Source organism: Actinomadura sp. 9N215, assembly GCF_044326345.1.
Taxonomy (GTDB): Bacteria; Actinomycetota; Actinomycetes; order Streptosporangiales; family Streptosporangiaceae; genus Spirillospora.
Genome location: NZ_JBIRBA010000025.1, coordinates 57672 through 113705, shown reverse-complemented (window position 1 = coordinate 113705; position 56034 = coordinate 57672). Strand labels below are relative to the sequence as shown.

General features: G+C 70.7%; 56 protein-coding genes and 1 riboswitch. Of the genes, 19 read left to right on the top strand and 37 right to left on the bottom strand.

The window, feature by feature from the left end; genetic code table 11:
- Window positions 1–69: 69 nt before the first annotated feature.
- The gene (locus ACH34T_RS33540; RefSeq protein ID WP_396024965.1) at window positions 70–693 is read left to right on the top strand and encodes a DUF4360 domain-containing protein; all 624 of its coding nucleotides are present in this window, start codon (window positions 70–72) and stop codon (window positions 691–693) included.
- Window positions 694–713: 20 nt separating this feature from the next.
- Here the strand turns inward: ACH34T_RS33540 and ACH34T_RS33535 are convergent, their stop codons facing one another.
- Window positions 714–1181 (bottom strand): MarR family transcriptional regulator, encoded by a 468-nt coding sequence (locus ACH34T_RS33535; protein ID WP_396024964.1) that lies wholly within the window; start codon window positions 1179–1181, stop codon window positions 714–716.
- A 65-nt stretch (window positions 1182–1246) separates the two neighbouring features.
- Between ACH34T_RS33535 and ACH34T_RS33530 the strand changes: the two genes are divergently transcribed.
- From ACH34T_RS33530 to ACH34T_RS33520, 3 genes are all read left to right on the top strand, one after another.
- Entirely contained in the window at window positions 1247–1792 is a 546-nt protein-coding gene (locus ACH34T_RS33530) for a GNAT family N-acetyltransferase (protein WP_396024963.1), read from the top strand.
- A gap of 348 nt (window positions 1793–2140) precedes the next feature.
- The gene (locus tag ACH34T_RS33525; protein WP_396024962.1) at window positions 2141–2767 is read left to right on the top strand and encodes a DUF4360 domain-containing protein; all 627 of its coding nucleotides are present in this window, start codon (window positions 2141–2143) and stop codon (window positions 2765–2767) included.
- Between the two features lie 84 nt (window positions 2768–2851).
- Window positions 2852–3211, top strand: a complete 360-nt coding sequence (locus tag ACH34T_RS33520; RefSeq protein WP_396024961.1) for a hypothetical protein — start codon at window positions 2852–2854, stop codon at window positions 3209–3211.
- A gap of 81 nt (window positions 3212–3292) precedes the next feature.
- On the opposite strand, the gene ACH34T_RS33515 is transcribed toward ACH34T_RS33520, so the two are convergent.
- Both ACH34T_RS33515 and ACH34T_RS33510 read right to left on the bottom strand, forming a co-directional pair.
- Window positions 3293–3874, bottom strand: coding sequence for a hypothetical protein (locus ACH34T_RS33515; RefSeq protein ID WP_396024960.1), 582 nt, complete (start codon window positions 3872–3874; stop codon window positions 3293–3295).
- Window positions 3875–4100: 226 nt separating this feature from the next.
- Complete coding sequence (locus ACH34T_RS33510; RefSeq protein WP_396024959.1) at window positions 4101–4709, bottom strand: hypothetical protein; 609 nt, start codon at window positions 4707–4709, stop codon at window positions 4101–4103.
- 540 nt (window positions 4710–5249) lie between these two features.
- Between ACH34T_RS33510 and ACH34T_RS33505 the strand changes: the two genes are divergently transcribed.
- Together ACH34T_RS33505 and ACH34T_RS33500 are read left to right on the top strand one after the other, a co-directional pair.
- Window positions 5250–6086 carry a S1 family peptidase gene (locus ACH34T_RS33505; RefSeq protein ID WP_396024958.1) on the top strand — a complete coding sequence of 279 codons (837 nt, stop codon included), beginning with the start codon at window positions 5250–5252 and terminating at the stop codon, window positions 6084–6086.
- A 54-nt stretch (window positions 6087–6140) separates the two neighbouring features.
- The gene (locus tag ACH34T_RS33500; RefSeq protein ID WP_396024957.1) at window positions 6141–6521 is read left to right on the top strand and encodes a hypothetical protein; all 381 of its coding nucleotides are present in this window, start codon (window positions 6141–6143) and stop codon (window positions 6519–6521) included.
- 138 nt (window positions 6522–6659) lie between these two features.
- On the opposite strand, the gene ACH34T_RS33495 is transcribed toward ACH34T_RS33500, so the two are convergent.
- The 6 genes from ACH34T_RS33495 to ACH34T_RS33470 are packed head-to-tail and all read right to left on the bottom strand — an operon-like array spanning window position 6660 to window position 8553.
- On the bottom strand, window positions 6660–6860 hold the full coding sequence (locus tag ACH34T_RS33495; protein ID WP_396024956.1) for a DUF397 domain-containing protein: 201 nt from the start codon (window positions 6858–6860) through the stop codon (window positions 6660–6662).
- A gap of 2 nt (window positions 6861–6862) precedes the next feature.
- The gene (locus ACH34T_RS33490; RefSeq protein ID WP_396024955.1) at window positions 6863–7066 is read right to left on the bottom strand and encodes a DUF397 domain-containing protein; all 204 of its coding nucleotides are present in this window, start codon (window positions 7064–7066) and stop codon (window positions 6863–6865) included.
- A 2-nt stretch (window positions 7067–7068) separates the two neighbouring features.
- On the bottom strand, window positions 7069–7272 hold the full coding sequence (locus tag ACH34T_RS33485; RefSeq protein ID WP_396024954.1) for a DUF397 domain-containing protein: 204 nt from the start codon (window positions 7270–7272) through the stop codon (window positions 7069–7071).
- A gap of 2 nt (window positions 7273–7274) precedes the next feature.
- On the bottom strand, window positions 7275–7478 hold the full coding sequence (locus tag ACH34T_RS33480; protein ID WP_396024953.1) for a DUF397 domain-containing protein: 204 nt from the start codon (window positions 7476–7478) through the stop codon (window positions 7275–7277).
- Between the two features lie 2 nt (window positions 7479–7480).
- Entirely contained in the window at window positions 7481–7693 is a 213-nt protein-coding gene (locus ACH34T_RS33475) for a DUF397 domain-containing protein (RefSeq protein WP_396024952.1), read from the bottom strand.
- The gene (locus ACH34T_RS33470; RefSeq protein ID WP_396024951.1) at window positions 7690–8553 is read right to left on the bottom strand and encodes a helix-turn-helix domain-containing protein; all 864 of its coding nucleotides are present in this window, start codon (window positions 8551–8553) and stop codon (window positions 7690–7692) included. The genes ACH34T_RS33475 and ACH34T_RS33470 overlap by 4 nt, the downstream gene beginning before the upstream one ends.
- A gap of 122 nt (window positions 8554–8675) precedes the next feature.
- Between ACH34T_RS33470 and ACH34T_RS33465 the strand changes: the two genes are divergently transcribed.
- Together ACH34T_RS33465 and ACH34T_RS33460 are read left to right on the top strand one after the other, a co-directional pair.
- Window positions 8676–8903, top strand: a complete 228-nt coding sequence (locus ACH34T_RS33465; protein WP_396024950.1) for a hypothetical protein — start codon at window positions 8676–8678, stop codon at window positions 8901–8903.
- A 110-nt stretch (window positions 8904–9013) separates the two neighbouring features.
- Complete coding sequence (locus ACH34T_RS33460) at window positions 9014–9328, top strand: hypothetical protein (RefSeq protein WP_396024949.1); 315 nt, start codon at window positions 9014–9016, stop codon at window positions 9326–9328.
- A 47-nt stretch (window positions 9329–9375) separates the two neighbouring features.
- Here the strand turns inward: ACH34T_RS33460 and ACH34T_RS33455 are convergent, their stop codons facing one another.
- Both ACH34T_RS33455 and ACH34T_RS33450 read right to left on the bottom strand, forming a co-directional pair.
- Window positions 9376–11226 (bottom strand): Xaa-Pro dipeptidyl-peptidase, encoded by a 1851-nt coding sequence (locus ACH34T_RS33455; RefSeq protein ID WP_396024948.1) that lies wholly within the window; start codon window positions 11224–11226, stop codon window positions 9376–9378.
- Between the two features lie 89 nt (window positions 11227–11315).
- Complete coding sequence (locus ACH34T_RS33450) at window positions 11316–12032, bottom strand: TetR/AcrR family transcriptional regulator (RefSeq protein WP_396024947.1); 717 nt, start codon at window positions 12030–12032, stop codon at window positions 11316–11318.
- 94 nt (window positions 12033–12126) lie between these two features.
- Between ACH34T_RS33450 and ACH34T_RS33445 the strand changes: the two genes are divergently transcribed.
- Window positions 12127–12870 carry a siderophore-interacting protein gene (locus ACH34T_RS33445; RefSeq protein WP_396024946.1) on the top strand — a complete coding sequence of 248 codons (744 nt, stop codon included), beginning with the start codon at window positions 12127–12129 and terminating at the stop codon, window positions 12868–12870.
- Between the two features lie 4 nt (window positions 12871–12874).
- On the opposite strand, the gene ACH34T_RS33440 is transcribed toward ACH34T_RS33445, so the two are convergent.
- The 8 genes from ACH34T_RS33440 to ACH34T_RS33405 form a co-directional block, all read right to left on the bottom strand.
- Entirely contained in the window at window positions 12875–14149 is a 1275-nt protein-coding gene (locus tag ACH34T_RS33440; protein WP_396024945.1) for a thymidine phosphorylase, read from the bottom strand.
- Between the two features lie 4 nt (window positions 14150–14153).
- Window positions 14154–14558: a cytidine deaminase gene (locus ACH34T_RS33435; protein ID WP_396024944.1), complete on the bottom strand. Its 405-nt coding sequence runs from the start codon at window positions 14556–14558 to the stop codon at window positions 14154–14156.
- A 4-nt stretch (window positions 14559–14562) separates the two neighbouring features.
- On the bottom strand, window positions 14563–15921 hold the full coding sequence (locus ACH34T_RS33430) for an ABC transporter permease (protein ID WP_396024943.1): 1359 nt from the start codon (window positions 15919–15921) through the stop codon (window positions 14563–14565).
- Complete coding sequence (locus ACH34T_RS33425; RefSeq protein ID WP_396024942.1) at window positions 15918–17177, bottom strand: ABC transporter permease; 1260 nt, start codon at window positions 17175–17177, stop codon at window positions 15918–15920. Before ACH34T_RS33425 ends, ACH34T_RS33430 begins: the two co-directional genes overlap by 4 nt.
- On the bottom strand, window positions 17174–18700 hold the full coding sequence (locus ACH34T_RS33420; RefSeq protein WP_396024941.1) for an ABC transporter ATP-binding protein: 1527 nt from the start codon (window positions 18698–18700) through the stop codon (window positions 17174–17176). Before ACH34T_RS33420 ends, ACH34T_RS33425 begins: the two co-directional genes overlap by 4 nt.
- 149 nt (window positions 18701–18849) lie before the next feature.
- Entirely contained in the window at window positions 18850–19911 is a 1062-nt protein-coding gene (locus ACH34T_RS33415; protein WP_396024940.1) for a BMP family protein, read from the bottom strand.
- 178 nt (window positions 19912–20089) lie between these two features.
- Window positions 20090–21382, bottom strand: coding sequence for a M20 family metallopeptidase (locus ACH34T_RS33410; protein ID WP_396025000.1), 1293 nt, complete (start codon window positions 21380–21382; stop codon window positions 20090–20092).
- 619 nt (window positions 21383–22001) lie between these two features.
- Window positions 22002–23168, bottom strand: coding sequence for a glutamate--cysteine ligase (locus tag ACH34T_RS33405; RefSeq protein WP_396024939.1), 1167 nt, complete (start codon window positions 23166–23168; stop codon window positions 22002–22004).
- A 541-nt stretch (window positions 23169–23709) separates the two neighbouring features.
- On the opposite strand from ACH34T_RS33405, the gene ACH34T_RS33400 reads away from it, so the two are divergent.
- Both ACH34T_RS33400 and ACH34T_RS33395 read left to right on the top strand, forming a co-directional pair.
- Entirely contained in the window at window positions 23710–24972 is a 1263-nt protein-coding gene (locus ACH34T_RS33400) for a D-alanyl-D-alanine carboxypeptidase family protein (RefSeq protein ID WP_396024938.1), read from the top strand.
- Window positions 24973–25133: 161 nt separating this feature from the next.
- Window positions 25134–25622, top strand: coding sequence for a nuclear transport factor 2 family protein (locus ACH34T_RS33395; protein WP_396024937.1), 489 nt, complete (start codon window positions 25134–25136; stop codon window positions 25620–25622).
- Here the strand turns inward: ACH34T_RS33395 and ACH34T_RS33390 are convergent.
- The 4 genes from ACH34T_RS33390 to ACH34T_RS33375 all read right to left on the bottom strand — a co-directional run bounded on the left by ACH34T_RS33390 (window position 25592) and on the right by ACH34T_RS33375 (window position 29486).
- On the bottom strand, window positions 25592–26641 hold the full coding sequence (locus tag ACH34T_RS33390) for a YihY/virulence factor BrkB family protein (protein WP_396024936.1): 1050 nt from the start codon (window positions 26639–26641) through the stop codon (window positions 25592–25594). The genes ACH34T_RS33395 and ACH34T_RS33390 overlap by 31 nt on opposite strands.
- A gap of 66 nt (window positions 26642–26707) precedes the next feature.
- Window positions 26708–27322 (bottom strand): 2'-5' RNA ligase family protein, encoded by a 615-nt coding sequence (locus ACH34T_RS33385; RefSeq protein WP_396024935.1) that lies wholly within the window; start codon window positions 27320–27322, stop codon window positions 26708–26710.
- Entirely contained in the window at window positions 27312–28388 is a 1077-nt protein-coding gene (gene trpS, locus ACH34T_RS33380) for a tryptophan--tRNA ligase (protein WP_396024999.1), read from the bottom strand. The genes ACH34T_RS33385 and trpS overlap by 11 nt, the downstream gene beginning before the upstream one ends.
- A gap of 18 nt (window positions 28389–28406) precedes the next feature.
- The gene (locus ACH34T_RS33375) at window positions 28407–29486 is read right to left on the bottom strand and encodes a hemolysin family protein (RefSeq protein ID WP_396024934.1); all 1080 of its coding nucleotides are present in this window, start codon (window positions 29484–29486) and stop codon (window positions 28407–28409) included.
- Window positions 29487–29568: 82 nt separating this feature from the next.
- Here ACH34T_RS33375 and galE point away from each other — a divergent pair, with 82 nt between their 5' ends.
- Both galE and galK read left to right on the top strand, forming a co-directional pair.
- A complete protein-coding gene (gene galE / locus ACH34T_RS33370; protein ID WP_396024933.1) occupies window positions 29569–30522 on the top strand; it encodes a UDP-glucose 4-epimerase GalE in 954 nt (317 codons plus the stop codon).
- A gap of 10 nt (window positions 30523–30532) precedes the next feature.
- A complete protein-coding gene (galK, locus tag ACH34T_RS33365) occupies window positions 30533–31729 on the top strand; it encodes a galactokinase (RefSeq protein WP_396024932.1) in 1197 nt (398 codons plus the stop codon).
- Here galK and ACH34T_RS33360 read toward each other — a convergent pair.
- The 5 genes from ACH34T_RS33360 to ACH34T_RS33340 form a co-directional block, all read right to left on the bottom strand.
- Window positions 31707–34403, bottom strand: coding sequence for a hypothetical protein (locus ACH34T_RS33360; RefSeq protein WP_396024931.1), 2697 nt, complete (start codon window positions 34401–34403; stop codon window positions 31707–31709). The genes galK and ACH34T_RS33360 overlap by 23 nt on opposite strands.
- Window positions 34393–36210, bottom strand: a complete 1818-nt coding sequence (locus ACH34T_RS33355) for an HSP90 family protein (protein WP_396024930.1) — start codon at window positions 36208–36210, stop codon at window positions 34393–34395. The genes ACH34T_RS33360 and ACH34T_RS33355 overlap by 11 nt, the downstream gene beginning before the upstream one ends.
- Window positions 36211–37128: 918 nt before the next feature.
- Window positions 37129–38118, bottom strand: coding sequence for a malate dehydrogenase (locus ACH34T_RS33350; RefSeq protein ID WP_396024929.1), 990 nt, complete (start codon window positions 38116–38118; stop codon window positions 37129–37131).
- 203 nt (window positions 38119–38321) lie between these two features.
- A complete protein-coding gene (locus ACH34T_RS33345; RefSeq protein ID WP_396024928.1) occupies window positions 38322–39539 on the bottom strand; it encodes an NADP-dependent isocitrate dehydrogenase in 1218 nt (405 codons plus the stop codon).
- Between the two features lie 95 nt (window positions 39540–39634).
- On the bottom strand, window positions 39635–40249 hold the full coding sequence (locus tag ACH34T_RS33340) for a DUF3017 domain-containing protein (RefSeq protein WP_396024927.1): 615 nt from the start codon (window positions 40247–40249) through the stop codon (window positions 39635–39637).
- 251 nt (window positions 40250–40500) lie between these two features.
- On the opposite strand from ACH34T_RS33340, the gene ACH34T_RS33335 reads away from it, so the two are divergent.
- Complete coding sequence (locus ACH34T_RS33335) at window positions 40501–41211, top strand: FHA domain-containing protein (RefSeq protein ID WP_396024926.1); 711 nt, start codon at window positions 40501–40503, stop codon at window positions 41209–41211.
- Window positions 41212–41408: 197 nt separating this feature from the next.
- Here ACH34T_RS33335 and ACH34T_RS33330 read toward each other — a convergent pair whose 3' ends face one another.
- Window positions 41409–42260, bottom strand: a complete 852-nt coding sequence (locus ACH34T_RS33330; protein WP_396024925.1) for a bifunctional methylenetetrahydrofolate dehydrogenase/methenyltetrahydrofolate cyclohydrolase — start codon at window positions 42258–42260, stop codon at window positions 41409–41411.
- Between the two features lie 24 nt (window positions 42261–42284).
- Window positions 42285–42370, bottom strand: a riboswitch (ZMP/ZTP riboswitch).
- A gap of 116 nt (window positions 42371–42486) precedes the next feature.
- Between ACH34T_RS33330 and ACH34T_RS33325 the strand changes: the two genes are divergently transcribed.
- Window positions 42487–43080, top strand: coding sequence for a GNAT family N-acetyltransferase (locus tag ACH34T_RS33325; protein ID WP_396024924.1), 594 nt, complete (start codon window positions 42487–42489; stop codon window positions 43078–43080).
- A gap of 29 nt (window positions 43081–43109) precedes the next feature.
- Here the strand turns inward: ACH34T_RS33325 and ACH34T_RS33320 are convergent, their stop codons facing one another.
- From ACH34T_RS33320 to purN, 3 genes are all read right to left on the bottom strand, one after another.
- The gene (locus tag ACH34T_RS33320; protein ID WP_396024923.1) at window positions 43110–43289 is read right to left on the bottom strand and encodes a hypothetical protein; all 180 of its coding nucleotides are present in this window, start codon (window positions 43287–43289) and stop codon (window positions 43110–43112) included.
- Window positions 43290–43472: 183 nt separating this feature from the next.
- Window positions 43473–45050: a bifunctional phosphoribosylaminoimidazolecarboxamide formyltransferase/IMP cyclohydrolase gene (gene purH, locus ACH34T_RS33315; protein ID WP_396024922.1), complete on the bottom strand. Its 1578-nt coding sequence runs from the start codon at window positions 45048–45050 to the stop codon at window positions 43473–43475.
- Window positions 45031–45735: a phosphoribosylglycinamide formyltransferase gene (purN, locus tag ACH34T_RS33310; RefSeq protein ID WP_396024998.1), complete on the bottom strand. Its 705-nt coding sequence runs from the start codon at window positions 45733–45735 to the stop codon at window positions 45031–45033. The genes purH and purN overlap by 20 nt, the downstream gene beginning before the upstream one ends.
- 146 nt (window positions 45736–45881) lie before the next feature.
- Here purN and ACH34T_RS33305 point away from each other — a divergent pair, with 146 nt between their 5' ends.
- Window positions 45882–46451, top strand: coding sequence for a hypothetical protein (locus ACH34T_RS33305; protein WP_396024921.1), 570 nt, complete (start codon window positions 45882–45884; stop codon window positions 46449–46451).
- 16 nt (window positions 46452–46467) lie between these two features.
- Here the strand turns inward: ACH34T_RS33305 and ACH34T_RS33300 are convergent, their stop codons facing one another.
- The 3 genes from ACH34T_RS33300 to sucC form a co-directional block, all read right to left on the bottom strand.
- On the bottom strand, window positions 46468–48480 hold the full coding sequence (locus tag ACH34T_RS33300) for a DUF6350 family protein (RefSeq protein ID WP_396024920.1): 2013 nt from the start codon (window positions 48478–48480) through the stop codon (window positions 46468–46470).
- A 211-nt stretch (window positions 48481–48691) separates the two neighbouring features.
- The gene (gene sucD / locus ACH34T_RS33295) at window positions 48692–49597 is read right to left on the bottom strand and encodes a succinate--CoA ligase subunit alpha (protein WP_396024919.1); all 906 of its coding nucleotides are present in this window, start codon (window positions 49595–49597) and stop codon (window positions 48692–48694) included.
- A 3-nt stretch (window positions 49598–49600) separates the two neighbouring features.
- On the bottom strand, window positions 49601–50776 hold the full coding sequence (gene sucC, locus ACH34T_RS33290) for an ADP-forming succinate--CoA ligase subunit beta (protein WP_396024918.1): 1176 nt from the start codon (window positions 50774–50776) through the stop codon (window positions 49601–49603).
- Window positions 50777–51078: 302 nt separating this feature from the next.
- On the opposite strand from sucC, the gene ACH34T_RS33285 reads away from it, so the two are divergent.
- Entirely contained in the window at window positions 51079–52806 is a 1728-nt protein-coding gene (locus tag ACH34T_RS33285; protein ID WP_396024917.1) for a glycoside hydrolase family 15 protein, read from the top strand.
- Here the strand turns inward: ACH34T_RS33285 and ACH34T_RS33280 are convergent, their stop codons facing one another.
- Window positions 52807–53574 carry a sulfite exporter TauE/SafE family protein gene (locus ACH34T_RS33280; RefSeq protein WP_396024997.1) on the bottom strand — a complete coding sequence of 256 codons (768 nt, stop codon included), beginning with the start codon at window positions 53572–53574 and terminating at the stop codon, window positions 52807–52809.
- A 91-nt stretch (window positions 53575–53665) separates the two neighbouring features.
- Window positions 53666–54274, bottom strand: coding sequence for a GNAT family N-acetyltransferase (locus tag ACH34T_RS33275; RefSeq protein WP_396024916.1), 609 nt, complete (start codon window positions 54272–54274; stop codon window positions 53666–53668).
- 52 nt (window positions 54275–54326) lie between these two features.
- Between ACH34T_RS33275 and ACH34T_RS33270 the strand changes: the two genes are divergently transcribed.
- Entirely contained in the window at window positions 54327–54917 is a 591-nt protein-coding gene (locus tag ACH34T_RS33270; RefSeq protein WP_396024915.1) for a TetR/AcrR family transcriptional regulator, read from the top strand.
- A gap of 642 nt (window positions 54918–55559) precedes the next feature.
- Window positions 55560–55826: a hypothetical protein gene (locus ACH34T_RS33265; RefSeq protein ID WP_396024914.1), complete on the top strand. Its 267-nt coding sequence runs from the start codon at window positions 55560–55562 to the stop codon at window positions 55824–55826.
- Window positions 55827–56034 lie beyond the last annotated feature (208 nt).

Below are 56034 nucleotides of genomic sequence, written 5' to 3'. Positions count from 1 at the left end.
GATCACCGCAGCAGTGCCGAATCGCAGGCACGGCATTCACCCTCCGCCCGTCCTGGAAGGCTGCCCATGATGAAGACCGGACGCACAATGCTCGCGGCCGTAGGCGCGACAATTGTCCTGCCCGTCCTGACCTCCACCGCCGCGATCGCCGATCCCCCGCCCGGCGGGGTGACCATCGAAATAGCGACCGTCAACGGGACAGGCTGCCGGAAGGGGACGGCGGCGGTCGCCTTTTCGGAGGACCTCAGCACCCTCACCATTACACGGAGCGACATGCGCGCCGACGCGGGCGGCGCCGCGGGCCCGACGGACGACCTGAAGGGCTGCCAGGTCAACCTGAGGGTCCACGTTCCACAGGGCCACTCCTACGCCATCAGGTCGTCCGAATACAGCGGCACCGCGCACCTGGAGCCCGGCGCCTCAGGCACTGTGACAGCATTGACCTACTTCCAGGGTCAGCCGGACCTACGGCACATGACCCAAACGCTCAAGGGCCCGTTCTCCCACCCCTGGCGGGTTACCTTTCTCGACGAAAACCCGATCTACAGCCCGTGCGGCGAGCAGCGCAACCTCAACATCTCCGCCGACGTGCGCGTCGACCTCGGTACCTCCGACCCGTCCAAGCCCAGCCACATGACCATGGACGGAAAAGGGATCTACCATTTCGCCTGGAAACGCTGCCCCGCCACCTGAGCTTGAGCCCTGGTTCGGGTTCATCGGTGTGGGCCCTGGGAACGGAGGCGGTCCGCGTGGCGGGTCTGGTTGTCCAGCGCCCGGTGCAGGAACCTCTCGATGACGTCCAGTTCGGCGGTGGTGAACCGGTGCAGTTCAGCCGAGGCGTCGGTCACGATCGGCCCCCAGATCTGCTCGCCGACCTCATGTGCCCGGTCGGTCAGATGGACCAGGACGCGTCGCCGGTCTGACTCGTCGCGGATACGGCGGGCCAGCCCGGCCCGCTCCAGCCTGTCGATGGCGGTGGTGGCCGCGCCGCCGGTCAGCCCGGCGGCGGCCGCCAGCTCGCTGGCGGTCAACGAGCCGCGGGCGGTCAACCGGCTCAGGCACCGCAGGTCGGTGCGGTTGATCCCCAGCCGCCGAGCGGCCAGTTCATCGATCTGATCGGTGGCGTCCTGGAGCTCCTGAACCGCCCGGGCGATGGCGCCGACCCTCGCTTCCTTTGACAATCTAATCCTTAGAAAGTTAAATCAATGCGGCCATGCCGAGAGCTTAACCGTCCAGGGAGGCCGCTGTGCCAGAACATCCGCTGCACCTTCGACAGGCGACGACGCCCGACGTCCCGGCCCTGCTGTCGCTCATGGACTCCGTCCTCAAGTGGCTGGTGGCTCAAGGCAGGCCCCAGCAGTGGGGGACGGTGCCCTTCTCACAGAAGCCGGGCTTCCCCGACCGGGTCGCCGACTGGACCTCCCAAGGCGTCGTCACCATCGCCGAACGAGAGTCCACCTGCGTCGGGCTCCTGGCCGCCGCGCCCATGATCCCGCCGCGCATCCCCGCCGGCACGGTCCCCGACGGCTCGCTGTTCATCTACACCGTGATGACCGACCGCGGCCCTGACGGCCGCGGGGTGGGCTCGGCTCTGCTCGCCCACGCCGAGCACCTCGCCAGGACGCATCACGCCCCCGCCCTGGCCTTGGATCACTGGGCGGACAGCCCGGAACTCGGACGCATCTACGACGAACACGGCTACGTCACGGCCGCCGAGTACACCGACGAGCAAGCCGGGACCACAATCCGCAACCTCGTCCGCATCCGCCACCTCCCCGCCCCCACGACCTGACATCAAGCCCGGGGCTCAGGCTGCCCGTCCGGCACGTCCATGCTCGGCGGCGGGGGTTACGCCGGAAGAAGCGGAAAAATTGAGGAGTCCTTTCCGGAGAATCGTCCGGCATGGACCATCACCGCCAGGCTCGGCCACAACGACACCGGCTGCGTCCCCTATACGCTGCACGGGAGAACGGCCCGCAGCGCGTTAAATGTGAAAGAGAATAGAATATCAATCAACATTGACTCTGTTCCAGACACAGAATTAGCCTGACGGGAGGAATCTCGGGCCAAGCCGGGATCACTGCGGCCGTGCCGAACCGCAGGCACGGCTTTCGCTCGCGCCCGACCTGGAAGGCTGACCATGATGAATACCGGACGCGCAGTGCTCGCGGCGATAGGCGCGACAATCGCCCTGCCCGCCTTGACCTCCCCCGCCGCGGTCGCCGATCCTCCGCCCAAGGGGATAATCATCGAGATAGTGACCGTCAACGGGGCAGGCTGCCCGGCCGGGACGGTGGCGGTCGCCCTTTCGGAGGACTTCAGCGCCTTCACCATTACACGGAGCGGCATGCGCGCCGAGGCGGGCGGCGTCTCGAACCCGGCGGACGCCCGGAAGGCATGCCAGGTCGCTATGAAGATCCACGTTCCGCAAGGCCACACCTACGCCATCCGGGCGGTCGAATACAACGGCACCGCGCACCTGGAGCCCGGCGCCACGGGCATCATGACGACATCGGCCTACCTCCAGGGCATGCCGAAACCGCAGCCGAGGACCAAGACGCTCAAGGGCCCCTTCTCCGGCCCCTGGCGGCTCGTCATTCCCGACGAAGACCCGATCTACAGCCCGTGCGGCGAGCAGCGCAACTTCAACATCTCCACCGAACTGCGCGTCGACCCGGGCACGTCCGACCCGTCCAAGCCCAGCTACATGGACATGGACGGAAAAGAGGTCTACGAATTCGCCTGGAAACGCTGCCCCATCACCTGAGCTTCCGCGGCTGACCGCAGGCTGGAGAACAGTTCACATCAGCCGGCTTGATCGGCAGGACCTCTGCGCCTGATACTGAATTCCGTGCGTCAAGCATTCGCCCACGAGGCGGTCGTCACCATGGACCCCGGCGGGGACGTCCGGGCACCGGGCGCGGCCATCACGGTCGCATTGTGCGGACACTGGGAGCACCGAACGCCCTGCCCACTGGCTCCCCACCACACCGACGCACGCCGTTCCGGCACTCGGGTGCGGCTACGGGTGCTGTTCGCCAGCGAACCCGCTGCCGAAGCCGACGTCCGCAGCCGCATCGAACAGGCCCTGTCCGCGTCCCTCCTCACGGGCCCGGACGGCGTGACCACGCACTGGCGACTCTTGACCACTCAGCCGAGCGCCGTCCACGCCGACGAAGCCGAACACGCCGCACAACTCGTCCAAGCCTGAGAACCCGCGACCACCATTAGGCGCCGACCGGGGAATTCGGCCAGGGAGTGCGTTCAGGCCTCGGCGTCGCCTCCGAGCCACTCAGCGAACGGCATCGGCAGGACGCCGTCGGCCCCGCAGCACCAGGTAGACATTGAACGCGATGATCACGCCGAGCCCGGCCAGCCCCAGCCAGAACCCGAGACCGACTCCGACCTCGCTTCCGATCTGGTCGAAGAACTTCGCACGCTCGACCGGCGGCAAAGTCGACGTAAGGATCGACATGAACTCATCTCGTTTTGCGTCCCGCCAATGCGAAGCCCACAGCCCGGTCGCCACCAGAAGTCCGCCGGATACTGCCGTTGTCACGGCGGCGGCGAGGCTTCGCTTCCGTGGATTACGCACCAAGGCGGTACCCGCACCGACCACCAGGGCGACGAACAGGGTGACCGTGAGAATGCGGACCGCCACGGAGAACAGGTCCGCGTCAGTGGCGATGTTCCATCCGGTGAACGATTCATCGAAGATCCGCTTCAACCTCGGATCAGCCGATCTCGTGCTGGCGGTGACGCAGGGCACGAACAGGAGGATCAGCAGAACAAGCACGCACCCGATCGGGGTGACCAGCCGTGTCACCACCCGCTCAAGGAAATCAGCCGGTTCATGATTCTGCACGTCATTCATCTGCCGGACTGTAGCCAGGCCACCCCGGGACCGGTCCCTGGATCGGCTAGCGAGTTCACCTCGTAGGCGAACACACGCCAGGCCACACGACCGAACGCGTGCTCGGGACCGTCCAAATCCCCGGAGTCCCGCGACGCCGACCCGGGGAATCCTGCTAATGACTCCCTAACGGTCCCCAACCACGTCCGCACGCCCATATCGAATCGTTCGCCATCATATGGCGGTGCTATTTCTCCTCGGTCCTGACCTCCGGAAACAAGAAGGGGTCGCTCCAGTTGTACACGCGGGCGGCGATGAGGCGCAGTGTCCCACCACAGGACGCGGGAGCATCGAGCCGTGCGGTCAACGTGACGGTGTCGGAAGGAATTTCTATGTGACCAATGAATTCCTCGTGGGTGAACGGAAAACGGCCGCTGGTTTCACCCAGTCGCCATTGGACCCGACTGCCGGGGGCGCAGAGCCCGGTCGGCTCGAAGTCGATATAGCCGTCGAAGTAGTAAATAGTGTCTTGCCAAAAAACCCGGTCCAGCAACCTGTCCCTCAGGCGCGGGAGAGTGAAGGTGGACGTGATCGGCCGCCCGACGGACAGCCGGTACGTCAGTGCCGAGCTGGCCTTCACGAGGCGGTTGTCCGATCCCGGCGCGGTGGCTTGCCCGGGCCGGGCGCCGGCTGTCACCCAAGCCGGGTTGAATGACCTCGTCTGGTCGTTGTGAACCATGTCGATGACCCGAACACAGACGACGGCGACCAGTAGGCCGATGAAGCTGAACACGAAGAGAAAGGCCGCCCCGGCGATGGACATGTCGAACAAGCGGTCCTTGAGCCTGGGGCTCATGGCGCGTCTTGTCGTCGCACTCCGGTCCTCTGCCACCTTTCGGCCTCCCGCGACGAACTCGATCACATCGAGCCTATGCCGCCATCACCTCCAAGCCAAGATCTACCGGCTTAAGGACGGCCCAATATGAACTTTTCCGAAAGAACTCCACCCATTCGTTTCTAGGCTCGATTACGGCACCCATATCCGGTGCTTGCGCAGTTGCGGTGGCGTCGGACTTCGCGCGGTGGCCAACACCACGCTCCGGCTGCTCCTGCGCCGCCGGACGTCCGCCGCACCGAGTGGCCGTTCAGCCCACTCGCCTGACGGGCGCCTTGTCGTTGCCGGGCGCGGGTGCGGACGAGCCGGGCGGAGCCTGCTCGGTAGTGAGTCCTCTACCGGGGACGGGTAGCTGGCCGGATGGTCCGTCATGCCGGGCGGCTTCTAGCCTTGGCCGCAAGATCACCAACGAATGATCTTCAGTGCGAGGACTGGACTGGTCGTCGAGCACACCGGCTCGTCTCGAACCGCACTACCGCACCCACAGGAAGGACATGCACCGTGCGCAAACGTCATTTAGCCCTGCTCGCGTCGGCTGTGGCGCTGGTCTGCCTCGGCCTGGCCCCGCCGGCCGCGCTGGCCGCGCCCACCCCGCCCGGACCGGGCGATCCCACCACGATGATCATCGGTGGTGAGGACGCGACCGAACCGTACTCGTTCATGGTGTCCTTGCAGAGGGGCCAGGGTCAGCACTTCTGCGGTGGCAGCCTGCTCAACGATCGATGGTTGGTCACCGCCGCCCATTGCGTGGAGAAGGATCAGCCCGGAAACCTCCAGGTCCGCGTCGGAAGCCTTCGGAAGAGCGAAGGCGGCACCGTCCGGGGCGTCACCCGGATCGTCCTGCATCCCGACCGCGACCCGGACCACTTCGACGTGGCACTGGTCCAGCTCGACCAGCCGGTCACGAACGAGCCGATCCCCCTGGACGCGCGGCAGCCCACCGGGACCCCCACCCGGCTCCTGGGGTGGGGATGCGCCGCGATCGCGCCCAACATCACCTGCCCCGACTCCCCCGAGATCCTGCAGCAGCTCGACTCGGCGATCCTCGAACCCGCGGCCTGCGTGAACGTGCCCACCCCCATCGACCCGGCCTACGAGGTGTGCACCGGCAACCCGGACACCAAGACCGGCCCCTGCTTCGGCGACTCCGGTGGCCCGCTACTTCGCGGCACCCCCGCCGGGTGGCGGCTCATCGGCGCGTTCAGCCGGGTCGAGGCGCTGCCGTACGACCCCGGCAAGCCCTCTCCCCAACTGCCCGACTGCAGCACCGGTAAAGGCATCTACACCGATGTGACCGTCCAGCACGAGTGGATCGACAGCGTGATCTCCGCGGCCTGACCCCAGGCTGTCCGTCCCGATGCGACCAATCCAACCGGAACAAAGGAGATTGTCATGCGTACGAGAATCCTGGCAGGAGCGGCCTTGGCCACCGCCACGGTCGTGGGACCGGCGGCCGCCCCGGCGCTGGCCGCCCCCGCCCCGTCGGCCCTGGCGTGCGAGGCCGCGTTGAGCGCGGACGAGGTCACGACCAACGACCTGGGGACCCACGCCGCCGCCATCTGGTCCGTCCAGTGCGCCGAGGACCGCCGTGTGAAGGTCACGATCGACTACGTGACCGGGCGCAAGGTGGTCTCGGAGACCGATGTCGCCGCCGGGGAGCAATGGCAGGCCCTCGACTTCACGCCGTCGCCCAATGGCGCGGGTGTGAACGCCGTCATGTCCGTCTACGAGAACGGCCAGCTGCTGAACCAGCTGGCCATCAACTGGGACTAGCCGTCTCCGGGGAGCACCCGCACGATCCAAAGCGTGGTGTCGACCGCTAGAAAGCGGTGGCGAGGGAGCCCAATTCCGTCCGCACAGACCGACATTTGGCTCCCTCGCCCCCGCACGCAGATGTTCCCGGATGCCGTCTTATGGCATGCCGTGCTGGTCCGCCTTAACCCGGTCAGCGAACACCCGCCACGCCACACGACCGAACGCAAGCCTGGGCCCGTCCGGGCCCTTCGAGTCACGCACCCCAACCGTGACAACAAGGTCCGCGACCTCTACACACTCGCCGCCATGCTGATCGCTGCGGCTGCTCTTGCGCCAGCGAACGTTTCGTGCGCTCACGGCTAATTCTCCAGGTCGAACTCGCTGGTCTTCACGCGGTGGGTGAACGTCCGCCACTCCGCGGCGGTGAACGCGAGTTTGGGGCCGTGCGGATCCTTGGAGTCACGAACCGCGACCGAGGGAGCGAGGTCCGCCACCTCCACACACTCGCCGCCCTGACCACTACTGTGGCTGCTCTTCCGCCAGTGAGCGTCCTGTGCTCTCACGGCTAACCCTCCAGGTCGAACTCGTTCGACTTCACACGACGAGCGAACGCCCGCCAGGCCACCGCGCCGAACGCCAGCCTGGGACCACTCGGGTCCTTGGAATCACGCACCGCAACTGCATCAATAAGGCCTGCGACCTCGACGCATTGACCGCCCTGGCCGCTGCTGTGGTCACTCTTACGCCACTGGACGTCCGAGGTGCTCATGGCTATTTCCGCGAGTTAAGGTCGCTGGACTTCACACGGTGAGTGAATATCCGCCACTCGGTCATGCCGAACGCCAACCTCGGGCCGTCCGGGTCCTTGGAGTCTCTCACCGCGACCGCACTAGCCATGCCCGCGACCTCGACGCAGTTGCCACCCTGGCCACCACTGCGACTGCTCTTGCGCCAGCGAACGTCCGCCGATCTCATGGCTAGCGTTCCAGGTCGAACTCGTTCGCCTTCACCTGGTCGGCGAACGCACGCCAGGCCGCACGACCGAGCGCCAACTTGGGTCCGTCTGGGTCCTTCGAGTCGCGCATCGCGACTACGGCCGCCAACTCCGCGACCTCCACGCAGTTACCACCCTGACCACTGCTGCGACTGCTCTTGCGCCACCGGAGCTCCGAAAGGCTGGAGGTGCTCACGTGTACTCCTCCATAATCTCGTTGATCATCTTGAGGGAGTCCTCGGTTCGGAACGACTCTCCCATCACCAGGTCGAAGCGTACTCTGTACTCGGCAACCTTCGTGCCCTCCTCCATCACCTGACTGATTTCCGGACCCTCGTGGTAGGCGATATCCACGCCTCTGGGGAGGCTCAGCACGACAAAGGCCCCGTCAAGGGCGGCGTAGGTGACGGATGAAAACGGAAGCACTCGGACTTCCACTCGGGGATTTGAGGTAGCTGTATCTACCAGGTGCAACAACTGCTCCGCCATCACGGCCGGGCCGCCGACGCCGCGGCGTAGGACGGCCTCGTCGAGGACGAACCACATGCGAGGCGCGTTCTCTCGCGTGAGAAGCTCCTGCCGTTCCATTCGCGATGTAAAGCGCTCCTCAAGCGCATCGACGGGGAGCCCTGAGCTTAATACCGCGCGAGCGTAAGCAGGGGTCTGGAGCATTCCCGGAATTACTTGGGCTTCGTAGGAGCGTATGGTGACGGCCTCCACCTCGAATTCGGTGTATTCCTCGAATCCGGGTGGGGCGGCGAGGTGTTTGCCCTCTCGTTTGATCTCGCGCCACATCCTCCAGAACATTCGCTTCGGCGTCCTGAAGTACACGTCCAGGTCGTCAGCGGTGGCCTCCGACGGCGGTTTCTGAGCGGTCTCCAGCTTTTCGATCCACCCTGGCCTGCAGCCGAGAGCGTCCGCGAGTTGACGGCGTGAGAGGCCAGCGTCCTCGCGGAAACCGCGGAGGACCGCGGAGGACCGCGGAGGACCGCGGAGGACCGCGCCGAAGGTTCGTAGAAGTGGAGCCCGGGTGTAGTTGTCCTCGTCGCTCGTCATGAGGGTTGTCCCTGCCGTCTTGGGGGGTGCTCTGGGGTGTGTTGGGGCCATAGCTGAGTGTAGTCGAGCGTGTGAGGGTGGTCACACGGAATTGGTCAAGGCGAGCAACCAGGGGATTCCGAATGGACGCGCGAGGGCGGGACGAGCGGGAGCTGGAGCGGCTGCGGGCCGACTTCGGCGGGTGGCGGATCTGGCGGGCCGTGAAGCGGGACGGTCGGCTCGGCGAATGGGTCGCCAGCCTGCATGATCCCGCGGTCGGGGTCGAGCCGACGGTGATGGTCCCGACGGCGCCGCTGCTGCGTGAGGCGCTGCTCGGGCAGGCGGACAGGGCCCAGGTCAGGAGCCTTTGATCACGACGGTGGCGGGTGCGTCATCGTCCTCAAGCGCGGCGCGGCCGGTGCGCATCCCCCCGAGCCCACCGGCCGCGTCGCTCCACCCCAAGGCGAGTGAGGTGAGAGTCATGAGTGCGGGGAAGCATGCGGTGACCGGCGTCCTGTCCGGGCGGCGGAACGAGCGGCTCGTGCAGCTGAAGGCGCTGCGGGACGCGGTGGACGAGCGGCAGGAGCTGGCCTGCGGGCTGGTCGAGCAGCGCGGGGTGACGTGGGTGAGCGTCGTCCGGGTCGGTGGGTCGCGGCTGGTGGAGGTCGGGTGTGACTACGTGCGGGGCGCGTGGTGGTTCACGTGGAGTGACGGGCGGCCCATCGCGCCGGTGCGGAATGTCGAGGGGGCCGTTGGCGCTCTCGTGCGGGAGTTGGTCGAACCGTGCCGGGAGTAGGCGAAAAAGGGGACGGCCCCGCTGTTTGGCGGGGCCGTCCTTGGGGGTCAGTGGGTTAGAGGGAGGGTGAGGGTGCTTTCGCGTAGGTCGACGTCGACCTTTGTGCCTGCGGGGTAGCGGAGGGTGTAGGCGTGGTCGGTGGCGAGGATCATCAGGCCGATGCGGTGGCCCTTCTTGAAGACGTAGTCGTAGGGCTGCATCGGCCAGGAGAACGTGTATTCCTTGCCGGGCTTGACCGGGGTGCTGTGCCAGATGGATTGGCGGTTGCGGACGTCCGTCCAGCCGCGGGTCACGATTTTGAACGGGGTGACAGCGGTGATGTATTTGCGGACGGCGCGGCAGCCCTCGTTACCGGGGATCGAGTCGCCGTAGCACCAGGTGTCGGACGTCCGGACGTAGCCGGAGACGCGCTCGTCGGTGCCGTAGTCGACCAGGATGGCCGACAGGTAGGGCGATTTCCCGTTGATGGCGGCGCGGAGCTTGATTTGGGCCGTGCCGCTTAGCTTCATTGATTGCTTGAGTTCGGGGGTGAGGTAGATCAGGCGGTTGGGGTCTGACTTGTCGGGGGCGGCGGCCAGGTCTTCGGCCTTGCGGGACGGGTCGTCCACGAGGTGGTGAGTGCCGTGGCCGGGCTTTCCTAGGCCGTCGGAGTTCAGGCCCAGGTGGACGGGACGCGCGGAGGGGGCCGGCCAGTCGCGGTGCGTTTCCCAATTGCCCGGAGTGCGTTCGAGGTCGACGCGGGGCTGGCGCATGATGTCGTTGCGGACGTCGTAAAGCTCGTGCGCGAACCAGAGGTTCAGGGCGTCGAGCCATTTGGTCTGGCGGACGTCCAGGGGCTCGTCATGGGCGGCCTGGTGAATCCAGAGTTTGCGGTGCACGCCTGCCTTCTTCAGGCCGTCCCAGAGAAGGGACATCTGGAGCGGCTTGACGTTCCAGTCGGCGAGGCCGCCGGTCATGAAGACGCTGGCGCGGAAATGCGGGGCGCTCTTGGCGAAGTTCCGGTCGTCCCAGGTGCGGTTGTAGTCGCCGGTGACGCGGTCCATCTTCTTTTCGAGGTCGCGCATGACGGGCGCGCAGACGGCCGGGTTCTTGCGGGAGAGGACGACCTTGGCGTGCAGGTCGAGGTCCTCGCCCGCGAAGCCGTCGGGGGCGACGACGCCGCCGTTGGCGCGGTATTCGTCGTACCAGTTGGAGACGCCGGAAATGGACACGACGGTCTTGAGGCCGCGGACGCGGGTCGCTGCGGCGGCGAGGGGCAGGGTGCCGTCATAGGACTTGCCCGCCATGGCCGCATTGCCGGTCGACCAGTTCGCGTCGACCTTGTCGCCGTTCGCGTCGTAGGCGACGGCGTCGCCGGTGAGCCATTCGACGACGGATTTCATGCCCTGGGCCTCGTTCGGGCCGACGGCGGTTGGGCAGCCGTCGGAGTCGCCGGTGCCGAGGGTGTCGGCGGCGAGGACGGCGTAGCCGCGGGAGACGAAATAGTTGTCGTAATAGGGGAACGCGTAGTTCGGCGCGCCGGGCGGGCCGGACGGGGGCGTCCACGGTGCGAGGCGCGGATAGTCGGTGACGTCCGCCGGGTGGTAAGGCGTGTCGTGCAGGCCGCCGTAATAGGGGCTGCCCTCGATGATGGAGGCGACCTTGAGGCCGCCGTTCGTCTCCTTAGGACGGGTGACGTACACGGACACGCGGTCGCGTTTTCCGTCCCCGTCGCTGTCCACCTTGGTCTCGACGAAAACCTTCTCGCGAATGGCGTCCTTGTAGGAGAACGTCGGCTGGGTCTTGCCGTCTTTCACGACGATGTGAGGACGTGCCGTCTCGGCGTAGGCGGGCACGGTGGCGGCCACCAGGGTCGCCATGCCCGCGAGTGCCGCGACGGGCAGGAGTGAGGGTCTCAAATCCGCTCCCTGATCACTGAAAGAAACCTGCTCAGCTTTCCAGAGCGGCGCGGACCTGCGTCAACGGTGATTGTTAACAAAGCGGCCGGTCAGGCCGGTGGCGGTTCGTAGTCGAGGCCGAGCATTCCGGCCATCTCCTGGAGGCATTCCTCGTAAATGGGTTCCACGTCGGTGTAGATGTAGTCGAGCTGGTTCAGGACCTCCATGCACAGGAGCCCGTAGAGCCTGATCCAGCAGGACGTCGTCACATAGACGACTTCGACCGGCACTTTGACGCCCAGCCGGTCGACGTAGACGCGCAGTTGTTCGCGCACGGCGGGCGGCACGTCGTCCGGGACGGGGAACGGGTTCGTCTCCCACAGCGTCGCGATCTCCTCCTGGAAGACGCGTTCGAAGTCGCGTCCGGCGAGGTTGCGGGCGGAGTCGGGACTGCGGGTGACCGCGGCGGGGACGGGGCTGGTGAAGATCCAGCCGAACTCGGCGGGGTGCGCGATCGCCCAGCCGCGCATGGCGCGGCAGGCCGCGAGGAGGCGAGCCGAGATCGACCCGCCGGTGCGGGCGCGGGCGTCCCGGGCGGCGCGCATCTCGGCGGCCAGTTCGGCGAAGAAGTCGGCGGTCACGGCCTGGACGAGGTCGTCGTGCCCGGAGAAGTAGTGGTAGAGGGCGGGCCCGCTCATCCCGACCTCCCGCGCGACGGCGTTGATCGTCACGGCGGCGGGGCCCCGCGTGGTCAGCAGCGTGCGCGCCGCCTCGCGGATCTCCGCCAGGGTCTCCTGCCGGAGCCGGTCGCGGCGGCTGGATGGCATGGGCGTCCTCCCCGGGTCGTCGATGGGCGTTGACAGTCTAGGGCTTCTATGTTTCCTTAATACCTCTAAAAGAATCTAGAAGGAGTAAGGAGCCATGGCCCGTAACCCGCTGAACCGGCTGGTCGGCAAGTACGCGATGGAGGCGAAGGTCACCGGCGTCGGGGACGTCACACCGACGATGAAGCGCATCAGGCTCGCCGCCGAGGCGCCGATCGAGTACCGCTACACGCCCGGCCAGCACGTCCGGATCCAGATCAACGACCCGCTCTCGATGTACGGGCTGCTGCGGCCCCTGGAGACGCTGCGCAGCTACACGATCTGGGAGTTCGACCGGGACGCGCGGGAACTGGAGCTCCGCGCGCACCTCTACGACGGCGACGGCATCGGGCTCCGGTGGGCGCGGGCGGTGAAGGCGGGCGACACGGTGACGTTCTGGTGGCCCCAGGGGGACTTCTCCGTCCGGGACGCGGACTACCACGTGTTCGTCGGGGAGGAGACCGCGTCCGTCGCGTTCGGGCCGATGCTGCGGGAGCTGGACGCGTCCGCGCACGTCTACGGCGTGCTGGAGAGCGAGACGCCCGAGCTCGACCCGCCGCTGCCCGGCCCGCACACGCTGCGCCGCGTGCACCGGGAGGGCTCGCCCGCGACGTCGTCGACCGTCACGCTCGACGCGGTGTCACGGCTCGACCTCCCCGAGGAGCCGGGCGTCGCCTATGTGGCCGGGGAGGCGCGGACGTGCCAGATGGTCCGCGACCACCTGGTGCGCGAACGCGGGTGGCCGCGCACGTCGATCAAGGTGAAGCCGTTCTGGACGCCCGGCAAGCGCGGCCTGCACTGAGCGGCTAGGCGATCCGGTCGATGACCAGAGGGTGGAGGGACGGGGTGCCGCCCACGGTGATCTCGTAGGCGCCGTCCAGGGATTCCAGGGCGCGGGGCAGGCGGGACTCGTCGTCGGTGTGGAGGGTCAGGAGCGGCTGGCCCTCGGACACCGTGTCGCCCGGCTTGGCGTGGCAGGTGATGCCCGCGGCGAACGAGACCGGGTCCTCCTTGCGGGCCCGGCCCGCGCCGAGACGCCACGCGGCCACGCCGACGCCGTACGCGTCCAGGCTGGTCAGGACGCCCGAGGACGGAGCGTTGACGGTGTGGGTCTCGCGGGCCGAAGGGAGCGGCGCGTCCGGGTCGCCGCCCTGGGCGGTGATCATGCGGCGCCAGACGTCCATGGCGGAGCCGTCCTTCAACGCGTCGGCCGGGTCCTTGGACGTCAGGCCCGCGGCGGCGAGCATCTCGCGGGCCAGGGTCAGGGTCAGCTCGACCACGTCGGACGGGCCTCCCCCGGCCAGCACCTCGACCGACTCCGCGACCTCGACGGCGTTGCCGACCGCGTTGCCGAGCGGACGGTCCATGGCGGTGAGGAGGGCGGTGGTGCGCAGGCCGTTGTCGGCGCCGATCGCGACCATGGTCTCGGCCAGCTCGCGGGCGTTCCCGACCGTCTTCATGAACGCGCCGGAGCCGACCTTGACGTCCAGGACGAGCGCGCCCGTCCCCTCGGCGATCTTCTTCGACATGATCGAGGAGGCGATCAGCGGGATCGACTCCACCGTGCCGGTCACGTCGCGGAGCGCGTACAGCTTGCGGTCGGCGGGGGCCAGGCCGCCGCCCGCGGCGCAGACCACCGCGCCCGCGGAGCGCAGGACGTCCAGCATCTCCGCGTTCGACAGCGACGCCCGCCAGCCGGGGATCGACTCCAGCTTGTCGAGCGTCCCGCCGGTGTGGCCGAGGCCGCGGCCGGACAGTTGCGGGACGGCGGCCCCGCACGCCGCCACCACCGGCGCCAGCGGCAGGGTGATCTTGTCGCCGACGCCGCCGGTGGAGTGCTTGTCGGTGGTCGGACGGTCCAGCGCCGACCAGTCCATGCGCTCGCCTGAGCGGATCATGGCGTCCGTCCAGCGGGCGACCTCGGCGCGGGTCATGCCGTTCAGCAGGATCGCCATCGCCAGCGCCGCCATCTGCTCCTCGGCGATCGCGCCGCGCGTGTAGGCGTCGACGGCCCAGTCGATCTGGGCGGGGGTCAGCGTCCCGCCGTCCCGCTTGGCGCGGATGACGTCGATGGCGTCCAACGGATCACGCCCTCTCGATCAGGTCGTCGGGGCCGAACGCGTCCGGCAGGACGTCCGACATGGGCAGGATGCCGGTGGTCGTCTCGATCAGGATGGACGCGCCGCCGTGCTCCCAGAGGAGCTGGCGGCAGCGTCCGCACGGCATCAGCGTGTTGCCGTGCCGGTCGACGACGACCACGGCGACCAGGCGCGGGTTCTCCGACTTGCCGGGGCCGTGCAGCGCCGACACCACGCCGCACTCCGCGCACAGGGCGACCCCGTACGCGGCGTTCTCGACGTTGCAGCCGGTGATGATCCGGCCGTCGTCCACCAGCGCGGCGGCGCCGACCGGGAAGCCGGAATAGGGGCAGTACGCGCGCTTCATCGCCTCCCGCGCGGCATCGCGCAGGGCAGGCCAGTCGATCTCCATGGCCTTATCGTGCCTCACCGCGTCTGTATCGGAGGCCGTTCGCGGCGGGCATGCGGAGGCGCTGGCTGGCCAGGGCCAGGACGAGCAGCGTCGTCAGATGCGGCGTGAACGAGACCAGCTCGCCGGCGACCTCGTCGCTCCGCAGGAACCAGACCAGCAGCGCGACGGCCGCGACCAGCGCCAGCACCGAGGACCGGTAGGCGTTGCGGACCTCGCGGTGGCCGAGATCGGTCACCGCCTCCGGACGCAGCCGCGTCGCGCGCACCGCCTGCCACACCGCCACGCCGACGAGCAGGATCGCCACGAACAGCAGCAGCGCGTGGACGGCCCCGCCGCCGCCCCGCACGTTCATCGCGTCGGTGTAGCCGAACAGCAGCGAGCCCGCCATGAGGCCCCCCGGACGCCAGTTACCGAAGATCATCGCGGCGAGGCCGATGAAGCCGCGGCCGTTGGTCTGGCCGTCCTGGTAGAGATTGCCCGCGACGGTGACCAGGAACGCGCCCGCCAGGCCGGAGAACCCGCCGGAGATGATCACGGCCGCGTACTTCATCCGGTAGACCTGCACGCCGAGCGACTCGGCGGCGTACGGGTCCTCGCCGCAGGAGCGGATGCGCAGGCCGAACGGCGTCCGCCACAGGATCAGGAAGCTGAGCGGCACCAGCAGCAGCACCACGAACGTCAGCAGCGACATCCCGCTGGTCAGCCCGCGCAGGATGCCCGCCAGGTCGGACAGCAGGAACCAGTGCCGGCCCTCCAGCGAGCCGAGCCAGTCGGGACTCTGCCAGCCGCCGATCTTCCCGCCGGACAGCACCGGCAGCGTCAGCGTCGGTATCGAGTCGACGGGCGGCGACTGCCGGGGCCCGCCGCCGAGCGCCTTCGCCTCGCCCTTGTCGAAGATCAGCCCGGCGAGGAACTGCGTCAGCCCGAGCCCGAGAATGTTGATCGCGACACCGGACACGATGTGGTCGACGCCGAACGACACCGTCGCGATCGCGTGCAGCAGCCCGCCGAGCGCGCCGCCGATGACGCCCGCGAGGACGCCGATCCACGGGCCCCACTGGTAGCCGGCCCACGCGCCCGTCCAGGTCCCGAGGATCATCATTCCTTCGAGCCCGATGTTGATCACGCCGGAGCGCTCCGACCAGAGCCCGCCGAGCCCGGCCAGGAAGATCGGCACGGCGAGACGGAGGGAGGCGCTGACCGTCCCGCTGGACGTCACCGGGTTCGCCTCGTCGATCACGCGGACGAGCGAGAGCAGGACGAGCAGCCCCGAGGCGATCAGCAGGTAGTGCGGCCAGCGCAGCCTGCGCCTGCCGTTCGCGGCCTTCTTCGGCGCCGCCGCCGGTGCGGTCGCGGTGCTCATGAGGCGCTCCCCGTGCCCTCGTGGGCCAGATCGTGGCCGGTCGCCAGCTCGGCGGCGACGGTCCGCTGCTGCAACCGGATCTCCCAGCGCCGGACGAGCTCGTACACGATCACGACGGTCAGCACGACCACGCCCTGCATCACCCCGACGATCTCCTTCGGCACGTCGACCTCCTGGAGCACGTCGGAGGTCTGGTCGAGGAACGCGAACAGCAGCGCGGCGAGCGCGATGCCCGCCGGATGGTTGCGGCCGAGCAGCGCGACCGTGATGCCGGTGAAGCCGAGGCCCGCCGGGAAGTTCAGCGAGTACTCGTAGGACGCGCCGAGCAGCTCCGGCATCCCGATCAGCCCGGCCACCACCCCGGACGCCACCATCGTGTAGACGACCATGCGGCGGGCGTTGACGCCGCTGGACTGCGCCGCCGACTGGGACAGCCCCGACACCTTCAGGTCGAACCCGAACCTGGTGTGGTTGATCACGACCCAGAACACGATCCCGACGACGACCGCGAGCGGCAGCAGCCCGTACACCTCGCCCGGCAGGTCGAGCCCGACGGACGACAGGAAGCCGTTCAGGGAGCCGACGCGCCCGTCGTCCGGAATCTGCGGGGTCGCGACGTTGTTGCTGCCCGGCCGGACCTCGGCGAGCCGCTTGTCGTTCAGCAGGTACGCGATCAGGCCGGTCGCGATCGCGTTCAGCATGATCGTGGACAGCACCTCGCTGACCCCGCGGGTCACCTTCAACACGCCCGCGATCGCCGCCCACAGCCCGCCGACCACCATCGCCGCGACGATCACCAGCATCTGGCCGAGCGGGGCCGGGAGGGTGACCGCGCCGCCGAGCACGGCGGCGAGGAACGCGGCGAGGCGGTACTGGCCGTCCACGCCGATGTTCAGCAGCGCCATCCGGAACCCGATCGCCACCGCGACCGCCGACAGGTAGTAGCGGGTCGCCCGGTTGACGATGTCGACGATCGAGTTCTCGGTGGTGCCGTAGTCGATCATGCTCTGCACGGAGCTGACCGGGTCGGCGCCGGTGATCCGCAGCAGGATCATCGTGATCGCGAGGGAGATCAGCAGCGCCAGCACCGGCGCGCCGATCCGCAGCGCCAGGCCGGTCGGGCCCAGGCCACGCAGGATCGCCTTCCACGCCGGAACCGGCTCCGGAACGCCCGGCGGCCCCGTCTCCTTCTTCGCCTTGGACAGGTCGGGGCCGGGCTTGTCGTCCTGCGGGGGCGGGTCCTTCGGGTCGCTCATGAGCCGGCTCCGGCGCCGGTCATCGCGGAGCCGAGATCCTCCGGCGTGACGGTCCGCGGATCGACCTCCGCGACCAGCCGCCCCCGGAAGATCACGTGCAGGGTGTCGGACATACCGATGAGTTCCTCAAGATCGGCGCTGATCAGCAGCACGGCCAGCCCGGCCGCGCGGGCCTGCCGCAGGTGGTCCCAGATGGCGGCCTGGGCGCCGACGTCGATGCCGCGGGTCGGATGCGCGGCGATCAGCAGGTGCGGCTCGCCGGACATCTCCCGCCCGACGATCAGCTTCTGCTGGTTGCCGCCCGACAGCGCGGCGGCGGGCACGTCGATCCCGGGCGTCCGCACGTCGTACGCCTGGACGATCCGCGTCGTGTCGCGCCGGGCGCCGCGCCGGTCGACCCACGGGCCGCGGACGTTCGGCGGCTGCGTCTGGTGGCCCAGCATGCGGTTCTCCCAGAGCGTCGCCTCCAGGACGAGCCCGTGCCGGTGCCGGTCCTCCGGGATGTAGGCAATGCCGGCCTCGCGGCGCTTCCGGGTCGCCCAGTGGGTGATGTCGTCGGCGCCGTAGCGGATCGTCCCGGCGTCGGAATGCCGGATCCCCATGATCGCCTCGATGAGCTCGGTCTGCCCGTTGCCCTCGACGCCCGCCAGCCCGACGATCTCGCCGCGGCGGATGCGCAGCGACACGTCGTCCACGACCGGACGGCCCTGCGGGGTGAGCACCTTCAGGCGCGAGACGTCCAGCTGGACGTCCTCGGTGACCGTGGACTCGCGCAGCTCGGGCGTCGGCAGCTCCGACCCGACCATCAGCTCCGCCAGCCGCCGCGACGTGACCTCCCGCGGCACGAGCCTGGTCGCGACCGTCGTGCCGCGGCGGATCACCGAGATCGTGTCGGCGACGGCCAGCACCTCGTCCAGCTTGTGCGAGATGAACAGCACGGTCAGGCCCTCGGCGCGCAGCTCCCGCAGGTTGCCGAACAGCTCGTCGACCTCCTGCGGGACGAGGACGGCGGTCGGCTCGTCCAGGATCAGCACCCGGGCGCCCCGGTACAGCACCTTGAGGATCTCCACCCGCTGCCGCTCGCCGACGCCGAGCGTCTCGACGAGGACGCCGGGGTCGACGCGCAGCCCGTACGCCCGCGACATCTCCTCGATCCTGGCGCGGGCGGCCGCGAAGTCGATGCCGCCGAGGCGCCGGGGCTCGGCGCCGAGGATCACGTTCTCCAGGACGGTCAGGTTGTCCGCCAGCTTGAAATGCTGGTGGACCATGCCGATGCCGCGGCCGATCGCGTCGGCCGGGGTCCGGAACGAGACCTGCTCCCCCTCGATCTCGATCGTGCCCTCGTCCGGCCGCTGCATCCCGTAGAGGATCTTCATCAGCGTGGACTTGCCGGCGCCGTTCTCACCGCACAGCGCGTGCACCTCGCCGCGCTCGATGGTGAGGTTGATGTCGCGGTTGGCCACCACTCCGGGGAACCGCTTGGTGATCGATGTCAGCCGCACGGCCGGCACCTGCTCAGGCACGAGTGCCCCTCCTCCTGCCTCGGACGACCTGCCTCGGACGACCTGCCTCGGACGGCCGCACCGGGCGTCAACCCGTGGAATCCGCGGGTGACGCCCGGTGCGCGGTCACGGCCCTGTGAAACGCGGCGCGTCCCGCACCCGGCGTGGGATCACGCCTTTGTCGGGACCTTGATCGTGCCGCTGACGATGCCGGACTTCAGCTCGTCCAGCTTGGCCTTGATGTCGTCAACGTGGCCGCCGGTCGGGGCGTAGCCCACGCCGTCGTTCTTCAGGTCGTACTGCTTGGTGCCCGCCTGGAAGGCGTTCTTCGCGACGCTCTCCACGAAGTCGTACACGGCGAGGTCCACGTGCTTGATCATCGAGGTGAGGATCTGCTCCTTCACCCCGGCGACGGCGGGCTGGTTGTACTGGTCGGAGTCGACGCCGATGGCCCACTTCTTGGCCCCGCCGACGGTCTTGATGACGCCGATGCCGGCGCCGCCCGCGGCGTGGTAGACGACGTCCGCGCCCTGGTCGAGCTGGCCCTTCGCGGCCTCGTTGCCGAGCCCGGTGTCCTTGAAGCCGTTGAAGTTCGGCGGCTGCGTCAGGTACTTCGGCGGCAGGATCTTGATGCCAGGCTTGGCCTTCTTCGCCCCGGCCTGGTACCCGGCGTAGAACTTCACGATCAGCGGCACGTTGACGCCGCCGATGAACCCGATCGTGCCGGACTTGGACTTCAGCGCCGCGGCCGCGCCGACCAGGTAGGACCCCTGCTCCTCGGCGAAGCAGGCGCCGCTGACGTTGGCGCCCTGGACCTTGCACTGGTCGGCGTCCACGACGAGGAACTTGGTGTTCGGGAAGTCCTTGGCGACCTTGACGATCGCGTTGGTGTAGGCGAAGCCCACCCCGATGACCGGGTTGTAGCCCTTGTTGGCCATCAGCCGCAGGCGCGACTCCTTGTCGGCGTCCGGCTCGTCCGGCTTGGCCGAGATCTCCTCGGTCTGGACGTTCAGGTCCTTCTTGGCCTTGTCGAGCCCGGCGGCCGCCGAGTCGTTGAACGACTGGTCGCCGCGCCCGCCGATGTCGAAGGCGAGGCCGATCTTGAGGGTCTTCTTGTCGCCCCCGCTCCCGCCGTCGTCGGTGTCGGCCTTCTTGCCACCGCAGGCGGAAGCGCTGAGCGTCAGCGCAGCACCCGTCACGGTGACGAGCGAAATCTTCAGTCCACGGCGCAAGGTAGCGCTCCTTCCGTTCCCCACCCACGGTCCGGCGACCGCACCGGTCACCGAAATCGATCGGACGCTACCTCGCGAATATGGTCAAACTTCCCGCATGCACTGATTCGCAATAGGTCCGTTACCAAGGCGTACGCATAACGCCACAGGTCAGCGCCGCAGGTCAGGGGGGAGGAGGCTAGGCCAGCGCCGCACCCTCGATCGGTTCGGCGTCGCCGGGACGGCCGCCCTCCCACAACGCGGTCAGCGCGGTCGCGCTCAGCACCCGCACGCCGACCGCGACGCAGCGCTCGTCCACGTCGAAGTCGCCGCGGTGCAGGTCGTACTCGCCGGACGAGCCGGGGGTGCGGACGCCGAGCCTCGCCAGCGCGCCGGGGATCGACTCCAGGTACCAGCCGAAGTCCTCGCCGCCGAGGCTCTGCGGGGTGGGGACCACGCCGTCCTCGTCGATGACCTGCGCGGCGGCGTCCCGGAACATCTGCACGCTGGTCGCCTCGTTCACCGTCGGCGGGACGCCCCGGACGTACTCCAGGGACGCCTCCACGTCATAGGCGGCGGCGACCGACTGGAGCAGCGCCTTCATCATCTCGGGCGCGCGGTGCCAGGCGTCGTCGTCCAGGCAGCGGACGGTCCCCTCCGCGATCCCGTCGTCGGGGATGGCGTTGGCAACGGACCCGGCCGACACCCGTCCCCACACCAGCGACAGGCTGGAGCGCGGGTCGACGCGCCGCGACAGCGCGGACGGCAGCTCGGTGACGATCTTGGCGAGGGCGTAGACGAGGTCGGCGGTCAGGTGCGGCCGCGCGGTGTGCCCGCCGGGTCCGGTGACCTTCACGTACACCTTGTCGCAGGCCGCGGTGATCGGGCCGGTGCGCAGCCCGAGCTGCCCGACCTCGATGCGGGGGTCGCAGTGCAGCGCGAACGCCCGGTCGACGCCCGCGATGCCGCCTGCGGCCATCACGTCCAGCGCGCCGCCCGGGGTCTCCTCGGCGGGCTGGAACAGCAGCCGGACCCGTCCCGGCAGCAGCCCCGCCTCCGCCTGCTGCGCGAGGAACAGGCCCGCGCCCAGCACCATCACGGTGTGGACGTCGTGGCCGCACGCGTGCGCGACGCCCGGGACCGTCGACCGGTACGGGACGTCGGCCTTCTCGTCCTGGAGGGGGAGCGCGTCGATGTCGGCGCGCAGCGCGACCGTGCTGCCGTCCGTGGGCCCGATGTCGCAGAACAGGCCGGTGCCCTTCGGGAGGATCACCGGCTTCAGGCCCGCCGCGCGCAGCCGCTCGGCGAGCCTCTTGGTCGTGCGGTGCTCGGAGTAGCCCAGCTCGGGGTGCATGTGCAGGTCACGGCGGAACGCGATCAGCTCGTCCTCGTGCGCGGCGAGGAACGCGTCGAGCTGCGGCTGGAGCACCGCGCCGCCGAGCACGGCCGACCCCGCGGACGCGGCGCCCGCGGCCGGGGGGCCCGGGACGATCTCGCCCGCCACGGGCTGCTGCTGCAGAGCTTCGTCCGGGACCGTTCCTTCCTGGGCGGTTTCGCCCTGGACGTCCTTCGGAACGTCCTTCGGGACGTCCTCGCCGCCGGGCTGGTTCCCCGCCGCCGACACGGTGTCGCGCGCCGCCGTCCCCGACGGCGGCACCGCCTCGTCGCGGCCCCCGGGGCTCGCTGGCCCCGAGGCGGTGGGTGGTTCAAGGCCGGGCATCACCCCGGGCCCCGGATGTGTCATGTGCGCCCCCTGCGCGACAGCGGAGCCGGAGGGACTCCGCCCGGTGGTCATCGTGTTCTTCTCTTCGGAGTCGGCCTCGCGTCCGGTCGTGCGTTCGGACGCGCTGCCGGGAATGGGACCGTGCTCTTGAACCGGCTCGCGTCCCGAGACGGGCTCTCGTCCCGGGACGGGCTCTCGTCCCGGGACGGGCTCGCGTCCCGGGACGGGCTCGCGTCCCGGGACGGGCTCGCGTCCGGGGACGGGCTCACCTCCGGAAACCGCTTCGCGACCCGAAACCGCTTCGCGGCCGGAGTCCGTCTCGCGGCCGGTGGCCGGATCGCGGCCTGGGACGGCGGCGCCGGGCGGGTTCCCCGGGACGGCCGGTTCCTCAGGTGCCGGCATGTGCGACCTCCCCCAGTGTGACGAACCTGTCCTCCGCGAGTTCGACGATCGCCGCGTCGACGATGTTCTCCAGTGTCCCGCCGTCGGCGCGGATCGCGCGCTGGCGCTCGTACGGGGCGCCGTGCTCCAGGACCTCGCCGACCACCTTGAGCTCCTCGGCGCAGCCGAGCCGGTCGGCCACCGGCTCCAGCTCCCTGATCAGCTCGTACAGGTCGTCGCGGAGCGGCGCGGTGTTCCCGTGGTCGTCGGTGATGACGTTGGCGTCGAGCCCGTACCGGGTCGCGCGCCACTTGTTGTCGCGCACCACCCAGGCGGCCGGGCGGGGCAGCGTGTAGCCGCGGTCGAGCTGCTGCTCGAACAGCGTGACCAGGCTCTGGCAGAGAGCGGCGGCCATGCCGGCCTCGCGCATGGTCGGGATGCCGTCGAACATCCTGATCTCGACGGTGCCAAAGTCGGGATGCGGACGGATATCCCACCAGACTTCCTTGATGCTCCGGATAGTCCCTGAACGCAAGAGCGTGTCCATGTAATCCTCGAACGCCGCCCAGTCGTCTAGCAGATGGGGTGGCCCGGCCGTCGGCAGCTGGCCGAACACGACCGCCCTGCAGGACGCCAGACCGGTGTCGCTGCCGCTCCAGAACGGGCTGGACGCGGTCAGCGCCAGGAAATGCGGAAGATAGGACGAGAGCGCGTTGACGATCGGAATCGCCCTGTCACGGTCGGAGACCCCGACGTGGACGTGAACGCCGAACGTCTGGATGCGCCGCGCCAGCCACTGCATCTCCTCGATGAGCTCGGCGTAGCGCCGCATCGGCGCCATGATCGCGTCCCGCCAGTCGCTGATCGGGTGGGTGCCGGTGCAGGCGAGCGCGATGTCGCGGTCGGCGGCGGCGGTGCGGAGCGTGGCGAGCGTCCCGGCGAGGTCGGCCTTGGCCTCCCCGACGGTGTGACAGATTCCGGTCACGACCTCGACCGTCGACTCCATCAGCTCGTGGCGGACCCGCGGGTTCTCGCCGTCCTCGCTGAGCGACGGCAGCGCGGCGAGCACCTCGCGTGCGTCCTGCCGCAGGTGCCTCGTCTCCGCATCGACGAGCTGGATCTCCCACTCGACGCCGAGCGTCGCCCCGTTCGATGCGTTGAAGTCAATGGCCACGGCCAACCTCCGTCCACAATCCTTGCAGGTCGTTGCGTGGCACGTGGCGCAATTCAAGCCAGCGGGTCCCTAAGCCTGGACAAACGCCGGTCCAGGTCACGTGTTCACGTGTCCGGTCCATGATGGCGTCCGCGGTAGCCGCCCTGCCGGGTGTCCATGCCCTTTGCGGATCAATTGACTCATGCGGACGGTCGGCGGGCACGCGGAGCCCCTACCTTTCGGTCATTGATCTTGTCTACGGCACCATCCGATCGAACTAGTCAGTCCGACCCAAAATACCGTCGATCACAGGCTGTCACCGATACTGGTCGTCCCTTACGTACTGTGGCGTCCCCCGGTGCGCCGGGCGTCGTGTACGTGCCGTGCTTGCCGTGTTCGCGTTCGGGTACCCCTTCGCCGGATACGTCGCCTAGTCTTCGGGGGAGTCATGGGCGTCACGCGTACGCGCGTCGGGAGCGATCGCGCTTCCACGGGATCGAGGAGCGTCGGAAGCTTGCGAGCAGAGCGGCGAAGGCGGACGAGCGTCCGCCGGGCCCTGACGATGATCACAGTACCGCTGACCACCGCGTCGCTCGCCGCCGGACCCGCCTTCCTGGCGGCCCCGGCCACGGCCGCCTCGCCACGCGCCGGGGCACGCACGGCGCCGCTCGGGACATCGCCGTCCGGGACGGCACCGTTCGGGACGTCGCCGGAGGACACCGTCGGCGGGCCGCAGCTCGCCGGGCGCGGGATCGTCCTCAACGAGGCGGCGGGCGTGCCCGCGCTGCCGAAGATCAAGGCGGGCTCGTACCTGATCGCGGACGCCGACACCGGCGACGTCCTCGCCGCCAAGGACCCGCACGGCCAGTACCTGCCGGCGAGCACGATCAAGACGCTGACGGCGCTGACGCTCGTCCCCAAGCTGGACCCGAACCGGGTCGTCCGGCCCTCGCAGAAGGCCTGCGACGTCGAGGGCACCAAGGTCGGGCTCACGCCGAAGATGCGCTACAAGGTCTCCGACCTGTTCCACGCGATGCTGATGATGTCGGCCAACGACGCGTCGGTGACGCTGGCGGAGGCGCACGGCGGCATGTCCAGGACGCTCGCCGACATGAACGCCGAGGCCAAGCGGATCAACGCCCACGACACGCTCGCCGGGTCGCCGAACGGGCTGGACAAGGACCTCGGGCTGAGCCTCCGCACCCAGCACACGTCCGCGTACGACCTGGCGCTGATTCTGCGCGAGGGGATGAAGAACCCCGCCTACCGCCGGTACATGCAGGCGATCGACTTCGACTTCCCGGCGCCGCCGACGAAGAAGGAGCGCAAGAAGGGCAAGAAGGTCGGCGGGTACCCGATCCACACCCACAACCACATGATGCCGGGCGAGCGGGACGCCTACACGGGCATGCTCGGCGGCAAGAACGGCTACACGATCGCCGCCCGGCAGACGTTCGTCGCCCAGGCCCGGCGCGGCGGGCACACGATCGTGATCTCGCTGATGAAGGCGGACGAGCGGCCGTCGGAGATCGCGGCCAAGCTGCTGGACTGGGGCTTCGCCGCCCGCGGCAAGGCCGAGCCGGTCGGCGCGCTCGTCGCCCCCGGCAACCCCAAGACGGTCCGGAAGGACGGCACCCAGGACGGCGTGCTGCCGGACGCCCCGCTCGCGTCCGACGACACGACCCGCGTGTGGCTGCTCGTCGGCGGCGGCACGGCGGGCGCCCTGCTGGCCATCGCGGTCCTCTTCGTCGTGCTGCGCCGGCGGCGGCGCCTGGAGTCCCTGCGCTACCGGTCCACCGCCGCGTCGGACGACATCGGACCCTGAACGGCCTGCTGAAAGGCAGCGAAGCGGGTGGTAAAGGTTCGCTCCTGGCCGTTCCGGGGCCCTGGCCTGGTGACGCCGGCGGGCTTACGCTCGCGGTGGCGCCGGTCACCTCGCCGCCGCCGCAGGAGACGGCGGGCCGGTGCCGCGGGAGGAAGCGGGCCATGTCCGACATGCACGTCTCCGCGGCCGGTGCGGCCACCGCGGGTGCGTCCGCGTTCGGTGCGTCCGCGTTCGGCGACGGCGCGGGCGCGGGCGAGCATCCGAACGTGACGCTGCTGAAAGACGGCTACACGGCCTTCGCGAAGGGCGACATGGCGTCCATCCGCGGGCTGCTCGCCGAGAACGTCGTGCACGCCGTGCCGGGACGCGGGCCGCTGTGCGGCGAGTACCGGACGCCGGAGGAGGTCCTCGGCTTCTACGTCCGGCTGTTCGAGCTGTCCGGCGGGACGTTCCGCGCCGAGCCGTACGCGGTGATGGCGAACGAGGAGTACGGCGCGGCGCTCGTCCAGACGTACGCCGAACGTCCGGGCAGTCCTGGACGGGTGCTCGACGGCCGCGCCGTGGACCTGTTCCGCATCGAGGACGGGAAGATCACCGAGATCCGCACGCTCGCGGAGGATCAGTACGCCGACGACGCCTTCTGGTCCTGAGCGCTCGGCCTCGCGGGCTTGGCGGCAGGCTTGCCGGACTCGTCAGGCTTGCCGGATTCGTCGAGCTCGTCGGACGCGGGTGGTTCCGCCTTCTCCGGGTTGTCGGCGTCGGCGGTGAGGACGACGCGGCGGGTGGCCGTCCACGCGGCGACGAACAGCGTGAAGCGGGACACGATGTTGATCCACACCATCAGCCCGACCAGGACGGCGAACGCGCCGTAGACCGGGTTCTCCGTCGTCCGCGCGATGAGCAGCGTCGCGGTCTGCTTGAGCAGCTCGAAGCCCACGGCCCCGAACAGCGCGCCGCGGATGATCCGCCGCCAGGGCGCCCGGGTGCCCGACAGCCGGGTGAACAGCACCAGGAAGATCACGGTGTTGAACGCGGTCGCGCAGGCGAGCGACAGCAGCCGCAGCCCGGTGCCGGCGCCGGTGACGTCCTCCAGCCCGAACCAGCCGAGGACGGTGTGCGTCGCCGACGTCGTGACCGTCGACACCGCCATCCCGCAGATCAGGACCACGCCGAGGAACGCCAGGACGGCCACGTCCCACAGCCGCTTGACGGCGAAGTTCCCGCCGCCGCCCGGCTCGTTGCCCCACATGGCGCGCAGCGACTCGCGCAGGACCTGCACCCAGCCCTGCCCGGTGACCAGCAGCGCGACCAGGCCGATGATCCCGACGGTCGTCTTGGACTGCGCGATCTCCTCGACCCTGAGCTGGTCGGACAGGCCGGGCAGCAGCGAGTTCACGGCCCGGACGAAGTAGTCGCGCGCCTCGGCGCTGACGCCGACGACGTAGCCGAGCAGCGAGTACGCCAGCGCCAGCAGCGGGAAGAACGACAGGAAGCCGTAGCAGGTCAGCGCGGCGGCGAGCCGGTCGCCGCGCCGCTCCCGGTACCGCTGGAACGCGCGCGCGTGGTGGTCGAGCCACGGCTGGCGGCGGCGGGCGTCGCGCAGCAGGTCCTTGCCGCGGCCGAACAGGGCCTCGCTTCTCCGCTGCACCCTGTTGATCACCTGCCGCATGCACGGAACCTACCCAGCGGCGGTCAGTCGATGCGGCGGACGGTAATCGGGTGTTAAACGCTGCGTTTAATCGCCGCCTCCGGTGAAGACGAAGTCGCGTTGGGGGCGCCAGACGCCGTCCAGGCCGTGCTCGTAGAGGGAGAAGCCCCACACGTCGAAGTCGGCGCTGTAGCCGGCGAGCTCCTTGAACGCCTTGTCCATGACGTCGTCGGGCAGGTGGTGGGCGATGGTGACGTGCGGGTGGTAGGGGAACGGCAGCGGCCGGGCGAGCGGCCCCGACAGAACCCTCGCCTGGACGCGTTCGCAGCCGCCGATTCCTTCGGCGAGCGCGACGAACACGACCGGGGACACCGGCCGGAACGTTCCGCTGCCGCGCAGCTTGATCTGGAACGGCCGCTCGGTTCGGGCGATCTCCCGCAGGTGCTCCTCGACGGCGCCGAGCGCGGACTCGGCCACCTCGGTCGGCGGGAGCAGCGTGATGTGCGTCGGGATCGCGGTGGCGAGCGGGTCGCCGAACGAGGCGCGCTTGGCCTGCAGCAGCGCGCCGTGCGGGTCGGGGATCGGGATGGCGACGCCGATCGCGCGGACCCCGGCGGCCCGGTCCGGACCGCCGCCGCGTGCGGAGGGCGCCTCCCCGGGGCCCTCCGCGGCGGCGTCGTGGGGTGGGCGGTCAGCGACCACGTCCCACGAATCCCACCCGGTCGCGGACGGTCTCCATCGTCCGCGCGGCGACCCCGGACGCGCGTTCGGCGCCCTGCGCGAGGACACGGTCGAGCTGCTCCTCGTCGTCCAGCAGCTTCTGCGTGCGTTCCCTGATCGGCGTGAACGTGTCGACGACGAGTTGCGCGAGGTCCTTCTTGAACTGCCCGTAGCCGGAGCCCGCGTAGCGGCGCTCCAGGTCGGGGACGGACGCGCCGTCCAGCGCCGAGTAGATCCGCAGCAGGTTGGTGACGCCGGCCTTCTTCTCCTCGTCGTACACGACGTCCGTGCCGGTGTCGGTGACCGCGCGCATGATCTTCTTGCGCATCGGGCCCGGCTCCTCCAGCACATCGATGATCCCCTGCGGGGAGGACGCCGACTTGCTCATCTTCGCGTCCGGCTCCTGGAGATCGGTGATCTTCGCGGCACCCTGCGGGATGTGCGCCTCGGGCGGGACGAACGTCTCGCCGAACCGGTGGTTGAACCGCTGCGCGAGGACGCGGGTCAGCTCCAGATGCTGCCGCTGGTCCTCGCCGACCGGCACGCGCAGCGCCCGCTCCCCCTCGCCTGGCTCCGGCGTGTAGAGCAGGATGTCGGCGGCCTGCAAGATCGGGTACGTGAACAGCCCGACGGTGGTGCCGCCCGCCCCCTGCTTGGACGACTTGTCCTTGAACTGGGTCATGCGCCCGGCCTCACCGAATCCGGTGATGCAGCCCAGCACCCACGCCAGCTCGGCGTGCTCGGGGACCTGGCTCTGCACGAACACGGTGGCGCGCTCCGGGTCGAGGCCCATCGCGAGGAGCTGCGCGACGGCGACCTTCGTCCGGCGGCGCAGCACCGCCGGGTCGTGCTCGACGGTGATCGCGTGCAGGTCGACCACGCAGTAGAAGGCGTCATGCGTGTCCTGCATCGCGACCCACTGCCGCAATGCGCCCAGGTAATTGCCGAGGTGGAACGAGTCGGCGGTGGGCTGGATGCCGGACAGCACGCGGGGCCTGACGGCCCCGCTCGTCTCGGGCGCTGCTGCTGGGCTGGACGCTTCGGGCATGTGCACGGACCGATTCTCTCAGGTATCGCCTAAGGCTCCACCGCGGGTGGCGCCGCTGGTCGCGGGACCGGCGGCGGGGGCCGTGGCGGGGCCGTCGGCGGTGTCGCCGGCGCCCGCCCGCGGGGTTGCGGACGGGGTGGCGAGCGTCGCCGTGACGGCCTGCGGCGTCGCCCGCGGCGTGACGCGCACGCGGGCCACCCGGCGGCCGTCCATCCCGGCCACCGCGAGACGGTGGCCGCCGGCGTCCACCGAGTCGCCCTCGGCGGGCACGCGGCGCAGCACCGCCATGATGTGGCCGGCGACCGTCTCGTAGGGCCCGGCGGGGAGCTTGATGCCGGTCTCGGCGGCGAAGTCGTCGAGGTTCAGCAGGCCGTCGACCTCGACCACGCCGCCGTGCAGCCGCCGCGCCTGCGCGTCCTGGACATCATATTCGTCGCGGATGTCCCCGATGAGCTCCTCCAAAAGGTCCTCCATCGTGACGATCCCGGCGACGCCGCCGTACTCGTCCATGACGATCGCCAGGTGGCAGCCCTCGCGGCGCATCTCCGACAGCGCCGGCAGGACCCGTTTCGACGACGGCAGGAACTTCACGGGCCGCACCAGCTCGCCCACCGAGCGGTTCAGGGGAGCCGTCTCCCCGCCTGGGACCGCCCGGTCCTGCTCCAGAGGGTCCTGGTCCAGAGGGTCCTGCTCCGGCGGGTCGGGGGCGAGCAGGTCGCGGATGTGGACGAACCCGATCACCTCGTCGTGGGACTCGCGGCAGACGGGGAACCGCGAGTGCGGGCTCCCGGCGGCCAGGCGCGCGGCGGCGGTCAGCGGGAGCGCGGCGTCCAGGAACACCACCTCGGTGCGCGGGACGAGGACCTCCCGCAGCGGCCGCTCCCCCGCCGCGAACACCTCCCCGATCAGCGTCCGCTCGTCGGCGGTGAGCTGCGTGTTCTCGGCCACCAGCGCCCGCATCCGCTCCGCCGTCAGCTCCTCGCGGAGCGCGGCGGGGTCGCCGCCCGACAGCCGCACGACGAGGTTGGTCGAGCTCGACAGCAGCCACACCAGCGGCCGCGCGAGCCCCCACGGCGGCCGTGACGGCGTCCGGTCCATGGGTTCAGCCTTCCCCGTTCGGGGTTGCGGATAGCCTGGACTGACCCCGACGCCACATTGTCTTTCGCATGGAGGTCCGTTCGTGAAGCTGCTCGTCACCGGAGGCGCAGGCTACGTCGGCAGCGTCGTCTCCGCCCTGCTCCTGGAGGCGGGGCACGAGGTCGTCGTGCTGGACGACGTGTCCACCGGGCACGAGGACACCGTCCCGGAAGGCGCCCGCCTCGTGCGCGGCACGCTGCGGGACACGGCCGCGGATCTGCTGGCCGGCGCCGGGTTCGAGGCCGTCCTGCACTTCGCCGCCAAGTCCCTCGTGGGCGAGTCGGTGGAGAAGCCCGGCCTGTACTGGGAGAAGAACCTCGGCGAGTCGCTGGCGCTGCTGGACGCGATGCGCGTGGCGGGCGTCCCGCGGATCGTGTTCTCCTCGACGGCCGCGGTCTACGGGGAGCCGGAGTCGACGCCGATCCTGGAGACCGACCCGACCCGTCCGACGAACCCGTACGGGGCGTCCAAGCTGGCGATCGACACGGCGCTGGCCGAGTACGCGCGGCTGCACGGCATCGGCGGGGTGTCGCTGCGGTACTTCAACGTGGCGGGCGCGTACGGGCGGCTCGGCGAGCGGCACGCCGTGGAGACGCACCTGATCCCGAACGTGCTGAAGATCGCGCAGGGGGACGGCGAGGCGGTGAAGATGTTCGGCGACGACTACCCGACGCCGGACGGCACCTGCGTCCGCGACTACGTCCACGTGACCGACCTCGGCCGCGCCCATCTGCTCGCGCTGGACGCCTGCGCCCCCGGCACCCACCGGATCTTCAACCTGGGCAGCGGCACGGGCAGCTCCGTCAAGGAGGTCGTGGACATGTGCCGCGAGGTCACCGGGCGGGAGATCCCGGTGGAGGTCGCGCCGCGCCGTCCGGGCGACCCGGCGGTGCTGGTCGCCTCGTCCGACAAGATCCAGACGGAGCTGGGCTGGAAGCCGGAGCGCGACCTGCGCACCATGGTCGACGACGCGTGGACGTTCCTGCGGTCGCGGTGAGCCCTCAGTGGTGAGCCCTCAGTACGGGACCGACCGGATCGTCCAGGCCGACCGGCCGCAAGCCGATTTCGCGGCGGCGTACGGGCGGGACGCGGAGGGCGTCTGGCACGCGCCGGGACGGGTCAACCTGATCGGCGAGCACACCGACTACAACGACGGTCTCGTGCTGCCCTTCGCGTTGCCGCTCGGCGTTTCGGTGGCCGCGGCCCGGCGGGACGACGGCGTGATCGAAGTCCGGTCGCACCAGGCCGGTGGGACTGTGGTCGCGCCCGTCGACGGCGGGACCGTGGTGTCCGAGGGATGGGCGTCCGAGCGGGCGTGGGCGGCGTATCCGGTCGGTGTCGCGCGGGTGCTGCGGGAGCACGGGGTGGGCGGCGCGTCGCTGCTGATCGACTCCGATCTGCCGCAGGGCGCGGGGCTGTCCTCGTCGGCCGCGCTGGAGTGCGCGACGGCGCTGGCGCTCTGCGACCTGCATGGCGTGGAGATCGACCGTCCCGCGCTGGCGCTGCTGGCGCAGCGGGCCGAGAACGAGCAGGTCGGCGTGCCGTGCGGGCTGATGGACCAGTCGGCGTCGCTGCTGTGCAAGGCAGGGCGTGCGCTGATGCTCGACTGCCGTAGCGGCCTGTCGGGGCAGGTCCCGTTCGACCCGGCGGCGGCCGGGCTGACGCTGCTGGTCGTCGACACGCGGGCCTCGCACGCGCTGACCGGCGGTGAGTACGGCCGGCGGCGCGCCGAGTGCGAGGAGGCCGCGGGGCTGCTCGGCGTCAGCGCGCTCCGTGATGTCAAAGATCTCGCGGGCGCGCTCGGGACGCTGAGCGATCCCGTGCTGCGGCGCCGCGTCCAGCATGTCGTCACCGAGAACCACCGGGTCGAGGCCACGGCCGGGCTGCTGCGCGCCGGAGCCGTCGCCGAGCTCGGCGCGATGCTGAACGCGTCGCACCTGTCACTGCGCGACCAGTTCGAGGTCTCCTGGCCCGAGGCGGACGCGGCCGTCGACGCGGCGGTGCGGGCGGGCGCGCGCGGTGGACGGATGGTCGGCGGCGGCTTCGGCGGCTCCGTGATCGTCCTGGCTCCCGCCGGAAGGGCCGACCGGGTCAGGGACGCGATCATCGCCGCGTATGCCAAGCGCGGCTGGGCCGCGCCGGAGTTCCTCGACGCGGTCCCGTCCGGTGGGGCCGGGCGCGTCACTCCTCCATCGCCGAGTTGAGGTCGTCGCGGAGCCTGGCGGCGTCCTCGGCGGGGCCGGGCTCGTCCAGGGTCGTGAAGCCGTCCACGGCGGCGGACGCGTGCGCGGCCGCCTCGGGCAGCCGCCCCACCTGGGCCAGGATGCGGGCCTGGTCGTAGGAGACGAGCGCGGTCTCCCAGACGCGGGCCGGCTCGTTGTCCGGCGGCAGCCCCGCGAGCGCCGCGCGGGCCGTGTCGGCGACCGTGACGGCATGGTCGGCGTCGCCGGTCCACAGCAGGCACATCGCGCGGCGGCGGCGGGTGCGGACGACCCCGTACGGGTCGCCGGCCTTCTCGTACGCCTCGGCGGCCTCGGCGTACCGATCGGCGGCCTGGCCGTCCATGTCGAGGTTCGTCAGGACGTCGGCGGCCTCGTTGAGGAAGTGCGCGACGGCGTCGTGCCGCCCGTCGTTCGCGGCGTCCTGGGCGAGGGACGTGAACGACGCGGCCGCGTCCTCCTCGCCCATCTCCTTCTGCGCGTGCGCGAGGATCAGCCGGCAGCGGCGCTCCGCGTCCCGTCCGTCGTTCGCACGGCCGTCCGGGGCGGTGAGCGACGGCAGCGCCTCCTCGGCCGTCTCGGCGGCCTCCAGGTGACGGCCCGTCGACAGGTACGCGGCGGCGAGGTCGACGCGCAGGTGGATCGCCTGCTCCTGCAGGCCCTCCGCCGTCCAGCACGCGATGGCCTCGGCGAGGTCGGCGACCGCGTCGGCCGGACGGTCCAGCGCGAGGAGCGCGAGCCCGCGTTCGGAATGCGCCGCCGCCCGCATCGGCGACGGGCCGGACAGCGCGCCGAGCCCCTCGTCGATCAGGGCGATCACCTCGTCGTCCGGGCCGCTCTCCTGCCTGGCGAGCGTCCGGGCGAGGAGCAGCGCGGGCGCGGCGACGTCCTCCGGGTCGCCGGACGCGCGCGCGGCCTCCGCGGACCGGCGCAGCGCCGCGACCGCCCCGTCGGCGTCGGCGGACATCAGCAGCGCCTGCCCGCGCAGGAACCACAGCTCGCCCGCGCTGTCGGGATCGTCGCCGGGGTCGACCCGGTCCAGGGTGGCCAGCGCGTCGGCGGGACGGTCGAACTCCACGTACGCGGTGGCGAGCCGCAGCAGCGACCCGGTCGCGTCGCCCTCGCCGGTCGGATGGGCGGTGAAATGGTCGGCGGCGGCGGCCATCTCGTCCAGGCCGCGCGGGTCGTCCATCCGGGCGTGCATCGCGCCGAGGCGGCCGAGCGCCCGGTGCCGGCGCGTCTCGTCGCCCAGCTCGCCGAACAGCCGGTGCGTCTCCGCCCAGCACTCGGCGGCGGCCTCGCGCTCGTCCTCGACGGCGTGCTCGACGCCCTTGCCGTCCAGGCGGCGGGCCCGCTGCAGCGGGGTCGGCTCCGTCGTCTCGGCGACGACGTCGAACCGCCGCCACGCGGCCAGCGTGCGGGGCATGTCGCGGCGGGTGCGGCGCCTGTCGGCGATGTCCAGGAGCGTGTCGAGGTCGTTCTCGGTGCTCAGGTCGTCGTCGTCCGGGACGGGCCGCGGCGCCGCCGCCGGTGACGGCGGTGTGGCCGGGTAGCGGTGGTGCGGGGCCAGCGGCACGAAGTCGACGACCGGCTCAGCCTCCATGACGGCGCGCACCTTGTCGCCCTGGTGGGACGTCTCGTTGCGGGCGTCGAACCGGCCCGCCAGCTCCGTCGCGCGCTCCGCCAGCTCGGTGCGCAGGTCGTCCAGCGGGACGTCCGCCGCCGGGCGGCCGTCCGCCGCGGGACGCCGGATCAGCGCGCCGCCGTGCCCGGCCGCCGTGACCCGCCCCAGGACGAGCGCCGCCGCCGCGCAGAACTCCATCTCCGCGTGGCTGCTCGGCGCCCGGTCGAGCCACCCCAGATGCCGCTGGACGATCTCCAGCCCGCGCGCCTCGTTGCCCGTGATCGCGCAGAACTCCAGGTGCTCGGCGATGTCGCTCAGGTCGGCGAGCCGGGCCCGGTGCACCCGGTACGCGCGGCGGTGCGCGTCGGCGGCCTGCTCGACGCGGCCCGTCCGCAGGTACACCGGCAGCATCGCGGACTGGATCGACTGCGGCTGCTCGTTGCACGTCAGCGTCGCGCTCAGCACGGGCGCGGCGATCTCGAACGCCTCCTCGTGGCGTCCGGTCTCCACGAGATGGCGGGCCATGCCGGTCGGGTCGCAGCCCTCGCAGTCCGACAGCTCGTCCCGTTCGGCGGCGCGCCATTTCGTGTACCACTCGTCCGCCGACCCGTCGCCGACGTGCCGCGCCACGACGTTCCGGTAGTGGTACACCGCCTGGAGGCTGTGGCCGCCCGCCTTGTAGCGGCGCTCCATGTCGTCCAGCACGCTGTAGGCCCGGTCCAGCGGGATCTCCGGGAACAGGGTGAGCGAGCTGACGATCGCCTTCATCTGCCACAGCAGGCCGTGCGTCTCGTCGAACCGGCCGGGGTCGCGGTCGTGCTCGGCCAGCGTCCGGCTGAACGTCGCGAACGCCTTCACGGGCTCGCCGCCGTACCGGTACGCGTCCGTCAGCCGGACCCGGACATGGAACGCCAGCACATCGTCGCCGGCCGCCTCCGCACGGCGCAGCGCGTCCTCGATCAGGACGGTCCTGGCCTCGCCGTAGGGCAGCTCCTGCGACCGCGCCATCAGCGCGTAGACGTCATCAGTGCTCACTAGGGGCCTCCGGGGAGTGGACGGCCCATTCCAGCAGGCCGATGAAAGAACGGTTCAGCACCGCCGTGTCGGCGGGCCGCAGCGGATGGTGGCCGAGCAGCAGCGCCTGCCCGTACAGCGCCTGGACGGCCAGTTCCACAAGGCCGTTCCGGGGGGCGTGGGGGGTCGTCCCCCCACCGGAGACAGGGCCGTCGTCGCCGAGGGAGGTGACTCGCCGGGTCAGCGGGTTGCGGTGGTTGAGCACCAGCTGCGGACGTTCGACGCCGGTCGTCGCGTTGACCGCGCCGAGGACGCCGGACCACAGCTCGTCCGCCTCCTCCCGCGCCCGCGCCAGCTCCTCGCGGAACTGCGCGTCGCGGCTGGTCAGATACAGCGCGGGCAGCGACGCCGGATCGAACTCGCGGACCACGACCTCGCAGCCGAGCCGCTCCACCGCCCGCTGCGCCGCCACGAGGAACGGCCGCAGCCGCAGCTCCGCCGCCGGGTCGAGGACGCCGAACGCGGTCGTCAGCTCCGCCGGGTCCAGCCTGGTCAGCCGGATGTCGGGGTCCAGGGCGGGCAGCCGCTCGATGATCTCGATGTCGTGCACGTAGCCGCCGTTGACGAGGCCGACGCCCTGCGCGCCCGCCACCGCCGACAGCCGCCGGAACTCGTCGACGCTCGCGGTGAACCGGCCGTCGGGGTGCCGGCGACGGAACTCGTGCAGCGTCATCGGCCCGGCGGACGTCTCGTACTCCAGCCACCGGTCCACGATCCGGAGCATGTCGTCGTCGTGCAGCGCCATCGCCTTCACGCCGAGCTGATGCAGCCGCAGGAACGCGCGCAGCCGCCCCGGGTCGGTCTCCGACAGCCGCACCAGCCACTGCCGCAGGACCTCACCCAGACCCTGCCGCGCCGAGTCGAGCAGCTCGTCCTCGTAGAGCGCCTCGCGGCTCGCCGTCGGGCGCAGCTCGCCCGCGTCGACGACGCAGCGGGCGAAGAACGCCCACTCGGGGAGGAGGGCCTCGACGTTCTCGGCCAGCAGCATCCGCTTCAGGTAGACGCGGTGCGCGGCGCGCGCGGCGGGCGAGACCGGCTGCGGCAGCACGAACGCGACGCCCGTCAGCCCGGCCTCGGCCACGTCCAAGTCGACGACGTCGAACGGCGTGAACCCGTACAGGTCTTCGCAGTACCGCTCCAGCGCCCGCCTGCGGGACGCCGGGTCGGGGTGGGCGACCTTCCAGGGCGGGCCGTCGCCGGTGACCGGCACGCCGTCCACGGTCAGCTCGACGGGGAGCAGCGACCCGTACGTGCGGGCGAGGTCGGCGACGACCTCAGGGCTGAGCAGCTCCGCCGACCCCGGACGCGCCCGCAGCGCGACCGTCGTGCCGGGCTCGTCGCGCTCGGCGGGCCCGACCCGGTAGCTGCCTCCGGACAGGCCCGTCCAGCGGACGGCGTCGCCGCCGTTCGCGGAGCGGGTCACGACCTCGATCTCGTCCGCGACGAGAAACGCCGACAGCAGCCCGATGCCGAACTGGCCGAGGAAGTCGTGCCGGGCGAAGCCCAGCTCGTCCCGCTTGGACGACTGCCCGATCGTGGCCAGCAGCGTGTGGACCTCGTCGGCGGTGAGCCCGATGCCGTCGTCGTGGACGCGCAGCGTCCCGCCGCTCGTCTCGATCTCGACCCGTCCGCCCGCGCCGCGCGCCGTGATCGCGTCCACCGCGTTCTGCAGCAGCTCGCGCAGATACACCCGCGGGCTCGCGTAGAGATGCCGGCTCAGCAGATCCACCACGCCGCGCAGGTCGACCTGAAATGCCTGTTCCGCCACCGCACGCACCCCTCGACCGTCTTTCCTGGCTGATCATCTTCCGGGACAACACACCCTAGCGACCGATACCGACGATCTCAGATCATTTGCGGAGTATTTCCGATCAACCTGGCGCCGAGTTGACCCATGGGACCGTAGTCGGTCATGCGCATGGTGATCACGCGACTTCAGCCGGAACTTGGACGATTTCCAACCGACGCGGGCGGCCGCGCACGCGCTTGGGTTGTGCTCTGGCGCGTACGGCTCCGTCGAATTGAACGTCGAACCCGGCCGCCTGTCAGCCGGCCGTGCTCGACGCGGATCGAATGCTTTCGGTGCGAGCGCGCCGGCGCTTTCGCGCAGCGTGTGCGGACGCCCGGCGCGGCCGCCCGGCGAGCACGACGGGATCGGCGGCGGCGAGCGTGCCCGCGACCGCGAAAACGGCAAGCGAAATATCCCGGCCCCTCCGACGCGTCCGAAACCGTATTCGCCCGCGGTGTCGCCGACAGTTTCGGTTCTTCACCGATCACCGAGTGGGGCCCGTTCTTCCGGCTCGCTTCCCGCGGCGGAGCCGCCGAGACCGCCGCCGGGTCAAAAACCAGTTCGAGTGAGGGAAGTCCGGCTCCTGCCCGACGGCCGAGGGCCGGTTCCAGTTCACGATCGATCCGCCGGAGTACGTACGCGCCGTGCCGAAGCGGAGGACACCCACTTTCGGCGACGACCCCGCACACACGGTGAGGTACGGGTCCCGGCCAGACCGAATCTCACTTCCGGCCCGCGCCGTCCGCACGATCTGAGAGCCGCCATTCGCCATTCCGCCGCCGCCCCTTTGCGGCGGACGGCCGGACGGAGCCCGGCATGCCGACGGTCGCCTCGACTCCCGGCGAACGAACGAGCCCCGGACCGGTGGGGTCCGGGGCTCGACGTCGTCGCGGCCGATCAGATGAGGCCGAGCTTCCGGACGGCCTCGCGCTCCTCCGACAGCTCCGCTACGGACGCGTCGATGCGGGCGCGGGAGAAGTCGTCGATCTCCAGGCCCTGGACGATCTCCCACGTCCCGTCCTTCGTGGTCACCGGGAAGGACGAGATCAGGCCCTCGGGCACGCCATACGAGCCGTCCGACACGACGGCCATGGACGTCCAGTCGCCGTCGGCGGTGCCGTTCACCCAGGTGTGGACGTGGTCGACCGCGGCCGACGCGGCGGAGGCCGCCGAGGACGCGCCGCGCGCCTCGATGATCGCCGCGCCGCGCTTGGCGACGGTCGGGATGAAGTCGTTCTCCAGCCAGCCCTGGTCGTTGACCGTCTCGGCCGCGTTCTTGCCCGCGATCTCGGCGTGGAAGACGTCCGGGTACTGCGTCGCCGAGTGGTTGCCCCAGATCGTCATCCTGCGGATGTCGGCGACCGACACGCCCGCTTTCTTCGACAGCTGCGCCAGCGCGCGGTTGTGGTCGAGGCGCGTCATCGCCGTGAAGCGGTCGGCGGGGACGTCCGGCGCGTGCCGCTGCGCGATGAGCGCGTTGGTGTTGGCCGGGTTGCCGACCACCAGGACCTTGACGTCGTCCGCCGCGCCCGCGTTGATCGCCTCGCCCTGCGGCTTGAAGATGCCGCCGTTGGCCTCCAGCAGGTCGCCGCGCTCCATGCCCTTCGTCCGGGGACGGGCGCCGACGAGCAGCGCGACGTTCGCGCCCTGGAAAGCCGCGGCCGGGTCGTCGAAGATGTCGGTGCCGGACAGCAGCGGGAACGCGCAGTCGTCCAGCTCCATCGCGGTGCCCTCGGCGGCCTTCACCGCCTGCGGAATCTCCAGCAGCCGAAGGCGTACGGGTACGTCCGCGCCGAGGAGCTGCCCGGACGCGATGCGGAACAGCAGCGCGTAGCCGATCTGGCCCGCGGCGCCGGTGACGGTAACGGTGACTGGGGTGCGCGTCATGCCTTCTTCTTCTCTCTCCTGCTGTGTCCTGAGCCCGCCAGCCCGCCGCCGCGCGGGTTCTCTCGCCATCGAGATATTCCGGGGTTCAGGCTATCGCGCGCACCCCGCCCGCGACCCGGCAGGTGCACCACCCGGCATGGCGCCCGCCCCCGAACACACCGGAGGCCGCCCCGGACGAATCCGGCGCGGCCTCCGAAGCCGGTTCAGCCGTTGATCTTCTTCTGCAGGTTGGTGTCCAGAGCCTCCAGGAATCCTTGCGTCGTCAAGTACGGCGTCGAGTCACCGACGAGGAGCGCGAGGTCCTTGGTCATCTGGCCGGCCTCGACGGTTTCGACGCAGACCTTCTCCAGTTTCTGGGCGAAGTCGATGACCTCGGGCTGGGAGTCGAGCTTGCCGCGGTGTTCGAGGCCGCGGGTCCAGGCGAAGATGGACGCGATCGGGTTGGTCGACGTCGGCTTGCCCTGCTGGTGCTGCCGGTAGTGCCGGGTGACCGTGCCGTGCGCGGCCTCCGCCTCGACGGTCTTGCCGTCCGGGGTCATCAGGACGGACGTCATGAGCCCGAGCGAGCCGTACCCCTGGGCGAGCGTGTCGGACTGGACGTCGCCGTCGTAGTTCTTGGTCGCCCAGACGAACCCGCCCTCCCACTTCAGCGCCGCGGCGACCATGTCGTCGATGAGCCGGTGCTCGTAGCTGAGGCCCTTCGACTCGAACTCCGCCTTGAACTCGGCCTCGTAGATCTCCTGGAAGAGGTCCTTGAACCGGCCGTCGTAGGCCTTGAGGATCGTGTTCTTCGTCGACATGTACAGCGGCATCTCGCGGGTGAGCGCGTACCGCATGCTCGTCCGGGCGAAGTCGCGGATCGAGTCGTCGAAGTTGTACATGCCCATCGCGACGCCGCCGCCGCGGAAGTCGGCGACCTCGAACTCCATCGGCTGCGAGCCGTCGTCGGGGGTGTAGGTGATCGTCACCTTGCCCGGGCCGGGAACGACGAAGTCGGTGGCCTTGTACTGGTCGCCGTGGGCGTGGCGGCCGATGATGATCGGCTTCGTCCAGCCGGGGACCAGCCGGGGGATGTTGGACGTGACGATCGGCTCACGGAAGATCACGCCGCCCAGGATGTTGCGGATCGTGCCGTTCGGGGAGCGCCACATCTTCTTCAGGCCGAACTCCTCGACGCGCGCCTCGTCGGGGGTGATGGTCGCGCACTTCACGCCGACGCCGTGCTCCTGGATGGCCTTGGCGGCGTCGACGGTGACCTGGTCGTCCGTGGCGTCGCGGTGCTCGATTCCCAGGTCGTAGTACTTCAGGTCGACGTCGAGGTAAGGCAGGATCAGCTGGTCCTTGATGAATTTCCAGATGATCCGCGTCATTTCGTCGCCGTCGAGCTCGACGACCGGGCCCGCTACTTTGATCTTGGGCATGCTGTTGCTGTCCCTTTCCTACACCTGGCCAGCTGTAAAAGACTTCAGACCTTGTAAGGCTCAACTGGCAAGGCTAGCCGAGGCGATACCGAGGTCTAGACCTGGCCTGGGCCAGGCGGGCCAGGCGGGCCCGGCCGCGCTTCCGGCGGGTTCGGCGGGTTCGGCGCGCGTGGCGGCCTCGACGCGCCACCCGGGCCTGGCGCACCTGACAGGCCCGGAGCGCCGGACGGGCCCGGGGCACCGGACGGGCCCTGGGCGCCAGGCGGGCCCGGGGCGTCGGGCGAGGGCGGTGGGCCGTCCCGGCGGCCGGTGACGAGGAGCCGGGCGCCGCGCGCCACCATCGCGAGCAGGATCAGCACGCCGAAGGCTCCCGCGAGGGCGAGGCCCGGCTTGTTCATCGGCGGGACGCTCAGCGACACGAACGCGACCATCTCGCCGAGGATCACGAGCGTCCAGCAGTCGATGGACCTGCTGCGGACGGCGAGCGGCCCGAGCTGCGACTCCGGCAGCAGGAGCCGTGCGAGGGCCCCGAGGAGCAGCGCCCCGGCCATCAGCCCGGAGCCCTTGCGGAAGTAGTTGAAGGCGCACAGCGTGAGCCCGGCGCCCACGCCGCTGAGCACGATCAGATACGGGAGCTGGGCGAGCCAGTGCGGCGCGGCCGCGCGGCGACGCGGCGCCCTGCGCCTCCGCCGACGCACCTCGGTGCTCATGGACTTCACGGTATAGGGAATCGGATCGCGGCACGACATCGTCCGGCCACGCAGGTCCGGCGCGGTGCGGTGCGGCCCGGCCGCGCGGCCGGAGCTGGGACGGGTGGGACGCGGGAGATGCCGGAGGGGCCCGAATCCCCTGCGCCGTCGGTCCTACTCGCCAGTAGGAGGGTGTGACGGTGACGCGCCCGGGTAACCCGGCAGACAGGGGTCGCTAACTAGCTGGGAGGACTGCCGTGGAGGGGCCGTTCATGCGGATCGAGGACAGCGGGCTGGTGGTGCCGCTGCGCCCCGACGTTACGACGGTCGGGAGAGGGAGAGGAGTCGACATCCGCCTCGACGACCCGAGTGTGTCCCGTTTGCACGCTGAGATCGTCCGACGCGGTCCGTACGTCTACGTGGTGGACATGGGCCTGTCCCGCAACGGGACACGCGTCAACGGCCGGCCGATCGCCCGCCGTGTCCTGGAGGACGGCGACGTCGTGAGCTTCGGCACGGCGCGCTGCCGGATGGGGGGCATCCCCCGTGAGGAGGTCGACCCGGACGTCGAGCTGCGCCGGGCCGTCGCACCCGAGCTCACCCGCCGCGAGGTCGACGTTTTGACCTCGCTCTGCCGTCCCGCCCTTTCCGACGAGGCGTTCGTGGCCCCGGCCACGGCGCGCGACATCGCCGGGGAGCTGGTGGTGACGGAGGCGGCCGTCAAGCAGCACCTGCTGCGTCTCTACCAGAAGTTCCGGATCCCCGAGGGCGCCAACCGGCGCACACGGCTCGCCAACGAGGTCATCGCGATGGGCCTCGTCCGGCCGCTGCCGCCGGTGCACGTCCCGCAGGGCCGCCCTCCCATGGACGGGCGGGTCCCCGGGGTCAGGGGCACGACCGAGACCCGCCGGCCGGGCGCGGGCCACGCCCACGTCAACGGACCCGGCCGCGCACCCAGCGCGGCGGGACGGAGGGCGAGCTGAAATGAACCTGCGGTCGCCCTCCAGGCAGCGCGAACTCTGAGGGCGATCGCTGAACCGGTCCGGGTGGGGCCGCGCACGTGACGGCGCGGCCCCACCCGGCGGAGCATCGGCGAAGGCCGCCACCGGGGTGCTGGTGGCGGCCTTCGCACGTCCACCGAACCGGGCCCCGCGCGCTCTAGGCAGGCCACGCGCGGATGTCAGGCGGGCTGGTGCTCGGCGGCTTCGACGACGTTGGCCAGGAGCATCGCGCGGGTCATCGGGCCGACGCCGCCCGGGTTCGGCGCGACCCAGCCCGCGACGTCGCGGACATCGGCGGCGACGTCTCCGGCGAGTTTGCCGTCCACGCGGGACACGCCGACGTCCAGGACGGCCGCGCCGGGCTTGACCATGTCGGCGGTGATCAGCCCGGGGACCCCGGCGGCGGCCACCACGATGTCGGCGCGGCGGGTGTGCGCCGCGAGGTCGCGGGTCGCGGTGTGGCAGAGGGTGACGGTCGCGTTCTCCGTGCGGCGGGTGAGGAGGAGGCCGAGCGAGCGTCCGACGGTGATGCCGCGGCCGACGACGGTGACGTCCGCGCCCTTGATCGGGACCTCGAACCGGCGGAGCAGCTCGATGACGCCCTTCGGCGTGCACGGGAGCGGGCCCGGCTGCATGAGGACGAGCCGTCCGAGGTTCGTGGGGTGCAGGCCGTCGGCGTCCTTGGACGGGTCGATGCGCTCCAGCACGCGCTGCTCGTCCAGGCCCTTCGGGAGCGGGAGCTGGACGATGTAGCCGGTACAGGCCGGGTCGGCGTTCAGCTCGGCGACGGCGCGTTCGACGTCGTCCTGCGCGGCGGTGGCGGGCAGGTCGCGGCGGATGCTCTCGATGCCGACCTCGGCGCAGTCGCGATGCTTCATGTTGACGTACGAATGGCTGCCGGGGTCGTCGCCGACGAGGACCGTGCCGAGACCGACGGACACCCCGCGGTCGCGCAGCGCCTCGACGCGGACCTTGAGGTTCGAGCGGATCTCGGCGGCCGTGGCCTTGCCGTCCAGAATCTGTGCCGTCATGCGTTCCTCCGCGGGGAATGGGGCGCCGTCCACCCAGGCGCGCGGTGTCCGGACTGTCGTTCGCTCCCCGGTGGTGATCCACCTTGACCGCGCCAGTCGCGTGAACGCCCATGCTATCCGGCGTGCGGGCGGCGAAACGTTCATGGGACGGCGGCGGAGTGGTTCGCGGAAATCGGCGGAAAGTGGCCCTGCCGGACGCCGCCGACCTGCTTCTAGCGTGATCGGCATGAGTCACGCATGGTTCGAGCGGCCCGTCCTGACCGGGCGATACGTGCGGCTGGAGCCCCTGACGGCGGAGCACGCCGAGGGCCTGTTCGCGGCGTCCAAGGACCCGGCGGTCTGGACGTGGATGAGCGAGCGGCAGCCCGCGACCGTCGAGGAGATGCGCACACAGGTAGGCAAAGCCCTCGCGCAGCACGAGCGAGGATTCCGGCTGCCGTGGGCGCAGATCGACGCCGCGACCGGGGAGGTCGCCGGGACGACGTCGTACTACGAGATCGTCCCGTCCCACCGGGGGTTGTGCATCGGGTACACGTGGCTGGGGTCGCGGTGGCAGCGGTCGGGGCTCAACACCGAGGCGAAGCTGCTGCTGATGGGACGCGCCTTCGACGATCTCGGGGCGATCCGGGTGGGCTGGCACACCCACGTCCGGAACGCGCGGTCGCGCGCGGCGATCGAGCGGCTCGGCGCGTCGTTCGAGGGCGTCCACCGCAAGCACCGGATCCGCGAGGACGGATCGATCCGCGACACCGCCGCCTACGCGATGACGGACGACGACTGGCCCGCGGCCGCGGAGGCGCTGCGGGCCAGGCTCCGCTGAGCCTCCGCGGCAGCGGGCCAAGGACGGGGTCAGTCCTCTTCGGAGCGCTGGCGCCAGGCGAGGATGCGGTCGGTGCCGTGCCAGCCGAGCTGGGCGGCGAGCATCGCGGCGAGGAAGGCCGCGGCCAGGCCGATCACCTGTCGCGACTCCATCAGCAGCGTGTCCGTCCGGTACACCGCCACCAGCATGAGGGACACCAGCACATCCATCGCGCCTCCACACGGATTCGCCCGCGCCGGGGGTGGGTCAGGAACGGTCATGGGGCGCGGCCAGGCCGAGGCTACCCGCCGCGAAAAGTAAAGAATCCCAAGGTAAACCCGGTGTGGCCGTGTCGTCTGCCACACCGGGTTCGTCCGCCAGGGTTCATCCGCCATACCGGATTCTTGCCGGCGTCAGTGGAAGAAGTGCCTGACGCCTGTGAAATAGAGGCTGATGCCGGCCTTTTCGGCGGCGGCGATTACCAGGTCGTCCTTGACGGAGCCGCCGGGCTCGACGATCGCGCGGACGCCCGCCGCGGTCAGCACCTCAAGGCCGTCCGGGAACGGGAAGAACGCGTCGGACGCGCCGACCGCGGACGCGGCCCGGTCGGCGCCGGCCCGCGCGACGGCGAGCTTGGCGGAGTCGACCCGGTTGACCTGGCCCATGCCGACGCCGACCGTGGCGCCGCCGGCGGCCAGCAGGATCGCGTTCGACTTGACCGAGCGGATCGCCCGCCACGCGAACGCCAGGTCGGCGAGCGTGGCCTCGTCCACGGCCGGGCCGGTCTTCAACTCCCAGGTGGACGGGTCGTCGCCCGGGGCGTCCACCCGGTCGACGCTCTGGAGGAGGACGCCGCCGTCGATGCGCCGGTACTCCGTGGCGTCCGCGACGGCGTCCGCCGGGGCGTCCGGGCAGACCAGCAGCCGGATGTTCTTGAACCGGCCGGTGAGGACCGTCACGGCCTCGTCCTCGAAGGACGGCGCGACCAGCACCTCGGCGAAGCTCTCGGTGACCTGCCGCGCCATGTCGGCGGTGACCGGACGATTCGCCGCGATCACGCCGCCGTACGCGGACACGGGGTCGCAGGCGTGCGCCTTGCGGTGCGCCTCCGCGATGTCGGCGCCCACCGCGATGCCGCACGGGTTGGCGTGCTTGATGATCGCCACGCAGGGCTCGGTGAAGTCGTGGGCGGCGCGGCGGGCGGCGTCGGTGTCCACATAGTTGTTGTAGGACATCTCCTTGCCGTACAGCTGCTCGGCCCCGGCCAGCCCGGACGCGCCCGGCGAGCGGTACAGCGCGGCGCGCTGATGCGGGTTCTCGCCGTAGCGCAGGGTGTTCGACCGCTCCCAGGTGGCGCCGAGGAAGTCGGGCCACCGCGTCTCGGCGGCGGTCTCGTCGGGCGCGTACGCGCTCGCGAACCACGACGCGACGGCCACGTCGTAGGACGCGGTGTGCGCGAAAGCCTGCGCGGCGAGGCGGCGGCGCTCCTCAAGCGTGAACCCGCCGGAGTGGACGGCGTCCAAGACCGTCCCGTAGGAGGACGGGTCGACGACGACGGAGACGCTGGCGTGGTTCTTCGCGGCGGCGCGCACCATCGTCGGGCCGCCGATGTCGATCTGCTCGACGCACTCGTCCGGTGACGCGCCCGACGCGACGGTCTCCGCGAACGGGTACAGGTTCGCCACGAGCAGGTCGAACGGCTCGACGGCGAGGTCGTCCAGCTGCTGGAGGTGGTCCTCCTTGCGGCGGTCGGCGAGCAGGCCCGCGTGCACCTTCGGGTGCAGGGTCTTGACGCGTCCGTCCAGGCACTCGGGGAATCCGGTGAGCTTCTCCACCTTCATCACCGGGACGCCGGCGGACGCGATCCGTCCCGCCGTGGACCCGGTCGAGACGATCTCCACGCCCGCCTCGTGCAGGCCCCGGGCCAGTTCCTCCAGCCCGGTCTTGTCGTACACGCTGATCAGTGCGCGCTTAATCGCCACCCGACTCACCGGCCGAGCTCCCCTCTTGATCGGACGAACCTCTGTCGCCTGCTTCACTCGCCTCACCTGCGTCGCCGCAGGTCCTGCACTTCAACGAGACGCGCCTGCCGTGCGCCGTCCAGCCGTCGCGGGCGAGGCGTCCGACGACGTCGACCAGGAGCCGGCGCTCCACCTGCTTGATCCGCTCGTGCAGGGAGTCCTCGTCGTCGTGCCAGCGCACGGGGACGGTGTCCTGGGCGATGACGGGCCCGGTGTCCACTCCTTCGTCGACGAAGTGAACCGTACAGCCCGTCACCTTCACGCCGTACGCCAGGGCGTCCCGTACGGCGTGGGCGCCGGGGAAGGACGGCAGCAGCGCGGGGTGGGTGTTGACCGTCCGGCCGCCGAACCGCGCCAGGAACCGCGGCCCGAGGATCTTCATGAACCCGGCGGACACGACGAGGTCGGGCTCGTGCCGCGCCACGGCGTCGGTCAGCGCCGCGTCCCAGTCCTCCCGAGACGGGAAATCTGGGACACATACGGTAAAAGCGGGCACACCGGAGCGTTCGGCGCGGGCAGTTCCCTCGATATCGGGACGGTCCGCGCCCACGGCCACGACTTTCGCCCCGTAGGCTGGATCCGCGCACGCGTCGAGCAGCGCTTGTAGGTTGGTCCCCGCGCCGGAGACGAGGACGACGAGCCGGGCGGACACCATGACTCCCTGGTGGACGATGCTGGTGGACGACGACGAGGATCGGCGGAGGTTCGCAGGACGGGCCGCCATGAAGCCTATCGGGCCGGCTCGACGCCCCCAGAAGACGGATCACGGGGACCCACATCACTGCCCAGGAGGAAAAGGACGTGAGCGAGCAGCCGGGCCCTCCGGCCCAGCCCGAAGACCGCCCCGGCGGGCGGCCGGCGGGAGAGCCGCCCGCGGGACCGACACCGCCGACAGACCAGCTGCCGCCGACCGGCCAGGCACCGCCCCATCCGCCGACGGACCAGCTGCCGCCGACCGGGCCGATGCCGCCCGCGGGGCCCGCGCGGACGCAGCGGACCGGCTGGCGGGCCCTGTGGCTCGGCGCCATCGCGCTGCTGACCGCGTTCTTCTTCTACCCGCTCGGCCTGGTCCTCGGCGTCGCCGCACTCGTCGTGGGCATCCGCGCCCGCCGGAACGCGCGCCGCGCGCAGGGGGCCGCGCCCGGCGCCGTCCCGGGCATCGTCCTCGGTTCGGTCGGCCTGGTGTTCTCGATGCTGTCGGTGTCGCTCACGGCGTACCTGTGGACGGAGCTGAGCGGCTACCAGAACTGCCTCAGCGGGTCCAACACCACCGCGGACAAGCAGTCCTGCCAGGACGAGTATTACCCCAAGATCGAGGACAAGCTCGGCCTACCCGCCGGCAGCATGGACAAGTACGGGGGCCTGCTCTAGCGATGAGCCGCCGCGGTCAGTCGTCCTGGCCGGGCTCTTCGCGGAGCACGTAGATGGCGCCGCCCCTGTTCTCGGTGCGCTCGGGGTCCTCGGGCGGAGGCGGCATGGGAGCGGACGGGGACGGCTCGGGTTCCGGGTCGTCGACGAGGTGGCCTTCGAGGACGACCGTGCGATCCCGCGGCGAGGCCGACGCGGGCGCCGGTTCCGACCCCTGCCCGGCCGCGAGTTCGGGCGCCGGTTCCGGTTCCGGTGCGCGCTTCGATTCCGGTTCCGGTGCGCGCTTCGATTCCGGCTCCGGCGGGCGCTCCGGTGCGCGCTCCGGTTCGGGTTCGGGACGCTCTTCGGCCAGGTCGGGCAGCGGGTCCGGCGTCCGGCGGACGCGACGGCGCGGTGCGAGGACGGGCTCCGCCTCCTCGAACTGCAGCGGATCCGGCGCATAGGGCGGCCTGGGCCTGGCCGCGGCGGCAGCGGCCCGCGGCTCGGGAATCCTCGCCTCGTAGTCGCCGGGGACGGGCGCTGACAGCGGCATCGGCGTCGCGACCTCACGCGCCCGCTTCCGGACGGTCTCCTTGCCGGCCGCCTTCTTCTTGGCCTGCTTCGTCTTCTTCTCCGGCTTCGACCGGGACTTTGACATCCTCGCCTTGGTCGCCGCGCGGGCTGGACGGCGCAGGACCATCCAGTTCGCCACCCAGGCCGCGATCGCCGCGGAGATGCCGACCTCAAGGGCGGCGAGCAGCCCGACCTGCCACGCGGACGGCCCCACGGTCGCCATCCGCCCGTCGCCGAGCGGTCCGCCGGACAGCGCGGTCAGCAGCGCCGCCACGGCGCCCGTCAGCGCGCCGGACAGGAACCCCCACAGCGGCGCCCCCTCCGACACCCGGGTGGGCATCGACCGGATCGTCAGGACGCCCCCGACCGCGCCCGCGAGGAACGGCGCGGCCAGCGCGATCAGCGACAGCGCGGGCGCCGGACCCGGCTGGGGCAGCGCCGCGAGCGGCGGGAACGCCGGGACGAGATCGAGGACCACGCCGGTCGGCGACACGCTCGTCCCGGCCCCGACCGAGAAGCCGGGGCCGACCGCGTACGACATCCCCCAGATCACCGCGTTCGGCAGGAACGCCAACTCGACCAGCAACAGCAGGACGCCGCCGACGACGCCCGGGGCGAGCAGGTCGTACAGGTGGTCGGCGTCCCCCAGGTGCATGGCGAGCGACACGCCCACGAGCACCGCCCCCGACGCGAGCAGCACGGCGAGCGAACCCGCGACGCCGATCACGAGCGAGCGCGGCCGGTCCGGCAGCAGCCGCAGCAGCGCGCCGAGCCCGGACCTGACCCGCCGCCCCTTCGCCTCCGCCGCCACCTGCGCCGCGACGACGGCCCGCGCCGCGCCGAGCCCGCCCGCGATCACCGCGACGAGGAAGCACGCGACGAGCGCCTGCCACGCCGAAGGCCGGACCTCCGGGGACGACGCCGCCAGCGCTAGCAGCATCGCCAGCCCGGCGTAGGGCGCGGCCAGCGCGACCGCGACGCGCACCACGGCCGTCCGAGACCGGTCCTTCGAGCGGAGCTCGTCCGTTGAATGCCGGTGGGCGGGGGCTGAAGGGCGGGCTGGCAGTTTGGCCGCTCGGATCATCCAGCCGCCGCCCCGGTACAGCAGCGTCCCCGGCAGGATGAGGACGCCGAGCGGCAGCAGCCCCACCCGTCCCTGCCCGTAGGTGAAGCCCGCGTGGTGGGAGACGAGCCAGAAGTTGACGGCCGTCCGGAACACGCCGGACATGCCGTCGCCGAACGCCGTCTTGGGGGCCGCGATCCACCCGATCAGCGTGATGGTGGTGAGCACGGCGAGCCCGATCCCGATGCACCACAGCGCCGCGACCAGTCCTGTCACGTACAACGGCCTGGCCGCCACCGCCTGCGCCTGCGGCTGGGGGTCGGGCTCTTGCTGGGGCTGCGCGTCCCGGGGTGGACGCGGCGCGGCCCGTCCCGCTGTGCCGGGGGCCGCGCGCTGTCCAGGGGTCGCTTCGCTCACGCGGACCATGCTGACACCACGCCCGCCTCCCGGACGCCCCCCTCGCCCGGCGTGTCGCCTTTGTCGTCCAGCATCCCGCCGGGCGCCCCCGCCCGAGCCGAATTCCCCGGCCCGAGCCGACTCGACCTGACGCCGATGCGAGGGCGGGGGCGGACGCGAAAGACGCCCGGCCGCTGGGCGGCTCGGGCGTCTTTCGGGCGTGGGAGGGACGTCAGAGGTTCTTCATGATCTCCCGCATGAGGACGGCGGCCTCGCTCGGAGTCTTGCCGACGCGGACGCCGACCTTCTCCAGGGCGTCCTTCTTCGCCTGCGCGGTCCCCGCGGAGCCGGAGACGATCGCTCCGGCGTGGCCCATCGTCTTGCCCTCGGGCGCGGTGAACCCGGCGACGTAGCCGACGACCGGCTTGGTCACGTGCTGCTCGATGTAGGCGGCGGCGCGCTCCTCCGCGTCGCCCCCGATCTCGCCGATCATGACGATGGCGTCGGTGTCCGGGTCGTCCTGGAACGCCTTGAGCGCATCGATGTGGGTGGTCCCGATGACGGGGTCGCCGCCGATGCCGACGCAGGTGGAGAAGCCGACGTCGCGCAGCTCGTACATCATCTGGTAGGTCAGCGTGCCCGACTTGGACACGAGCCCGATCCGGCCCGGCGTGGTGATGTCGGCCGGGATGATCCCCGCGTTCGACTTGCCGGGGGACGCGATGCCGGGACAGTTCGGCCCGATCACGCGCGTCCCCGTGGTTCCAGAAGACGCAGCGCCCTTCGACTCGGCGTACGCCCAGTAGTAGGCGGTGTCGTGGACGGGAATGCCCTCGGTGATCACGACGCAGAGCGGGATCTCCGCGTCGACGGCCTCGACGACGGCGTCCTTGGTGAACTTCGGCGGGACGAACACGACGGAGACGTCCGCGCCCGTCTGGGCCATGGCCTCCTTGACGGTGCCGAACACGGGCAGGGCCGTGCCGTCGAACTCGACGGTCTGCCCGGCCTTCCGCGCGTTCACGCCGCCGACGACCCGCGCGCCGGACGCGAGCATCCGGCGGCCGTGCTTGCTGCCCTCGGACCCCGTGATGCCCTGAATGATGATCTTGCTGTTCTCGGTGAGCCAGATGGCCATCGCTCATGCACCTGCCGCGAGTTCGGCGGCGCGCTTGGCCGCGTCGTCCATGGTGTCGACCTGCTGGACGCCGGGGAGCGCCGCATCGTTGAGGATCTTGCGGCCGAGGTCGGCGTTGTTGCCGTCCAGCCGGACGACCAGCGGCCGGTTGACGGTCTCGCCGCGGTCGGCCAGCAGCTTGTACGCCGACACGATGCCGCTGGCGACGGCGTCGCAGGCCGTGATGCCGCCGAAGACGTTCACGAACACGGACTTCACGGCGCCGTCCGACAGGACGATCTCCAGCCCGTTCGCCATGACCTCCGCGGACGCACCGCCGCCGATGTCGAGGAAGTTCGCGGGCTTCTGGCCCCCGAACTCCTCGCCCGCGTACGCGACGACGTCCAGCGTGGACATGACCAGCCCCGCGCCGTTGCCGATGATCCCGACGCTGCCGTCGAGCTTGACGTAGTTGAGGTCCTTGGCCTTCGCCGCCGCCTCCAGCGGGTCGGCGGCGCCCTTGTCCTCAAGCTTCTCGTGTTCCTGGCGGAAGGCGGCGTTGTCGTCCAGGGTGACCTTGCCGTCGAGGGCGATCACCCGGCCGTCGGCGGTGAGGATCATCGGGTTCACCTCGACGAGGGACGCGTCCTCGTCGGTGAACACCGCCCAGAGGCGCTCGATGAGCTCGGCGGCTCCGTCGAGGGCCTCCTGCGGGAGCCGGCCCTGCTCGGCGATCTCGCGGGCCTTCGCCCGGTCGACGCCGTGCAGCGGCGAGATCGGGACCAGCCCCAGCCGGTCGTGCGGCACGTCCTCGATCTCCACGCCGCCCTCGACCGAGCAGATGGACAGGAAAGTGCGGTTGGCGCGGTCGAGCAGGAAGGAGAAGTAGTACTCCTGCGCGATCGCGCTCCCCTCCTCGATCAGGACCTTGTGGACCGTGTGGCCCTTGATGTCCATGCCGAGGATCCGGTCGGCGAGCGCTTGCGCCTCGTCCGCCGAGTCGGCCAGCTTCACGCCGCCGGCCTTGCCGCGGCCGCCGGTCTTCACCTGGGCCTTGACCACGACCTTCGAGCTCCCCGCGGCGAACAGCTCCGCCGCGATGGCCCGGGCTTCCTGGGGAGTATGGGCGACCTTGCCGGTGGGCACCGGTACCCCGTACTCGGCGAAGAGGTCCTTCGCCTGATGTTCGAACAGGTCCACGAGGCGTCCTTTAACGGATCGACAGTCGATCGACCACACGAGTGGGGGTTACACGGGTTTCCGTGCGGCCGGCACTCTGCGGTCCGCTCCGTCGATGCAGCCTAGTCAACCCCTCTCCATGGTGAGGCCGCCGGGGCCCTATACCTGCGAGTGTTACTTGAACGAGGGTGTGTCCGCCTCAAGGGGAGGGCACGAGTGGCACGTGAGGAGGATGAACCAATTGACGTAGTTTGATGTACTTATTTCGCTTCGGTGAACAGCCGGGGTGGCTGACGGGTGGTGCGGCAAAAGGGGGCGAGCACATGGCGATGGCGGAGGAACGGGACACGACCGTCGCGGCGCCCGTCCTCACCGACCCTCTCCTCGCCGAGACACCCGCACGCCCAGCCGGCACCGCCGCGCTTCCCGTCGAAGACGCCGTCCCGAGCGGAATCGTCTCAGCCGAGACCATCCTGATCCCGCCGTCTCCAGGCCAGGCGCGCCCCACCCGCAAGCGGAAGCCCACCCGCAGGCGGACGAGAAGGCACGGGAACACGCGCACACTCCGCCGCGTGACCGCCCTGCTCATCGGCGCGGCGATCATCGCGACCGGCGGCGCCAACGTGCCCGACCGCGCCGGCCCCGGCTGGGCGAGCCCCGGGCTCATCGGCGGGGGCGGCTGGCCGTTCGCCGGCGTCCCGCTGTCCCCCGAGCAGGCGGAAGGCGCGTCCTACCTGCCCGACAGCTCGGTCGTCCGGCTCGCGGACGGGCGGATCAGGCTCATCCCGTCCGGTGGGGAGACGCCCGTCACCGTCGAGGCGTCCGACCCCCGGGTGGAGCAGGCGGTCAGGTCCGACAGCTCGTGGCTGGCGCAGGGCACCGTCCCGACCGGCGGGCCCGCCCCGGCCGCCGTGACGGGCCCGGCCCTCGGGCAGCGCGGCGGCTACCGCGACATGGCCGCGCGTGCGCTGCTCGACCTGCGGCTCCTCACCCGTCCGAACGGCGCGTCCCTCGCGTCCTGGTACACGAAGTGGCGGTATTCCTGGCCCCGCGACTCGGCGTTCGCCGCCGCCGCGTTCACCGCGACCGGGCACCCGTCCGAGGCCCGCCGCATCCTGCGCTTCCTCGCCCGCGCGCAGCACGACGACGGCATGTGGGCCGCCCGCTACAACCCCGACGGGACGGCGGTCGCCGACGGCCGGGCGCCGCAGCTCGACTCGGTCGGCTGGGTGCTGTGGGCGACGTGGTTCTACCGCGTCCACGCGCGGTCGCCCGAGGATCTGCCCGACCTGTGGCCCATGGTGCGGCGCGCCGCGGACCATCTGGCCTGGTCGCTGGACGCCGAGGGCCTGCCGCCCGCCTCGTCCGACTACTGGGAACGCGACCACCGCCGCGAGGAGGACCCGCGGCGCCCGACGCTCGGCGTCGTCGCGCCGGTGCTGGCGGGCCTGCGGGCCGCGGCGGACCTCGCCCGGGCCCGCGGCGAGCACGGCAAGGCGACCGACTGGCAGCGCGCCTCGCAGCGCGTGTCGGACGCGGTCGCCCGCCAGTTCGCGCCCTACGGCTACCCGCGCTCGCCCATCCGCGGCGGCCTGATGGACACGGCGGTGACGTTCCTCGCGCCGCCGTTCGCGCAGGCCGACGAGGGCGTGACCACCGCGATCGCCGACGCGCAGCGCAAGCAGGCGCTGCCGAACGGCGGCGTCCTGCCGGGCGAACGCTGGTCCGGCAACCCCGACGTCGCCTGGACGCCGGAGACGGCCCTGTTCGGCCTCAACGCCGCCACCTCGGGCCGGACGTCCGAGGCGATCGGCCGCCTCGACTGGCTGACCGCGCACCGCACTCCCCTGGGCGTCCTGCCGGAGAAGGTCGGCCCCACCGGCAAGCAGGCGGGCCCGGCCCCACTCGGCTGGACGGCGTCGCTGATCCTCCTCACTTTGTCGGCCCTGGAGAAGCCCCTCCCAATCCCGCCGTCCGCGACGCCCACTACGTCTGCGACGTCCGCGACGCCTGCGACGCCTGCGACGCCTGCGACGCCTGCGCCAGGGTGATCAGCGGAACTGCTCGAAGCCGAGCTTGACGACCAGCGCGGTCACCACGCACAGCAGCACCACGCGGACGAATCCGGCCCCGCGATTGATGGCCATGCGCGCACCGACCTGGGCGCCGGCGATGTTGGCGACGCCCATGGCGATGCCGATCGTCCACAGCACATGTCCCTGAGCCGCGAAGACGACCAGCGCGCCCAGGTTGGTGCCCGCATTGATGATCTTCGCGGTCGCGGAGGCGTTGACGAAGTCCATGCCGAGCAGCGCGGTGAACGCGACGACCAGGAACGTCCCGGTGCCGGGCCCGACCAGCCCGTCGTAGAAGGCGATCGCGACCCCCGGGACCAGGACCGCCGCCGCGACCCTCCGCCGGGTCCGCAGCACCGGCTCCGGCACCCGTCCGAGGTCCGGCTTCAGGACCACGATCGCGGCGACGGCCAGCAGGACGACCATGATGACCGGCTTGAGCACGTCCGAGGAGATCGCCGCGGCGCACAGCGCACCGCCCGCCGCACAGCACACCGCGATCCCCGCCGCCGCCAACGCGACCGGACGATCCGGCTTGGCCTTCCGCGCATACGCGACCGCCGCCGACGACACGCCCATGATCGAGCCGAGCTTGTTGGTGGCCAGCGCGGTCGCCACCGGCTGCCCGGGATTGACCAGCAACAGCGCGGGCAACTGGATCAGCCCGCCGCCTCCCACCACCGCGTCCACCCACCCCGCCGCGACAGCGGCGACCAAGAGCAACACCACATGCTCGACCTGCAAGAAGGACTCCACGGGAGGTAAGGAGTAAAGAAGAATTGCAGATTACCCTACCCACCGTCGCCTGACTGGTCGCCGTCCTTCGGGTCTGTGGTCACCGGGTCGGCTGCCGTTCGGTCGACTGCCGTTCGGTCGGCTGGTGCTCGGTCGGCTGGTGCTCGGTCGGTTGCCAGTCGTCCGCGAGGATCGACCAGACCTGCACGTCCCGGCGGTCGCCGCCCAGGACGAAGCCCTGCCGCAGGACGCCCTCACACGTCATCCCCAGCCGTTCCGCGATGGCCGCGCTGGCGGTGTTCCGGGGATCGCACAGCCACTCGACCCGGTGCATCCCGCGTGCCACGAAAGCCCAATCGATCATGTACCGGACGGCGGTGGTGATCAGGCCGCGTCCGCGTGCCCCCTCGGCGAGCCACACCCCGGCCTCGCAGACGCCCATCGCGGCGTCGAACGTGCGGAACACCGTCCCGCCTTGGAGGACGCCGTCCACCCAGATTCCGTAGATGCGGCCTTGGTCCTTGGCCAGCTTGAGCGCGTACGTCTGCAGGAACTCGCGGGCCGACGCCTCGTCCACGACCGTGCGCGCCCACGGAATGTAGTAGTCGATGTCCTTGCGAACCCTGTCCGCGTGCTCGGCGAACTCGGCGGCCTGCCACGGCTCCAGCGGACGGAGTTCCGCGTCGTCGGCGAGCGTGCGAGCGAACATGGGGGCCTCCCGAGGGGATACGTACCGAACGTTTGTTATGTACGATACGGGAGTGCCGGCCCGAGGTGACCACGACGCCCGCCGCCGCGAAGTCTCCGAGGCCGTGTGGCGCGTCCTCGCCGACCGTGGCTTCGGCGGCCTGACGCTGCGCGCCGTCGCCGCCGAGATGGGCGCCTCGACGGGCCTGCTCACCCACTACTTCCCGAACAAGAAGACCCTCGTCAACTACGCGCTTGACGTCGCCGACGAGCGCACTGCGAACCGTCGCGTCCGCGGGGTTCAGGCGGAGGGCCTGCCCGCCCTGCGTTCGGCGCTACTGGACGTCCTCCCCCTCACTGCGGGCTCGGCGGCCATGAACCGCATCTGGGTCAGTTCGTGGGACGGCGCGCTGGCCGACCCCGAACTGGCCATTCGCGAGAAGAGCCGCTACGACCATTGGCGCGGCCGCCTCCGTCCCCACGTGGCGGCGGCGGTGGACCGTGGCGAGCTTCCCGCTTCATCCGATGTCGATGGCCTTGTCGCCACCGTCGCCGCGTTCACCCACGGCCTGGTCGTCCAAGCACTCTTCGATCCGGACCGCTTCCCACCCGCCCGCCAAACCGAGATCCTGGACGCTTTCTTGTCGTCGATCTCCAAACGCTGATCTGCTTTCTGTCTTAGCCTGTTTAGAGTGATCTTGGGGACGTGATTTACGCGTTTTTCGGATTCGTGGACTCTGGGCCGGTGGTTCTATACCGGCGGTGGGGTGGCGCTGCGTACGGGGCCGCCCCTCCAAAGTCAAGGGCGCTTCGCGTCGCTTCGCGATGGGACTTCGTCCCACCCTTGACTTCGGAGCCTCTGCGGCCCCTGGTGCAGCTTTCATCGGGCAGGCTCCGCCTGCCCCCGCCCGACGCGCCACCCCACCGTCTCCAAGTCAGCGATTCTGCATCCGCGCCAGACCTTTGACTGTCAGTTCGGTGTGCTCTGCTGCCGCCTGGCTGGCTTAAAGAGGCTCTTTCATAGATCGGTACGTCGGCGTGGCGGCCGGGGTTGGCGTGGAGCGTCTTCTCTGGGGATGCGAAGGCGTCGAACGGGGCCAGAGCCGAGTCGCGCGGTACCAGTTCGTCGTCCCGCTGGATCAGGAACTCGACCGGGACGGTGACCCTCTCCGCGGCGTCGGCCAAGGTTTCGTATCCGGCGAGGCCGAAGACGACTGCGATGACTCTCGGTTCGGCCGCGACGAACGGCACGCAGACCGCCGTGCCCATCGACACGCCCCAGTCGCCGACGGGCCGTCCGCGGCGACGTGATCGAGCCCCTGGATGGCGTCCAGTACGGCCTGCCTGCCATTCGGGACGGCCTGCGCTGCCAGTGCGGCGTTATGGCGAGCGATTTGCGGCCCGACGTGCTCTCCAGCCGCCATCCGTTCACGGATTTCTGTGGCGAACCGCTTGTCCTGCTCGGCCTTGGGCCGGTCGCCGTGCCCTGGGGCATCAATGGACGCCACGGCGAAGCCGCAATCCGTTATGTAGCGATGGGCCCGTGCCGCCACTCCTGGGCCTTCTTGTGCTGACCCGCCGCCATGGCCCAACAGGACGAAAGGGCGGGCAGGCGCTCGTCGCATCGGCGGGCGATCATAGGACACCGGTGATGTCGTTCAGGGTGAAGAGACGTTCCGAAACGTTGTTCGAGGTCGTCTCTGAAGGAATGCGCATAGGTTCATGCCTTTCGGGATGCCTGAGGGTCCTCCCGCGGCCACCTATGTCAGATGAGACCGTCCA

Excerpts from the sequence above, each read along its gene's own strand:
- ACH34T_RS33350 (WP_396024929.1), bottom strand. The coding sequence starts at position 38,118 with ATGACGCGCACCCCAGTCACCGTTACCGTCACCGGCGCCGCGGGCCAG.
- ACH34T_RS33470 (WP_396024951.1), bottom strand. The coding sequence starts at position 8,553 with ATGACGAGCGACGAGGACAACTACACCCGGGCTCCACTTCTACGAACC.
- ACH34T_RS33390 (WP_396024936.1), bottom strand. The coding sequence starts at position 26,641 with ATGCGGCAGGTGATCAACAGGGTGCAGCGGAGAAGCGAGGCCCTGTTC.
- ACH34T_RS33345 (WP_396024928.1), bottom strand. The coding sequence starts at position 39,539 with ATGCCCAAGATCAAAGTAGCGGGCCCGGTCGTCGAGCTCGACGGCGAC.
- ACH34T_RS33425 (WP_396024942.1), bottom strand. The coding sequence starts at position 17,177 with ATGAGCGACCCGAAGGACCCGCCCCCGCAGGACGACAAGCCCGGCCCC.
- ACH34T_RS33500 (WP_396024957.1), top strand. The coding sequence starts at position 6,141 with ATGCGTACGAGAATCCTGGCAGGAGCGGCCTTGGCCACCGCCACGGTC.
- ACH34T_RS33445 (WP_396024946.1), top strand. The coding sequence starts at position 12,127 with ATGGCCCGTAACCCGCTGAACCGGCTGGTCGGCAAGTACGCGATGGAG.
- ACH34T_RS33375 (WP_396024934.1), bottom strand. The coding sequence starts at position 29,486 with ATGGACCGGACGCCGTCACGGCCGCCGTGGGGGCTCGCGCGGCCGCTG.
- ACH34T_RS33395 (WP_396024937.1), top strand. The coding sequence starts at position 25,134 with ATGTCCGACATGCACGTCTCCGCGGCCGGTGCGGCCACCGCGGGTGCG.
- ACH34T_RS33540 (WP_396024965.1), top strand. The coding sequence starts at position 70 with ATGAAGACCGGACGCACAATGCTCGCGGCCGTAGGCGCGACAATTGTC.
- ACH34T_RS33485 (WP_396024954.1), bottom strand. The coding sequence starts at position 7,272 with ATGAGCACCTCGGACGTCCAGTGGCGTAAGAGTGACCACAGCAGCGGC.
- purN (WP_396024998.1), bottom strand. The coding sequence starts at position 45,735 with ATGGTGTCCGCCCGGCTCGTCGTCCTCGTCTCCGGCGCGGGGACCAAC.
- ACH34T_RS33340 (WP_396024927.1), bottom strand. The coding sequence starts at position 40,249 with ATGAGCACCGAGGTGCGTCGGCGGAGGCGCAGGGCGCCGCGTCGCCGC.
- ACH34T_RS33330 (WP_396024925.1), bottom strand. The coding sequence starts at position 42,260 with ATGACGGCACAGATTCTGGACGGCAAGGCCACGGCCGCCGAGATCCGC.
- ACH34T_RS33275 (WP_396024916.1), bottom strand. The coding sequence starts at position 54,274 with ATGTTCGCTCGCACGCTCGCCGACGACGCGGAACTCCGTCCGCTGGAG.
- ACH34T_RS33400 (WP_396024938.1), top strand. The coding sequence starts at position 23,710 with ATGATCACAGTACCGCTGACCACCGCGTCGCTCGCCGCCGGACCCGCC.
- ACH34T_RS33450 (WP_396024947.1), bottom strand. The coding sequence starts at position 12,032 with ATGCCATCCAGCCGCCGCGACCGGCTCCGGCAGGAGACCCTGGCGGAG.
- ACH34T_RS33285 (WP_396024917.1), top strand. The coding sequence starts at position 51,079 with ATGGCGATGGCGGAGGAACGGGACACGACCGTCGCGGCGCCCGTCCTC.
- ACH34T_RS33460 (WP_396024949.1), top strand. The coding sequence starts at position 9,014 with ATGAGTGCGGGGAAGCATGCGGTGACCGGCGTCCTGTCCGGGCGGCGG.
- ACH34T_RS33480 (WP_396024953.1), bottom strand. The coding sequence starts at position 7,478 with ATGAGATCGGCGGACGTTCGCTGGCGCAAGAGCAGTCGCAGTGGTGGC.
- ACH34T_RS33465 (WP_396024950.1), top strand. The coding sequence starts at position 8,676 with ATGGACGCGCGAGGGCGGGACGAGCGGGAGCTGGAGCGGCTGCGGGCC.
- ACH34T_RS33325 (WP_396024924.1), top strand. The coding sequence starts at position 42,487 with ATGAGTCACGCATGGTTCGAGCGGCCCGTCCTGACCGGGCGATACGTG.
- ACH34T_RS33320 (WP_396024923.1), bottom strand. The coding sequence starts at position 43,289 with ATGGATGTGCTGGTGTCCCTCATGCTGGTGGCGGTGTACCGGACGGAC.
- ACH34T_RS33335 (WP_396024926.1), top strand. The coding sequence starts at position 40,501 with ATGCGGATCGAGGACAGCGGGCTGGTGGTGCCGCTGCGCCCCGACGTT.
- ACH34T_RS33435 (WP_396024944.1), bottom strand. The coding sequence starts at position 14,558 with ATGGAGATCGACTGGCCTGCCCTGCGCGATGCCGCGCGGGAGGCGATG.
- ACH34T_RS33430 (WP_396024943.1), bottom strand. The coding sequence starts at position 15,921 with ATGAGCACCGCGACCGCACCGGCGGCGGCGCCGAAGAAGGCCGCGAAC.
- ACH34T_RS33515 (WP_396024960.1), bottom strand. The coding sequence starts at position 3,874 with ATGAATGACGTGCAGAATCATGAACCGGCTGATTTCCTTGAGCGGGTG.
- trpS (WP_396024999.1), bottom strand. The coding sequence starts at position 28,388 with ATGCCCGAAGCGTCCAGCCCAGCAGCAGCGCCCGAGACGAGCGGGGCC.
- ACH34T_RS33510 (WP_396024959.1), bottom strand. The coding sequence starts at position 4,709 with ATGAGCCCCAGGCTCAAGGACCGCTTGTTCGACATGTCCATCGCCGGG.
- ACH34T_RS33525 (WP_396024962.1), top strand. The coding sequence starts at position 2,141 with ATGATGAATACCGGACGCGCAGTGCTCGCGGCGATAGGCGCGACAATC.
- sucD (WP_396024919.1), bottom strand. The coding sequence starts at position 49,597 with ATGGCCATCTGGCTCACCGAGAACAGCAAGATCATCATTCAGGGCATC.